The 56,970-nt window shown below is 49.5% G+C and carries 63 protein-coding genes (2 of these 63 running past the window's edge); 36 read left to right on the forward strand and 27 right to left on the reverse strand.

Going from position 1 to position 56,970, the window contains the following annotated elements; genetic code table 11:
• The 13 genes in view from DW103_RS08325 to DW103_RS08385 are tightly spaced (at most 50 nt apart) and all read right to left on the reverse strand, a layout consistent with a single transcriptional unit that may run on beyond the window.
• A protein-coding gene (locus DW103_RS08325) for a DUF3872 domain-containing protein (protein WP_117984097.1) crosses the window boundary here: on the reverse strand, positions 1–429 show its 5' portion. It extends 135 nt beyond the left edge of the window; 429 of the gene's 564 nt are visible here — the first part of the coding sequence; the start codon lies at positions 427–429; its stop codon lies off the left edge, out of view.
• 36 nt (positions 430–465) lie between these two features.
• On the reverse strand, positions 466–1,341 hold the full coding sequence (locus DW103_RS08330) for a toprim domain-containing protein (protein ID WP_004318927.1): 876 nt from the start codon (positions 1,339–1,341) through the stop codon (positions 466–468).
• 12 nt (positions 1,342–1,353) lie between these two features.
• Positions 1,354–1,926 (reverse strand): conjugal transfer protein TraO, encoded by a 573-nt coding sequence (locus tag DW103_RS08335; RefSeq protein WP_122275180.1) that lies wholly within the window; start codon positions 1,924–1,926, stop codon positions 1,354–1,356.
• Between the two features lie 2 nt (positions 1,927–1,928).
• A complete protein-coding gene (traN, locus tag DW103_RS08340; protein WP_122275181.1) occupies positions 1,929–2,909 on the reverse strand; it encodes a conjugative transposon protein TraN in 981 nt (326 codons plus the stop codon).
• A gap of 21 nt (positions 2,910–2,930) precedes the next feature.
• Positions 2,931–4,223 carry a conjugative transposon protein TraM gene (traM, locus tag DW103_RS08345; protein WP_004318933.1) on the reverse strand — a complete coding sequence of 431 codons (1,293 nt, stop codon included), beginning with the start codon at positions 4,221–4,223 and terminating at the stop codon, positions 2,931–2,933.
• The gene (locus DW103_RS08350) at positions 4,216–4,521 is read right to left on the reverse strand and encodes a TraL conjugative transposon family protein (RefSeq protein ID WP_117984081.1); all 306 of its coding nucleotides are present in this window, start codon (positions 4,519–4,521) and stop codon (positions 4,216–4,218) included. The genes traM and DW103_RS08350 overlap by 8 nt, the downstream gene beginning before the upstream one ends.
• A 12-nt stretch (positions 4,522–4,533) precedes the next feature.
• Positions 4,534–5,157 carry a conjugative transposon protein TraK gene (traK, locus tag DW103_RS08355; protein WP_004318935.1) on the reverse strand — a complete coding sequence of 208 codons (624 nt, stop codon included), beginning with the start codon at positions 5,155–5,157 and terminating at the stop codon, positions 4,534–4,536.
• A 21-nt stretch (positions 5,158–5,178) separates the two neighbouring features.
• On the reverse strand, positions 5,179–6,183 hold the full coding sequence (gene traJ / locus DW103_RS08360) for a conjugative transposon protein TraJ (protein ID WP_122275182.1): 1,005 nt from the start codon (positions 6,181–6,183) through the stop codon (positions 5,179–5,181).
• Between the two features lie 18 nt (positions 6,184–6,201).
• Positions 6,202–6,831, reverse strand: coding sequence for a DUF4141 domain-containing protein (locus DW103_RS08365; RefSeq protein ID WP_004318938.1), 630 nt, complete (start codon positions 6,829–6,831; stop codon positions 6,202–6,204).
• A 50-nt stretch (positions 6,832–6,881) separates the two neighbouring features.
• On the reverse strand, positions 6,882–7,502 hold the full coding sequence (locus DW103_RS08370) for a hypothetical protein (RefSeq protein WP_004318939.1): 621 nt from the start codon (positions 7,500–7,502) through the stop codon (positions 6,882–6,884).
• A gap of 32 nt (positions 7,503–7,534) precedes the next feature.
• A complete protein-coding gene (locus DW103_RS08375; protein WP_004318940.1) occupies positions 7,535–10,033 on the reverse strand; it encodes a TraG family conjugative transposon ATPase in 2,499 nt (832 codons plus the stop codon).
• Positions 10,030–10,362 (reverse strand): DUF4133 domain-containing protein, encoded by a 333-nt coding sequence (locus DW103_RS08380; protein WP_044917638.1) that lies wholly within the window; start codon positions 10,360–10,362, stop codon positions 10,030–10,032. Before DW103_RS08380 ends, DW103_RS08375 begins: the two co-directional genes overlap by 4 nt.
• 1 nt (position 10,363) lies before the next feature.
• Entirely contained in the window at positions 10,364–10,660 is a 297-nt protein-coding gene (locus DW103_RS08385; RefSeq protein ID WP_004318941.1) for a DUF4134 domain-containing protein, read from the reverse strand.
• 410 nt (positions 10,661–11,070) lie between these two features.
• On the opposite strand from DW103_RS08385, the gene DW103_RS08390 reads away from it, so the two are divergent.
• The gene (locus tag DW103_RS08390; protein ID WP_004318942.1) at positions 11,071–11,586 is read left to right on the forward strand and encodes an SLOG family protein; all 516 of its coding nucleotides are present in this window, start codon (positions 11,071–11,073) and stop codon (positions 11,584–11,586) included.
• 86 nt (positions 11,587–11,672) lie between these two features.
• Here the strand turns inward: DW103_RS08390 and DW103_RS08395 are convergent, their stop codons facing one another.
• From DW103_RS08395 to DW103_RS08420, 6 genes are all read right to left on the reverse strand, one after another.
• A complete protein-coding gene (locus DW103_RS08395; RefSeq protein WP_004318943.1) occupies positions 11,673–12,002 on the reverse strand; it encodes a hypothetical protein in 330 nt (109 codons plus the stop codon).
• A 155-nt stretch (positions 12,003–12,157) separates the two neighbouring features.
• Entirely contained in the window at positions 12,158–12,943 is a 786-nt protein-coding gene (locus DW103_RS08400; RefSeq protein ID WP_117984083.1) for a DUF4122 family protein, read from the reverse strand.
• A gap of 2 nt (positions 12,944–12,945) precedes the next feature.
• A complete protein-coding gene (locus tag DW103_RS08405; RefSeq protein WP_004318945.1) occupies positions 12,946–13,401 on the reverse strand; it encodes a DUF3408 domain-containing protein in 456 nt (151 codons plus the stop codon).
• A 2-nt stretch (positions 13,402–13,403) separates the two neighbouring features.
• Positions 13,404–13,835, reverse strand: coding sequence for a DUF3408 domain-containing protein (locus DW103_RS08410; RefSeq protein WP_004318946.1), 432 nt, complete (start codon positions 13,833–13,835; stop codon positions 13,404–13,406).
• Positions 13,832–14,596, reverse strand: a complete 765-nt coding sequence (locus tag DW103_RS08415) for an AAA family ATPase (RefSeq protein ID WP_004318947.1) — start codon at positions 14,594–14,596, stop codon at positions 13,832–13,834. Before DW103_RS08415 ends, DW103_RS08410 begins: the two co-directional genes overlap by 4 nt.
• Positions 14,597–14,616: 20 nt before the next feature.
• Positions 14,617–14,919: a hypothetical protein gene (locus DW103_RS08420; RefSeq protein WP_117984084.1), complete on the reverse strand. Its 303-nt coding sequence runs from the start codon at positions 14,917–14,919 to the stop codon at positions 14,617–14,619.
• Positions 14,920–15,262: 343 nt separating this feature from the next.
• Between DW103_RS08420 and mobA the strand changes: the two genes are divergently transcribed.
• From mobA to DW103_RS08455, 7 genes are all read left to right on the forward strand, one after another.
• Positions 15,263–15,721, forward strand: a complete 459-nt coding sequence (gene mobA / locus DW103_RS08425; protein WP_034522587.1) for a conjugal transfer protein MobA — start codon at positions 15,263–15,265, stop codon at positions 15,719–15,721.
• A gap of 1 nt (position 15,722) precedes the next feature.
• Positions 15,723–16,976, forward strand: coding sequence for a conjugal transfer protein MobB (gene mobB, locus DW103_RS08430; RefSeq protein ID WP_004318955.1), 1,254 nt, complete (start codon positions 15,723–15,725; stop codon positions 16,974–16,976).
• 34 nt (positions 16,977–17,010) lie between these two features.
• On the forward strand, positions 17,011–19,035 hold the full coding sequence (mobC, locus tag DW103_RS08435; protein WP_122275184.1) for a conjugal transfer protein MobC: 2,025 nt from the start codon (positions 17,011–17,013) through the stop codon (positions 19,033–19,035).
• A 216-nt stretch (positions 19,036–19,251) separates the two neighbouring features.
• Positions 19,252–19,515 carry a hypothetical protein gene (locus DW103_RS08440; protein ID WP_117984098.1) on the forward strand — a complete coding sequence of 88 codons (264 nt, stop codon included), beginning with the start codon at positions 19,252–19,254 and terminating at the stop codon, positions 19,513–19,515.
• A gap of 11 nt (positions 19,516–19,526) precedes the next feature.
• Positions 19,527–19,781 carry a hypothetical protein gene (locus DW103_RS08445; RefSeq protein WP_004318961.1) on the forward strand — a complete coding sequence of 85 codons (255 nt, stop codon included), beginning with the start codon at positions 19,527–19,529 and terminating at the stop codon, positions 19,779–19,781.
• Positions 19,782–19,791: 10 nt separating this feature from the next.
• On the forward strand, positions 19,792–20,280 hold the full coding sequence (locus DW103_RS08450) for a hypothetical protein (RefSeq protein WP_117984085.1): 489 nt from the start codon (positions 19,792–19,794) through the stop codon (positions 20,278–20,280).
• A gap of 18 nt (positions 20,281–20,298) precedes the next feature.
• Entirely contained in the window at positions 20,299–20,589 is a 291-nt protein-coding gene (locus tag DW103_RS08455; protein WP_005832188.1) for a DUF4120 family protein, read from the forward strand.
• A 111-nt stretch (positions 20,590–20,700) separates the two neighbouring features.
• Here the strand turns inward: DW103_RS08455 and DW103_RS08460 are convergent, their stop codons facing one another.
• Positions 20,701–21,957 (reverse strand): ATP-binding protein, encoded by a 1,257-nt coding sequence (locus DW103_RS08460; protein ID WP_004318967.1) that lies wholly within the window; start codon positions 21,955–21,957, stop codon positions 20,701–20,703.
• A 276-nt stretch (positions 21,958–22,233) separates the two neighbouring features.
• On the reverse strand, positions 22,234–22,575 hold the full coding sequence (locus DW103_RS18105; protein ID WP_034522595.1) for a hypothetical protein: 342 nt from the start codon (positions 22,573–22,575) through the stop codon (positions 22,234–22,236).
• A gap of 151 nt (positions 22,576–22,726) precedes the next feature.
• Here DW103_RS18105 and DW103_RS08470 point away from each other — a divergent pair, with 151 nt between their 5' ends.
• From DW103_RS08470 to DW103_RS08480, 3 genes are all read left to right on the forward strand, one after another.
• A complete protein-coding gene (locus DW103_RS08470) occupies positions 22,727–24,493 on the forward strand; it encodes a DUF3945 domain-containing protein (protein ID WP_117984086.1) in 1,767 nt (588 codons plus the stop codon).
• Between the two features lie 42 nt (positions 24,494–24,535).
• Positions 24,536–24,799 (forward strand): DUF4099 domain-containing protein, encoded by a 264-nt coding sequence (locus tag DW103_RS08475; protein WP_004318970.1) that lies wholly within the window; start codon positions 24,536–24,538, stop codon positions 24,797–24,799.
• Positions 24,800–24,895: 96 nt separating this feature from the next.
• Entirely contained in the window at positions 24,896–26,992 is a 2,097-nt protein-coding gene (locus DW103_RS08480) for a type IA DNA topoisomerase (protein WP_117984087.1), read from the forward strand.
• On the opposite strand, the gene DW103_RS18050 is transcribed toward DW103_RS08480, so the two are convergent.
• The gene (locus tag DW103_RS18050; RefSeq protein ID WP_147351511.1) at positions 26,943–27,173 is read right to left on the reverse strand and encodes a hypothetical protein; all 231 of its coding nucleotides are present in this window, start codon (positions 27,171–27,173) and stop codon (positions 26,943–26,945) included. The genes DW103_RS08480 and DW103_RS18050 overlap by 50 nt on opposite strands.
• 19 nt (positions 27,174–27,192) lie before the next feature.
• On the opposite strand from DW103_RS18050, the gene DW103_RS18435 reads away from it, so the two are divergent.
• Genes DW103_RS18435 through DW103_RS08520 form a run of 8 tightly spaced genes read left to right on the forward strand, consistent with a single transcriptional unit; the run spans position 27,193 to position 31,879 of the window.
• Positions 27,193–27,429: a hypothetical protein gene (locus tag DW103_RS18435; RefSeq protein ID WP_004318972.1), complete on the forward strand. Its 237-nt coding sequence runs from the start codon at positions 27,193–27,195 to the stop codon at positions 27,427–27,429.
• A 12-nt stretch (positions 27,430–27,441) separates the two neighbouring features.
• On the forward strand, positions 27,442–27,798 hold the full coding sequence (locus DW103_RS08490; protein ID WP_004318973.1) for a hypothetical protein: 357 nt from the start codon (positions 27,442–27,444) through the stop codon (positions 27,796–27,798).
• Positions 27,795–28,010, forward strand: coding sequence for a hypothetical protein (locus tag DW103_RS18440; RefSeq protein ID WP_004318974.1), 216 nt, complete (start codon positions 27,795–27,797; stop codon positions 28,008–28,010). The genes DW103_RS08490 and DW103_RS18440 overlap by 4 nt, the downstream gene beginning before the upstream one ends.
• A 36-nt stretch (positions 28,011–28,046) precedes the next feature.
• Positions 28,047–29,024 carry a PRTRC system protein E gene (locus tag DW103_RS08500; protein ID WP_117984088.1) on the forward strand — a complete coding sequence of 326 codons (978 nt, stop codon included), beginning with the start codon at positions 28,047–28,049 and terminating at the stop codon, positions 29,022–29,024.
• A gap of 4 nt (positions 29,025–29,028) precedes the next feature.
• A complete protein-coding gene (locus tag DW103_RS08505) occupies positions 29,029–29,250 on the forward strand; it encodes a PRTRC system protein C (protein WP_004318980.1) in 222 nt (73 codons plus the stop codon).
• A 35-nt stretch (positions 29,251–29,285) separates the two neighbouring features.
• Entirely contained in the window at positions 29,286–30,368 is a 1,083-nt protein-coding gene (locus DW103_RS08510) for a hypothetical protein (protein WP_117984089.1), read from the forward strand.
• Positions 30,369–30,374: 6 nt separating this feature from the next.
• On the forward strand, positions 30,375–31,094 hold the full coding sequence (locus DW103_RS08515; protein WP_004318984.1) for a prokaryotic E2 ligase family D protein: 720 nt from the start codon (positions 30,375–30,377) through the stop codon (positions 31,092–31,094).
• Positions 31,091–31,879, forward strand: a complete 789-nt coding sequence (locus tag DW103_RS08520; RefSeq protein ID WP_004318986.1) for a PRTRC system ThiF family protein — start codon at positions 31,091–31,093, stop codon at positions 31,877–31,879. The genes DW103_RS08515 and DW103_RS08520 overlap by 4 nt, the downstream gene beginning before the upstream one ends.
• A 335-nt stretch (positions 31,880–32,214) precedes the next feature.
• Here the strand turns inward: DW103_RS08520 and DW103_RS08530 are convergent, their stop codons facing one another.
• A complete protein-coding gene (locus DW103_RS08530) occupies positions 32,215–32,421 on the reverse strand; it encodes a hypothetical protein (protein WP_122275186.1) in 207 nt (68 codons plus the stop codon).
• Positions 32,422–32,472: 51 nt separating this feature from the next.
• Here DW103_RS08530 and DW103_RS08535 point away from each other — a divergent pair, with 51 nt between their 5' ends.
• The 14 genes from DW103_RS08535 to DW103_RS08605 all read left to right on the forward strand — a co-directional run bounded on the left by DW103_RS08535 (position 32,473) and on the right by DW103_RS08605 (position 47,156).
• Positions 32,473–33,687, forward strand: coding sequence for a DUF3575 domain-containing protein (locus tag DW103_RS08535; RefSeq protein WP_117984091.1), 1,215 nt, complete (start codon positions 32,473–32,475; stop codon positions 33,685–33,687).
• A 15-nt stretch (positions 33,688–33,702) separates the two neighbouring features.
• Positions 33,703–34,593: a FimB/Mfa2 family fimbrial subunit gene (locus tag DW103_RS08540; protein WP_118113110.1), complete on the forward strand. Its 891-nt coding sequence runs from the start codon at positions 33,703–33,705 to the stop codon at positions 34,591–34,593.
• Between the two features lie 30 nt (positions 34,594–34,623).
• Positions 34,624–35,655 (forward strand): fimbrillin family protein, encoded by a 1,032-nt coding sequence (locus DW103_RS08545; protein ID WP_118940943.1) that lies wholly within the window; start codon positions 34,624–34,626, stop codon positions 35,653–35,655.
• Between the two features lie 121 nt (positions 35,656–35,776).
• Positions 35,777–37,504 carry a fimbrillin family protein gene (locus DW103_RS08550; RefSeq protein ID WP_122275214.1) on the forward strand — a complete coding sequence of 576 codons (1,728 nt, stop codon included), beginning with the start codon at positions 35,777–35,779 and terminating at the stop codon, positions 37,502–37,504.
• A gap of 29 nt (positions 37,505–37,533) precedes the next feature.
• On the forward strand, positions 37,534–39,096 hold the full coding sequence (locus tag DW103_RS08555) for a fimbrillin family protein (RefSeq protein ID WP_122275187.1): 1,563 nt from the start codon (positions 37,534–37,536) through the stop codon (positions 39,094–39,096).
• 104 nt (positions 39,097–39,200) lie between these two features.
• Positions 39,201–39,575: a four helix bundle protein gene (locus DW103_RS08560; RefSeq protein ID WP_004319006.1), complete on the forward strand. Its 375-nt coding sequence runs from the start codon at positions 39,201–39,203 to the stop codon at positions 39,573–39,575.
• A 289-nt stretch (positions 39,576–39,864) separates the two neighbouring features.
• Positions 39,865–41,127: a reverse transcriptase domain-containing protein gene (locus DW103_RS08570; protein ID WP_229036897.1), complete on the forward strand. Its 1,263-nt coding sequence runs from the start codon at positions 39,865–39,867 to the stop codon at positions 41,125–41,127.
• Between the two features lie 53 nt (positions 41,128–41,180).
• Positions 41,181–41,600 carry a hypothetical protein gene (locus tag DW103_RS08575; protein ID WP_233545643.1) on the forward strand — a complete coding sequence of 140 codons (420 nt, stop codon included), beginning with the start codon at positions 41,181–41,183 and terminating at the stop codon, positions 41,598–41,600.
• 16 nt (positions 41,601–41,616) lie between these two features.
• A complete protein-coding gene (locus tag DW103_RS08580; RefSeq protein ID WP_347749570.1) occupies positions 41,617–43,953 on the forward strand; it encodes an ATP-binding protein in 2,337 nt (778 codons plus the stop codon).
• On the forward strand, positions 43,928–45,241 hold the full coding sequence (locus DW103_RS08585; RefSeq protein WP_122275188.1) for a sigma-54 dependent transcriptional regulator: 1,314 nt from the start codon (positions 43,928–43,930) through the stop codon (positions 45,239–45,241). The genes DW103_RS08580 and DW103_RS08585 overlap by 26 nt, the downstream gene beginning before the upstream one ends.
• Positions 45,242–45,592: 351 nt before the next feature.
• Entirely contained in the window at positions 45,593–46,009 is a 417-nt protein-coding gene (locus DW103_RS08590; RefSeq protein WP_034522606.1) for a hypothetical protein, read from the forward strand.
• Between the two features lie 217 nt (positions 46,010–46,226).
• A complete protein-coding gene (locus DW103_RS08595) occupies positions 46,227–46,532 on the forward strand; it encodes a helix-turn-helix domain-containing protein (protein ID WP_004319013.1) in 306 nt (101 codons plus the stop codon).
• A gap of 19 nt (positions 46,533–46,551) precedes the next feature.
• Entirely contained in the window at positions 46,552–46,848 is a 297-nt protein-coding gene (locus DW103_RS08600) for a helix-turn-helix domain-containing protein (protein ID WP_004319014.1), read from the forward strand.
• Entirely contained in the window at positions 46,845–47,156 is a 312-nt protein-coding gene (locus DW103_RS08605) for a helix-turn-helix domain-containing protein (protein ID WP_004319015.1), read from the forward strand. Before DW103_RS08600 ends, DW103_RS08605 begins: the two co-directional genes overlap by 4 nt.
• A gap of 66 nt (positions 47,157–47,222) precedes the next feature.
• On the opposite strand, the gene DW103_RS08610 is transcribed toward DW103_RS08605, so the two are convergent.
• Both DW103_RS08610 and DW103_RS08615 read right to left on the reverse strand, forming a co-directional pair.
• Complete coding sequence (locus DW103_RS08610) at positions 47,223–48,524, reverse strand: site-specific integrase (protein ID WP_117984102.1); 1,302 nt, start codon at positions 48,522–48,524, stop codon at positions 47,223–47,225.
• Between the two features lie 22 nt (positions 48,525–48,546).
• Positions 48,547–49,770 carry a site-specific integrase gene (locus DW103_RS08615; RefSeq protein WP_117984096.1) on the reverse strand — a complete coding sequence of 408 codons (1,224 nt, stop codon included), beginning with the start codon at positions 49,768–49,770 and terminating at the stop codon, positions 48,547–48,549.
• Between the two features lie 486 nt (positions 49,771–50,256).
• Between DW103_RS08615 and DW103_RS08620 the strand changes: the two genes are divergently transcribed.
• From DW103_RS08620 to DW103_RS08635, 3 genes are all read left to right on the forward strand, one after another.
• Positions 50,257–51,297 carry an acyltransferase gene (locus tag DW103_RS08620; RefSeq protein WP_122275189.1) on the forward strand — a complete coding sequence of 347 codons (1,041 nt, stop codon included), beginning with the start codon at positions 50,257–50,259 and terminating at the stop codon, positions 51,295–51,297.
• A 3-nt stretch (positions 51,298–51,300) separates the two neighbouring features.
• A complete protein-coding gene (locus DW103_RS08625) occupies positions 51,301–52,476 on the forward strand; it encodes a DUF418 domain-containing protein (RefSeq protein WP_122275190.1) in 1,176 nt (391 codons plus the stop codon).
• Positions 52,477–52,823: 347 nt separating this feature from the next.
• Positions 52,824–53,435, forward strand: a complete 612-nt coding sequence (locus tag DW103_RS08635) for an HU family DNA-binding protein (protein WP_122275192.1) — start codon at positions 52,824–52,826, stop codon at positions 53,433–53,435.
• On the opposite strand, the gene DW103_RS08640 is transcribed toward DW103_RS08635, so the two are convergent.
• Both DW103_RS08640 and DW103_RS08650 read right to left on the reverse strand, forming a co-directional pair.
• Positions 53,432–55,762 (reverse strand): ATP-binding protein, encoded by a 2,331-nt coding sequence (locus DW103_RS08640; RefSeq protein ID WP_122275215.1) that lies wholly within the window; start codon positions 55,760–55,762, stop codon positions 53,432–53,434. The two genes, DW103_RS08635 and DW103_RS08640, sit on opposite strands and share 4 nt — an antisense overlap.
• A 376-nt stretch (positions 55,763–56,138) precedes the next feature.
• Positions 56,139–56,970 carry the 3' portion of an NAD kinase gene (locus tag DW103_RS08650; RefSeq protein WP_122275216.1) on the reverse strand. Its footprint extends 44 nt past the window's final position, so the window shows 832 of its 876 coding nt (coding positions 45–876); its start codon lies off the right edge, out of view; the stop codon is at positions 56,139–56,141.

Here is a 56,970-nt window from a genome sequence, read left to right on the forward strand (position 1 = left end):
GAAACTGAAACTCAGCTGGAAAAGCTGTGCCGGTTCGCTGTTGTCCTCGAAATAGATGTCTATCGTCTGCTGGTCCTCGCATTCCGAAGTATAATACAGACGGAATACCTCCCTATCCAGCGGATAGCGGTCATTGGGCAGCAGCACCATCCCGTCGTCCATACGGAGCGTACCCTTGCCGTCCGGCTGGAAGTAACGGATGGTATAGCGGGCATCGGAAAACCGGCCTTCGCGTTTGAGTTTACAGCGGACTTCCACCGTCTCACCTTTTACTATGCGGGTAGGGACAGGCATCGTTTCCACCGTAAACGGATATTCCTGCTGCACGTCCAGTTCATTGTCACAGGACACCAGGGCAAACGCCGCCAGTACCACGAGCGTTGCCGAAAAAAATGCGGCCAACGCGTTCTTTACATTTCTCTTTTTCATATTCATTTTCGTTTTAATGATTGATATTCGATTTGTTTATTCCGGATACCCGTCCATGTTTTGCAGGTACTCGTTCAAATCCTTGTACCCCTTGTACAAGGCGGAGCAGTCCTCTATTTTATTGCCGTAGCGTTTACGGAGAGCTTCCAGCGTTCTCCGTCCCGCCTCGTCCCGGTCCAGATAGCACCGGATATGTCCGTACCTGTCAAGAAAGCCATACGAGCGTTCCAACAGAGCCACCGAGTTCAGCACGAGGTAGTCGTCACCGCACCCGAGACCGAGAACCATCCACGACAGGTAGTCGATGAACCCCTCGAACAGGTTGCAGGTATCCGAACCGTTTTCCATCAGCGAGATGTCCTTTGGCGACAGGCTTCCCTTGAAGAAGCGGTTGCGCAACTCGTATCCGCCGCTGAGATTTCGGAAACCGATGGCGAAATACCGCTTGCCATGCAAGGTGTACCTTGCCTCCTCGCAGTTCGGCAATGCCACACCGCTGCAAATGCCCCGTTCTTCCAGATAGCGGAGCAAAACCTTGTTGTACAGCGGTCCGAAACGGATATCCGTCAAGCATTCCTTTTTATCGGGATTATCCTTGCCGTTCTCTTTGGGACGGAAAACCGTCTTTCTTTCCGGGGCCAGACCGCCATAAATCCTTGTGATGAAATCCACCTGTTCCTTGAAATCACGGCTGTCTGTCAGTTCCCCTGCAAGGGTGAATATATCACCGCCCCGTCCGGTCCCGAAGTCGTGCCAGACATTCTTGCGGATGTTCACCTGAAACGAGGCAGTCCGTTCCTCGCGGTACGGGGCGAGATACCGGCATTCATCCCCGCGCTGTCTTTTCGGCTCGTGTCCCAATCGCGCCAGAAAGTCCGTAATCGGGATTCCTCTTATTTCCTCCATGTTCATGGGCATTGGCAGTTAATTGATGATTATCTTGACGCCCAGCCCGAACTGAGTCGTGAACACCCCTAACGGACTGCCCCACAGGGCACGCTCACGCACATTGGCAAGCAGGACTATCCTGTCGGTAATGTAGGTTTCCAGCTCCAAAGTGAGCGCACCGCCGTAGAGGAAGGCATCACCGGCAAGAAGCCTTGAACCGTCGTGCATCATCCTGTCACCCCAATTCACCGTCTCATATCCTATAAGGGCTGAACCGCCGATGGAAAGGAACAATGTATTTGAGGGGTCGGACAGGAACTTCAGGTAATAGCCTCCCTCTGCCGTGAACTGGGCACGGGGTACGGATATGGTGCGATACTCATAATTCTTCAGCAGGTATTCCGCACCTGCCACCCAGCGGTTGGCTTTCTTCGTGTATCCCGATACCGCGAATCCGGTATAATAATTCAAAGGCCCTTTAGAACCGCCCGCAAAACCGCCACGAAGTTCCACACCCATCATTCCGGGAAGATACCGTTGGGCGTATGCCTGCCCTGAAAACAGGGCAAGCGATACGACTGCAACACACAGATAAATTACCTTACGCATAACTATTTCACTTTAAGTTTATTGATGACTTTAGCTCTCACGATGTCCTCACCCTCCACGGTGAAGGACTGATGGCGTCCGCCGCTTTTCTCGTTCAGTTCCACCACCAATACCTTGTCGGCAGGGATGGTGAACTTGTCAAACGCAAATACGGTGCGTTCCTCCTTGTTTCCTGCAACCACAGTGGCATAGTTGTAAGCCCTGAGAGGAAAAATAATATTCTCCTGAATGGCTGTACGCTTCATCACCTTCTTATCCACGATTTTGAAAGTCACGAAATCCACCTCGAAAGGCACATTGGACGAGTTCCTGATCTGCGTGTGGAAATAGAGCAGCCCGTTATGGGTATAAAGCCCGCGCAAGAGGTATTGGATGCCGAAAGCCTTGCTTCCGATATGCTTGACATGGCGTCTGTTCTCCTTGTGGATGCTCCTGTTAATCAACTGCACGAGTTTGGGCGATTCGCAACCCAACTCCTGCAAATAGATGTCAAGGGCGTTGTTCGGACGGTTCACCTTGCTGCCGTCATGGATAAAGTCTTTCATCTCCACATTGAGCAATAGCGGCTCATCAGAATATTTGACATTGAAGGTGTAAAAACTGCCGCTTTCGGTGATGACCGACATATTCGTCTCGTCACGGAAATTTTTAACCGTGGCCTTCACGCGGATAACATTCTCCGCACCGTCCGCCTTGCCTGCTATAAGGTTGGCAGAGCCGAGGTCCACATACCGCACCGCTGAGGGGAAGATGATATGCGTCGTCTTGTCATAAGTCACTTCCAGACCGTATGGCGGTATCATGCGGTCAAAGGTCAGTTTCCTGGTAAGGCCGTGATAGAGGTCGCCGTCCTCCTGCCGCGGATATACATCCGCCGTCAGTGTGACACCGTTGGTAACTGTTGCCGTTGAATCACCGGCATTCTGTGCGAAAGCACTCACTGCGCCCGTCATAAGGGCAAGCATTACAAAAATCTGTTTCATGTTCTTTGAATTTTAATTGGGTTATTGATTGTCATTCTGATAAAGCATCAGGGTATGGCCGGACTTGAGGTGTACCTTCTCCTCGCGTAGTTTCTTGGAGATGTACTGCGACACTCCCTGGATGGCTCCGCGCCCGAGTTCGGAGAGCAGCTGGTCCTTGGCCGACTGGTTGGTGATGGAGATGCTCGTGCCGAGGTTCTGTCCCATGTTGGCCGCCACCTCCTTGACCGCGCTCGCTTCCATAGACCCGGGAATGAAGATTCCGTCCTGTCCGTCGTTGTCATACACGGTGAGTTCCACCGGAATGATGATACCGTCATATTCCACCTGCACAATCCCGATATTGAGCCGCTCTCCCTGTATGCGGCTCTCTCCCGTGAGCAGGGTGTTTTTCGGAAGGACATGCTTCCCGACACGCATCGGTTCCAGCAGGCGCATCCTCACTCCCTGTCCGCTGATGACGGTCTGGTCGCCGTGGATACAGGCACGGACGGTATTCCTCATGCTCCCGGCTTCCGTGTTCCCGATTGCCGTATGAAACCGCCCCGGTTGCGACAGCCTTGCAAACAGCACGGAATCGCTGACGGGCTGCGGCAGGGACGATACCACCGGAGTGGAAACCAGCCCCACGGGAACGGCTTTCGCCTTCCCGTTCCGCGTGACCGCCTCGTTCCCCGCCTGCTTTCCGGTATTTGCACCGCCACCTCCCGGCGTGTACTTGGCGGCAAACTCGTAGGATTTCTCCAACAGGGCCACCTGCTCCTCGTAAGTCATCTGCGCGGGCTGCTGTACGGCGGCTGCCTGCTTCAGCTGCTCCACCTCGGCTTTCAACGCCTCCTTTTCGGGGTCTTCCTCCGGCTCTTGGTAGAAACTGCCCAAAGTGGCGTTGATGTCGTTATAGGCGGAGGCGGAGGATGCAAAGGCATTGCCGCGATTTCCACCGCCACGATAGGATGTGCCGCCACCCTTATACTCCGAATCCGGCACAATCTCCACAGCCACAGCCTGCGGATTCTCCTGCCTTTTTTCGTCGGCAAGGGAAGAGAAGTCTTCCAGCGTGCGCATCTTCTCTTCCTGCCTGCGCCTCATGTCAGCCTGCTCGTAGGCGGCAATCTTGTCGCCCTCTATGCCCGCACCCCTCGGGTCGGGCAGTTCGGTGTTGAAACCTGCTTTCTTAGTTTCTTCCTGCCTGTCCTCTTTCGACGGGGCGAAAATCCACCACATGCAGCCGATGAACAGCAGGAACATCCCGGCATAAACCAAGTATTTCTTGATTTCCTGCCTCTTTTTCAATGTGTTCGCGTCGTTACTCATTGCCTTGATTGTTGAATTGGTTAAAAAACTCTTCCATGTCACGCACTTTCTCATCGGAGAGCGTGTCGGCAGGAACGAAATCCGGAATATCCAGCGGGGCAATTTCGATTACCTCCTGCCGGGCATCCTCCCGTCCGATGTCGTATATGGCACGGAATATCATATAGAAATTGACTGCCGCGAATACGGTGCACAGTCCGATGACAACCGCCTTTCTCCTTTCGGGAGTCAGGCTGTCGCACAAGTCCCGCAGCTTGGCTTCTGCCAGACTTCTGATTTTCAAGATTCTCTTTCTCATACATTCAAAATGTTAACGGTCATACACTCTTATATCCTTGTTCTCCACCACGCGGAACGCCTCCATGATGAAGCCGTGCGGGTTGTTGTCGCTGCGTGTGGAGTTCAGCAGCCTGCCCCGTGTGACGAGGCTGCGCTCGGTCACGCTCTTCTCCCGGATGATGGAGAGCTTCGCGTAGGTCACAACCTCGTAAGGATAGGTGTTGAAGTCGCATTTCACGCTGTCTATCCCGATACGCTGGTTCACGTTCCCCGAAATGATCCGGTTGTAGTACCCCTGCTCCGCCAGGTCCACATAGTGGGCATACGCGGAACGGTCGCCGAGGAACATGGCCCGCTGGATATTGCTCTCAATCGCACTCTTGTCGGGAGCGAGCGTGAAGAACAGCTCGTGGAAGCGTTTTACATGCTCCCTTGCCTCCACGGGGCGGTTCTGTTCCAAGTCCTGCGAGAGGGCCAGCATCAGTGACTTACCCTCGTCCAGCACATAGATTTTCTCCCGCTGCGCCTCCGCGAAGCTGTAGGCCTTCCACACGGAGAATCCCACGAGCAGGGTACATACGCAGAGATAGGCTATCCCGAACAGGCGGAGCTGCCTGAAACTGGTCTCGATATTTTTCAATGATTTGAATTCCATTCCAATGTCGTTTTAATGTTATTACTTGATAAGTCTTCCGGCCACATTGCCCACCGCTGCACCGGCAGTACCGGCCACGACAGAGCCTGTCTTGGATGCCGTCTGGGTCACGTTCTTGCTGTAGTTGCCCGCACCGCCTCCTGCCTGGATGATCCAGTTCGCGACCGTCGGGATGGTGAAATACCCGATGATTCCGATAATAAGGAACGTGATGTACACGCCGTTGGAGCCGTCAGGGATGAAGTTCGGGTCGGCAAGCCGCTCGATGTCCTGCTGGAGCATCAGCACCTGAATCCTTGCCAGCACGCTGCTGAACAGGTCGTTGACCGGAAGCCACAGGTAGATGCTGATATAGCGGACGAACCACTGGCTGAGCGAGGCCTGGAATCCGTCCCAGCAGGAGATGGCGAAGGAGATAGGACCAAGTATCGAAAGGACTATCAGGAAGAAGGTCCTCAGTGTGTCGATAACGAGGGCGGCGGCGTTGAACATCAGCTCCAGCAGTTCGCGGAAGAAATTCTGCACCGCCTTCTTCATGTTGTACATCGCCCGGTCCACATACATCCCGCAGGCCTCAATCGCGTCCAGCGCACCAAGTTCGTCCAGCTTGTTGTCGAAGGCTTCCTTATCGACCAGATAGGCCGTTTCCGGATTGCGCTTCATCGCCTCGAACTCCAGCTTGTCCTTCTGCGCCCGGTACTCGTTCATGTCGAAGGTCTGAGACTCCAATATCGTGTGCGTACCCTTTACTATGGGCGACATGACACTGTTCAGCGTGCCCAGCACGAGTGTCGGGAAGAACATGATGCACAGCCCCAAAGCAAAGGGACGGAGAAGAGGAAAGACATCTACAGGCTCGGCTCTTGCCAATGACTGCCACACGCGGTAAGCCACGTAGAACAGGGCTCCCAATCCTGCAAGGCCCTTGGCGACACCGGTCATCTGCGAGCAGAGCGGCATCATGTCCGTGTACAGGTTCTGCAAAATCTGATGCAGGTTGTCGAAATTTATTGCCAGCAATACCATAAGCATTCGGATTCAGGATTACCAATAACGCTCATGGGGTGAGCCGTAAAGAGCCATCACACGATCAATGTCGTTCTGCTTCTTGGCACGCAGGTAGGACACGCCGATGTTCTTGTTGGTGTAATACTGCACCAGACTCCGGTACTGGAGCATGTCGGTGTAGCACCGGTCGATGATATCCATGCGCTCCTTGTCGTTCATCGACAGCCCGTTCTCGTTGACCACCGTCTTCAGGTCATTCAGCAGGTGTGCGCTCTCTTCCAGCAGCTTGGTGTAGCCGAGGGCTATCGCGCTCAGTTCCTCCGGCGTGAAGTACGGGTCGCTGAGCATCCGCTCGAAGCTGTTCACGTAGATGTCCGTGATGTCGCCCACCATCAGGATGGTCTGCTGCACCTTGCGGGCGTCGCGGACAAGGTTCTTCACCTTGCGGAGCCCGTCATAGAACTCCTTTCCCTGCTGGTAGATCTTGACGGTTTCCTGAAAATTTTTCACCATATTCGTGGCCGTCGTAGATGTCTGCACGATGTTTTTCGCGGCATTGATGATGCCCTGTGCGAGATTGGTCGGGTCTGTCACGACCCACTGCGCCTTTGCCGTGAGGCTGAAGAAGAAGCAGCCCATACACAGCACTAAAACTTTTACTTTCATAAATCTACTTTTTTAATGATGAATAATCTGATTGTTGTTTCGATGGGAAATCAAAGTCCCATTTTCCGCCCTTTGGACAGCGGGTTACGGAGAATTGTCCGATGGGACTGTTTCGGGCGGTTCTCCTTCGCCACATCTTCCGTTTTGCGTTTGAGAGAAGCGAACAGCTCGTCGGCATACGGCCTTCGACCTGTCATCCTGACGAAACGGGCATCCAGTTCACGGTACGCCTTTTCCGCCTGACGGGAGCATTCCTCCGGGGAATCCTTTTTGTCGATGCCGTACCTGACAAGAAAAGCGGGACTGATGTGAAGGATGTCATGGACTGCATCCGGCATGGCGGCTATCTGTCCCAACTTCTGCAAATCCTCGTTCAGCTTGTCAAGGTATTCTGCCGGAGGATGGGGACAGACCGTTTCAAAGACTTTCTCAACGGCATGTGTCAGCCTTGCATCCACTTCTAAAATATCGGGAACTTCCCCCGCTTCCCTTTTACGGTTATACACATCGGAGTCCATATCCTCAAGTTGATGATACAGCCGGTAATCTTCCGAGAATCCATAATAGTCCTGTATGGACTGCGGAATGTTCCAGTTCTGCATCAGGGACCAATAGAGGGCCGATATGACCTCCCTGCGTTTACCTTCGTCTGATTCCAAATTACTGTACATGATTATTGGTGTTTAACGGTTGATAAAATGGATTACTTTTCACGCTTGCTTTCCGCCAGCTGCTTGATGGCAAGCTCGATATTGCCGCCGAGTTTCTCCGTAAGCCGCATAAGTTCAAGCTTTTCGGTCTCCTCTGTCGTGTAACAATAATACTCCTCAAGCGACACCTCGGTGGCATAGACCGCCGACTGCGAACCGCCCAGACCGACCCAGACTTCCTTATATTTTCGGGAAGGGTTGTTCGCCATGTTGATGGAGAGTATCTGCGCACGCTCCTTGTCGGTCAGGCCGAGCAACGCCTGTATCTCATCGAACTTGTTGACATATTTTCTCTGGTCGAGAAGAATCTTGCAGTCGGAATTGTTGATGATGGTCCCCTTGACAATGGAAGACGAGATGATGTCCTCGACCTCCTGAGTGACCACCACCGCCTCGCCGAAAAACTTGCGGACCGTCTTGAAGAGATAGCGTAAATACTCCGCCATGCCCTCCTTGCTGATGGCCTTCCAAGCTTCCTCCAACAATATCATCTTGCGGATGCCTTTCAATTTCCTCATCTTGTTGATGAAGGTTTCCATGATGATGATGGTGACAATCGGGAACAGTACCTTGTTGTCCTTGATGTTGTCCAACTCGAAGACAATGAATCGTTTATTCAACAAGTCAAGCTGTTTGTCCGAGTTGAGAAGGAAGTCATATTCCCCACCACGGTAATACGGTTCAAGCACATTCAGGAAACCCCACACGTCAAAATCCTTCTCACGGGTACGCTTCTCCCTCAGAATATCCTGGTACTCGTCACGGATGAACTCGTAGAAGGTGTTGAAGGAGGGCCTGATGCTGTTGTCCCTGCGGATATTCTCTAAAAAGAGGTTCACCGCGTTGGATAGCGCCACCTCCTCAGCCCTTGTCGGCGGCTCGTCGTCACGCTTCCACAAGGTGAGGATGAGCGTCTTGATGGACTCCTTCTTCTCGATGTCAAAAACACCGTCCTCCACATAGAATGGATTGAAGGCAATCGGATCGTTTTCCTCGTAAGTGAAATAAATCCCGTCCTCGCCGTGTGTCCGGGCATGGATAAGGTTGCAAAGCCCCTGATAGGAGTTTCCCGTATCCACCAATAGCACATGCGTTCCCTGCTCGTAATACTGGCGCACCATGTGGTTGGTAAAGAAAGACTTGCCTGAGCCGGACGGTCCGAGGATAAATTTATTCCGGTTCGTTATCGTGCCGTTCTTCATGGGCAAATCGGAAATATCCAGATGGACGGGCTTTCCGGTCAGCCTGTCAACCATGCGGATGCCGAACGGGGAAAGCGAATCCTTGTAAGAGGTCTCACCGATGAACAGACACAAGGCCTGCTCGATGAAGGTGTAGAAACTTTCCTCCGCAGGAAAATCACCTGCATTGCCGGGTATCGCCGCCCAGAACAATGTCGGCACATCCACCGTATTGTGTCGTGGCTTCGCCTCCATCAATGCCAACTGACTGCCGACATCATTCTTAATACGCTTGAGCTTTTCGCGGTCGTCACTCCAAGCCATCACATTGCAGTGGGCACGGATGGAGGTCAGTCCCTTGCTGTGCGCCTCGTTCAGATACTCCTCGATCCATTCCCGGTTTATCTGGTTGGAACGGCTGTAGCGGGAAAGCGAGTGCATGTTCCTCGCCGTCTGCTCGAACTTCCGCAGGTTCTCCGCCGAATCGTCGATGAAGAGGTACTGGTTCACCACATGGTTGCAGGTGAGCAGTATCCCTATCGGAGCGGCAAATGACAGGCGGCAGTCGCTTCGGTCGGTGGATAAACGCTCGTAGCGTGTGTCTGTCGCCACGCCCGACGGCAGGTCTTCCGGATCGGAAAGGGTATGCAGGCAGAGGTAGTTGTCGCCCACCTTCATTTCCCCCGCTCCGAGCGAGAGGTCCTGCAAGCAGGCGGTGTTCTCCTGCGAGAGCGAGAAATACTTCTCGATGATACCGGCCGAAGTGTCCGTCCCGGTTATCTCCTCATCCGTCAGGCGCGTGATGCGGAGCAGGCCGCTGTCGTTCACGATACGCTCGAACTGCCCGCAGCTTTCCAAAAAACGGGTGACGGTTTCCTTGTCCTGCATCTCCCTGGGGATGATGAATCCCCGTGTCAGGGCGTTGAAACTGCTGGTCGTGCGGCTGTGCTCCCTCGTGGTCTTGGTCAGGAACAGGTAGCAGGTGTGCTGCAAGTAAGGACGCTCGTTGAAGTGCCGCTCGAAACTGCGGCTCAGGAAACTGAGGTCGTCCTTGCAGATGTCCGGCTTGTAGCTCTCCTCCACGAAGAAGTCCTGCTTGTGCACGATGCTGTAGTTCGGCAGCACCTTGACCGCTTTCGCCCATGTGGAATGGATGGCCTCGTACTCCGTCCTCGTGAGCGTGAAGAGTTCGGGCAGCTCCACCCTGTAGGCCGCGGTGATGTCCGCATCCTTGCTGATGATGCAGCCGTTCTCCACGGCGAGCAGCGGGAACTTGCTCTCCAGCGTGGCTGTCTTCATTACATTTCTCATACGCTTCTTTTTTTAGAGGTTAGGGAAAACAACCGAAGAAATCTTCTCCGGTTGATGATGTAGCGGGGATGCCTGCGCAACGCCTGGAGCTTCATCAGCCCCCATTCGCCGTACTTCGCGTTCATGCGGAAGGTCGCCCACACGAGCACCGAGGCGGCGATGACACCGAAACCGATGCAGACCCACTGGCCGATGCCTGCCATGTACATGATGACGAACACCACGAACAGGGCGAGCAGACCTCCGGCGAAAACGAACAGGTACTGGCTCTTGAGTCCCTTGAACTCCGGGCTGCGACCGATCCCCTTGTTAACAGGATATTCCGCCATACTACAGGAAGAATGAGCGTAAGATGGTGGCCGCGACAATCAGGAAAATACACGCCCCGAACCAGCTGGCGGCGGTCTTCGAGGTGTCCGGGTCGCCGGACGAGAACTTGGAATATACCTTCACGCCACCGATAAGGCCGACTACGGCACCGATAGCGTAAATCAACTTGGTGCCGGGGTCAAAATAGCTTGTGACCATATTGGTCGCTTCGGTGATACCGCCGATACCGTTACCCTGGGCGAAAGCCCCCACTGAAACCAGCAGCGTCATGACTGCCGAAAAGAATCTTTTTTTCATGTGTCGAAACATTTAATTAGTGAGACAAAAAATCATTTCGACAGCGAATATATAGCGTTTAATTTATTGATTTACAAACCTTACGACCTATGACACCGTATGTCATCACGTTACATCGGGAGGGGATTTTGAGCCAATCAAAAAAGGCTTTTTCCAGCAACGGGGACAAGAAAACGAGGATAAGGGGAAAGCCGGCATTTCATTTCTTCCGGCAAAGGTCGTCCCGTGTCCTGACGGATCGGGCAAGGCGGCCCTGCGGGCTGGTTGCCGTGAAATAATCATCCTCGCTTCGCTTGCGGTATTTTTTCACGGCAAGCCTTGCGCAATCCCGGACCGGGACGGTAAGGCCTGCATGAAATAAAATACCGTTCGGATTGACGGTACAGGTCAAACATTAAATTTTCAATGGTATGGAAGCAAAAAACAATCTGGCAGTGGCATTCACGGGACACCGCAAGGAACGTATCCTGCAAGGAAACGGGAACAATCTCTTGACACTTGCACAAATCAAGGATGCAGTGGTGGAAATGGTAACGGAATTGTATGGTAAAGGATATAAGGCATATTATACCGGAATGGCCAATGGCTTTGACATGATAGCTGCGGAAGCGGTCTTGCAGGTCCGGGAAGAATACGGGGATATCGTGCTAATAGCGGCAGTACCCTTCAGGAAACAGCCCTTGTGGTTCGATGCGGAAGACCAGCTGCTGTATGCCCGTCTGCTGGAAAGGACGAACCGGGTGGTGATGGTTTCCGAGAACTACCATAAAGGCTGCTACCTTCGCAGGGACGAATACATGGTACGCAAGGCTGATATGATTATAGCGTACTGGGATCATGTTCCGGATGGAGGCACTTTCTACACGATGAACAAGGCACTGGAAAGCGGAAAACCGGTCATCAATCTTTATGAAAGGATGAAATAGCGGAAATCGGTCTGTCTGTATAGAACGGAAAAGCGCAGTCTGAAAGCCGGCGGCTTTCAGACTGCGCCTCATTCCATGCGCGATGCCTATTCCGCAGAATCGGAAGAGAGCGCACGCTGTTTTCTCCGTTCCTCCTTTTTCTCTTTTTGCAGCTTTTTCTTGGCTTCCATTTCCGCCATAATCTGTTTCAGAGGCTTGACCGTTTCCGGTTCCTCACGCTTGAACCGCTTGAAATAGATGCTTTCGATAAACTGCGGAAGCGGAGCTTTCCAGGACTCCTGTCTGTGGTTGTCTATCTTGCCGAGCTTGTCGGGATTCAGTCCCAATTCACGGGCCATCTGGACCTGTTTATCCGATAGCCGGTGACGCTTCTGCGCCACCATCCATTTTTCCAATATCGCTTTTGTCACTGCCATACTACATCGTTCATTTTTTTGCAAAGATAGGAAGCCTGCCATATAATAAAGGTATGGATACCTGAAATTTTCCGGTGGAATCTTCTGAAAGTGAAAAAGGCACACCGATATCACATCGGCATGCCTCCAAAAACTATGACTACAAAAAGAAACAATCAAACGAATTTGCCTATATCGAAAGCCTCCTTTTTCTTGGATGTGGACTTTCGTCTTGTCAACGGTCTGCCCGTATCATCCAGACATTCACTGAGCAATTGATTTACTTTTTCCTGATTGCTCAATTTGTCTGTAAGAAAAGAGAGTATAACCGTCTCCTGCATCTTATGGTGTATGGTCGAAGCTGCACGGATGGCTTTCTGTTCATCAGGATTTTCTGACATCAGCACCTCCGCCACATTGCTTATATCCTCGAATGTCATGGCCGTGACAAATTCCGGATCCGGTTCGGAGTCCACGGGAGCCATCAGTTCACGCTTATCCTCATCGGTCAGTCTTTTATCATCTTGCCGAAAATTATCCTCCACATCATCCGTGCGTATTTCCTCATCTTCCTCTATGGGTTCTTTTTTCAAAGGTTCTGAGCGTGTAGGGGTTTTCCTTGCCACTTCCGGATCTTCCAGATAGACAATCTTTGTTTTGCCTATTACATCATCGCCATTGGCAGGAGAAGATGCCTCCATTTCAGTTCCTTGCCCAACTGTATCCGGCAGCGGTTCCCGGAACTGTTTTTTGCTGTGCCTCGTCTTACGGCCGGCATTCCGTGCTTTTTCGGCCATACGCTTTTTACGATATTCCCATAACCAGATACGGACAATACGCATCCGATGATAAAGCCTGTCCCATACCTCGTACATTTTCTGACCGAAAATGAATGACCACAAATGCCACAATATAAAAATCGCACAGGCAATCTTTATTAGAAAATAGAGTGCTGCTTCCATAATTACAAAGGTTTATTGATACATTCCGTGTATAATGCCGACATCTCTTTCTCGTGTTTTTTCAGATGCTCATCTATAATCCTGCTTATAAAACCTGACATGGATGTATCCGGAGAAACAACAGACAAAAACCGTTTGATATAGGTATAACTGTCCCTGTTTATATATACCTGTATTCGATTACCGAGCGGATAAGTTATCAGATATGCAATCTGATACGATACCTTTTCTGAATTTTCTTTTGGAAGACTATCGGCATACTCTTCAATGACGGATGAAAAACTTCGTGCCGGCTCTATTGCAGGGTTTATCCGGTCTGAAGTTTCATACGAGGTGACCTGGACGGCTTTCGCTGTCTTGTTGTTCTTACGCAGTTTCTTGTAAATGAACAATCCCAATCTGTAGGCTGTGTAAATGCAGCAGCCTATGGCTGCGACTTGAAAAATAATCTGTGTCATGACTAAAACGGTTTTAATGGTTTATAATATTCTTTGTTGTACAATTCATTGATCTCCTCCCAATGCTGTTGGATATGCTCCACGAGGATATTGCTTATATACCCGGATATGCTCATATTCGGGGCAATGACCGGAAGGAAACGCTTGATACATTCGGCTACCTCACGATTTATATAGACATGGGAACGGTTGGATGCCGGAATATTGACCAGATACCTTTCCCTATAGCTACCCGTTTCCTCTTTCTTTTTCCGGGGCTTTGCAGCAACCGTTTTCTCTGAAGGGGCTTCGGCAGGTTCTGTAATGGGAGGCACTTCCGTTTCCGGCTGTTCCGTACTTTCTTCTTTGGGCTTCTCTCTGCCGAAGATGGGTATGTCCCCGACAATGATATTCTTGAGGACATCCTCATTCACTTCAACTTTTTTCTTTGTCATGACTGTACCAGTTTAAGTTTGACGATAAGTTCTTCCGCCAATTCCGCAATACCGCTTCCTTCCAGCTGCCTGGCAGGAGGCGGCAGCATGGTACAGCGGAAAAAGGCGCGTTTGCAATGGGTGATTTCTTTCTCGTAGCGGCACAAGTCGGGAAGCGTACTGTCAAGAACGGTCAGGTGCAGTTCCCGCATGACTTCCGAGTATGATTTGAAGACTTCCACGTTAGTACGCTTTTTCAGCCTGTTCCAAAAGAAGATGATATCCTTGAGCGGCACATCCTTCGTGTTTCTGACATAATCGAGTACCGTAGTGGAAAAAGCAAGCGTACTCTGCATGATGATAAGATCCGGCGTGGTAGGTGTCAGGACATAATCCATGTTGACGATAGTGCGGAATACCCCTGTGGATTCCACCGTACCGGGCAAGTCCACAAAAATCAGGTCATAATCTCCGTTTGCGGCAAGCTCGTCCGCCGCCTCTCTCGCTTTTTCCGCAGTGGCTCCTACAATAGGATAGGCTTTCTTCTTTACACGCTCCCATTGCTGGTTCAACAGCTGCTGGTAATAGGCATTGTTGGCGGCGGCTTTTTTGTCCCGTTCCCTCATGCGCACAAGGCTGTGCTGGGGAGAGTCACAATCAATGATTGCCACGTTCAGGTTTTTCTCGAAATGGAGGTAGCTGGAAAGCACCACTGTCAAGGCTGATTTTCCGACCCCTCCCTTTTGGTTGCTGACAGCAACGAATAAAGGTTCTTTGCTCATAATCTTAACTTTTTAGTTTGTTATTGAATAAATGTCTGTCTTATCCATCCGTCAATCCGTGAACGCTTCTTTCCAACCGACTGCCGGACACTGCATCCGTTATCGGATTTATCCATCATTCCAACCGATAGTGTATCCGTTATCGTATCCGACTTTCCGTCAATGGCCGGTCTGTTGGTCATGACATTCCGATAACCGTCATATCCGACATTGTTTCCACTATTCCGACCGCTAACGGAAGCATCCGACAATATGACCATTATTCCATTATCGGAAGCCCGGTTCCATCCGTTCACGCTGCAAATAAAAAGGTAATTTTTCATACCGTCACCATGTTTCAAGGGAGGTGACGACCTGTGTCACCATTTGTCATCACGTTACATATAACTAGCTATTTCACAGTAATATATACCGCCATAACTTTGCTGTCGAGAACGAAATGGATGTCGCGGAGGGGTAATCCCGAAGCCGAAGAATGAGGCTGAAGGTCAAAACACAATTTGACGAAGGAAAATTCATGTTCAAGTGAACATAGCAAGTTGTGTTTTGAGGCACCCGAAATGAATTCGGGCACTCAAAACAACTTGCCGCTCGCCTGCCGGCTCAGGGTGGGATTCACTCCAAAGTCGTGAATCCATGACGGAAGATCAGAAACAAAAAACATCAATGCGTATGGAAGAAAACAAGAACAGAAAAACAAGAAAAGGTGTAGGGCGGAAACCGAAAACCGACCCTGCCGTGTACCGTTATGTGGTGCGGCTAAACTCGGAAGAGAACGTAAAGTTCGATATCCAGTTTCAAAAATCGGGACTGAGGGAACGCTCCAAATTCATCAAGGCAATGATTTTCGGAAAGGAAATCAAGGTGGTCAGAATCGACAAGGCGACGATGGACTACTATGTCCGCCTTACCAATTTCTACCACCAGTTCCAGGCCATCGGCAACAACTACAACCAGACGGTCAAGGCAATCAAGAACAATTTCGGGGAGAAACGGGCATACGCCCTGCTCCGCAATCTGGAAAAGACGACCATAGATCTGGTGGTGCTGAGCAAGCGGATCATCATGCTGACCCATGAGTTTGAGGAAACCTACCTTATCAAAAAGCAGAGGGAGGAGGAATGACATGGTGGCGAAAATCAACAGGGGCGCCTCGCTCTATGGGGCTGTCATCTACAACCAGCAGAAAGTGGACGACTCCACGGCACGCATCATTTCGGGCAACCGCATGATTGCCGATGTCACGGGTAATCCGGAGCAGGTCATGAGGAACACGCTTTGGGCATTCGAGAACTACCTGCTCGCCAACAAGAATACGGAAAAGCCCATACTGCATATATCCCTTAATCCTTCTGTGGACGACAAACTGACCGATAGCCAGTTTGCGGATTTGGCAAGGGAGTATATGCAACGCATGGGCTACGGCGACCAGCCTTACATCGTGTATATCCACGAGGACATAGACCGCAGGCATATCCATATCGTTTCCACCTGCGTGAACGAGAAAGGGGAAAAGATAGATGACGCCTACGAGTGGAATCGCTCGATGAAAGCCTGCCGGGAACTGGAACGCAAGTTCGGACTGAAGCAGGTGGAGGACAAACGCAGGGAAATGTTGGAACCATATCTGAAAAAAGCAGACTATCAGAATGGCGATGTAAAGCAACAAGTTTCCAACATCCTCAAGAGCGTGTTCTCCACTTACCGCTTTCAGTCATTCGGGGAGTACAGCGCGTTGCTGTCCTGCTTCAACATCGAGGCGAAGCAGGTCAGGGGCGAATTTGAAGGGACGCCTTACAACGGCATTGTCTATACCATGACAGACGATACAGGCAAGCCGGTATGTACGCCCATCAAGTCCTCCCTTATCGGAAAACGCTTTGGCTATGAAGGACTGGAAAAGCGTATCGGATTCAATGCCCGTGAATACAAGGACAAGAAATGGCAGCCCAAGATACGGAACGGTGTCGCACTCGCCATGCACGGCTGCCGGGGCAACCGGGAGGACTTCATCCGCCTGCTCAACAGGCAGGGAATAGACGTGGTATTCCGTGAAAATAATGAAGGCCGCATTTACGGTGCTACTTTCATCGACCACAAGAACAGGGAGGTGTATAACGGCTCGCGGCTCGGAAAGGAGTTCTCGGCAAATGCCTTTGAACGATTGTTCAATGGGCCGAACAATATTCCTGACTTGGATGCTCCCACACCGGAAATCAGCAGGCAAAGCAGTTTCTCTGCCGACATGGAAAACGCCATCGGGCAGGCTTTCGGAATCTTCGATTTTGAAGCCAATGGTCCCGACCCGCAGGAAGAGGCTCTCGCACGCAGGCTGCAACGCAAGAAGAAAAAGAAACGCCGCTCACGGGGTATCTCCTGAAAACAGTATTCATTCACCATTAAAATTATTCAATATGCAACAAGAAGATGATTTGAGAGGATTGGCAAAGGTCATGGAGTTCATGCGTGCCATATCCATCGTGTTTGTCGTCATCCACGTTTATTGGTTCTGTTACCGGGCATTCGTGGATGCGGGTATCAACATCGGAGTGGTCGATAAGATACTCCTGAATTTCCAGAGGACGGCGGGGCTTTTCAGCAACCTGCTGGTGACAAAAGTATTCGCCGTCATATTCCTTGCCCTGTCATGTTTGGGCACGAAGGGCGTGAAGAACCAGAAGATGACCTGGCGGAAGATATATACCGCCTTCCTTTCGGGGCTTGTATTGTTCTTCATGAACTGGTGGATGCTTGATTTGCCGTTCAATCCTACGGTCAATGCCGCCATTTACACGGTAACGCTGACCGCCGGGTACATCCTTCTTTTGATGTCGGGCGTATGGATAAGCCGTATGCTGAAACACAACCTTATGGAGGACGTGTTCAACACCGCCAACGAGAGTTTCATGCAGGAAACCCGCTTTATGGAAAACGAGTATTCCGTCAACCTGCCGACCAAGTTCGTGTATCAGGGCAAGGAATGGGACGGATGGATCAACGTTGTAAACGTTTTTCGTGCGTCCATCGTGCTTGGAACACCGGGCAGCGGGAAATCCTACGCGGTGGTAAACAACTACATCAAACAGCAAATCGAGAAATCCTTTGCCATGTACATTTATGATTACAAGTTTCCGGATTTATCCGAAATAGCTTATAATCACCTGCTTAAACACAAGGAACATTACAAGGTTAAACCGGAGTTCTATGTCATAAACTTCGATGACCCCCGACGCTCGCACAGGTGCAATCCCATCAATCCCAAATTCATGGTGGATATTTCCGATGCCTACGAATCCGCCTACACGATAATGCTCAATTTGAACAAGACCTGGATACAGAAACAGGGTGATTTCTTCGTGGAGTCACCGATTATCCTGCTCGCGGCGATTATCTGGTACTTGCGGATTTACAAAGACGGCAAGTATTGCACCTTCCCCCACGCGATAGAATTTCTTAACAAGCCGTATGCCGATATCTTCACGATTCTTACCTCTTATCCCTCGCTGGAAAACTACCTTTCCCCGTTCATGGATGCCTGGCAATCTGGAGCGCAAGATCAGCTCCAGGGCCAGATAGCGTCCGCAAAAATTCCGCTTTCGAGGATGATTTCACCCCAGTTGTATTGGGTGATGACGGGCGATGATTTTACACTTGATCTGAACAATCCGGAACAGCCCAAAATCCTCTGTGTGGGAAACAATCCTGACAGGCAGAACATCTATTCGGCGGCCTTGGGACTGTACAATTCCCGTATCGTGAAGTTGGTGAACAAGAAGGGACAGCTGAAGAGTTCCATTATTATAGACGAGCTACCGACCATCTATTTCCGCGGCATCGACAACCTGATAGCCACCGCCCGAAGCAACAAGGTGGCGGTATGTCTCGGCTTCCAGGACTTCTCGCAGCTGACCCGTGACTACGGTGAAAAAGAGGCGAAAGTGATCCAAAATACAGTCGGCAATATTTTCTCCGGACAGGTGGTAGGCGAAACGGCAAAGAACCTTTCGGAGCGTTTCGGCAAAATCCTTCAGCAAAGGCAGTCCATATCCATCAACCGGCAGGACACATCCACCTCCATCAACACGCAATTGGATTCCCTGATACCCGCTTCCAAGATTGCCAACCTCTCGCAGGGTACATTCGTGGGCAGCGTGGCGGACAACTTCGGTGAGGAAATCGAGCAGAAGATTTTCCATGCCCGTATCATCGTCGATAACGAGAAGGTGGCGGCGGAGACCAGAGCCTACAAAAAAATCCCTGTCATCAACGAGTTCAAGGATGCAGACGGTAACGACATCATGCAGCAGCAGATAGACAGCAACTACTCCCGTATCAAGGCGGACGTACTGCAAATAATTGAAGATGAGATGGAAAGAATTGCCAATGACCCGGATTTGAAACACCTGATTCCACAGGAGGACGGAAAAAAAGAGGAATAGGACACCGCTGTTTTATTTCAGCCTGCAAAGTTCGTCCCGTGCCTTATGGATTGTGCAAGGCCGGGCCCTTCGGGTTTCGCGGAAAAATCATCCTCGCTGCGCTTGCGGTATTTTTCCCGAAAGCCTTGCGCAATCCGGCACGGAACGGCGGGGCAGGCAAGAAATAAAATCTCGGCTCTACAAAGCCGGGGATGTCTAACTCAAAAAACAAAAGGTATGAGCAGAAGCAACTTTACACCGATGGGACGGTTCAAAGAGATAATCGACCGATACGGACTGAAACTGATGGAGGTGGGAACCAACCACCTGAGAATATTCGCTGACAACAGGAAGCTGTTCGACTACTATCCGCTACGGATGAAACTGTTCGATTACCGACAGTGGAAACAGCTGACCTACCCGCCACTCATTGAGGGGGCGGACAAGTGGGAAACGGAGCTTGACGAAATTATAAAAAGACTTATGGTTTCACCCCAATAATCAGCAGGACTATGAATAACAATAACAGCAAGACGATCGTTTGGGACAACATTCCCGAATGGGCGATTTTTTCATTGGAGTACGGCATCGACGAGGAACTGTTCCTGCCCGATGAAGACAAGGAGATGATAACCAAGTTCATCGTTGAAAACTTTCCGAACGGTTACACCATGTCGGTGGATTGGGAGTCATACAACGAATTCGACACCAATCCGGCATTCGGAAAGGCGTGCAAGACTTATAAGGTAACTTTCTGTATCCTATAAAAACATTGACATGAAGAAGATAACATTAAGCGAATACAATTCCATATCTGAAGCCTATCGCGGGGTATGGACTACCGAGCGTTGGGATATACCCGACTGGGCGGAAATGCGTAAAAAACACATCGGCAAACGCACCATGATGGTATATGATAATGGTACTTGCCTGCTGGTCGAAGGGCTGAGTTTTGAAATCGTGGATGACAGTTCATGGAAAAAGCCGGATGAGGTCAGAAAGGAAATCGGAAGCCATTATCTTAAATTCTATACAGAAAAAGGATGTGAACCTCATTACGCGGATTGCGTGATACGGTGGAACGATACGTTGGAAACGGAAGAGGCAAGAATTGCTTTGGCTATGGATGCCGATACGGAAAAGGACGATGAAATATTCTTCTACTGCGACAGCCTGAATGATATGAAATCCATGGCGGACAAAGGCAGGGAAGATTTCACCATAGCAGAGTGTATCGGTTTCGGAACATACGAAGAACTATTATAAATCCAATTAAATCATGTTATGAAAATCAGATGTCAGGAACACTACGATAAGGTAGTGGAGTACGCCAAAAGTATCGGCGACACAACATTTCAGAATTGCATTGAACGCCTCAAACAATGGGAGAAGAACTCAAACGGCAGGTATGAAATTGAACTCTACCGGGATTTCGCCCCACATTCATTCGGTTTTGCGGAAGTGGCCGCTAACGGAAGCAGCGGTATTGTCGGAGGATTGCTTTACCATGGAAAACCGGACCAGTCTTATGCGGTTACACTGACTCCCATACACGGCTGGAGTATACATACTTGAACTTGTATATCTCTAAAAGGAATCCTGGATTATAAAAATGATGCGTAGGTCATCTTGTATAGAGACCTACGCACCATTTTTAGCACACCATTTTGCCCATATTGTAATTATTTACAATAGCCCCATTTCTGTATCTTTAAGGAAGTCAATCACATTCATGATTGATATGCCATCAGTATTCACATAAGAAGGGGTTAAGCCTCCAACTATGACTATTTTAGGGAATCCATCATTGATATGACGAAGTGAATTTGTTTCCTGATCAATTTTCTCAGGAGTAGGCATATCAAGTGCTGATTGTATATACATACGTTTGTTCCCACTGTTACAAATAAAATCCACTTCCAATAGTTTTCGTATTTTCTTTCCTTCGGCATTTGTTGTTCTCACCTCCACTTGCCCGACATCAACAGAATACCCTCTGATACGCAGTTCATTATATATAATATTTTCCATAAGGTGGCCACCGTCAATCTGACGATAATTCAGACGGGCATTGCGCAATCCTACATCTTCAAAATAGTATTTTGAAGGTGTATTGATGTAATGCTTACCTTTAATGTCATACCGAATGGCTTTTTCCACCATAAACGCATCTTGTAACATCCCGAGATAACTCTGTATGGTTGTATCTGAGATACTATGACCTTTCACAGATTTGAATGTATTTTCAAGGTTTGTCGGATTTGTCAGGCAACCGATATTAGAAGCTATAATGTCTATAAGTTCGTTCAAATCATCATCATTCCTAATATTATACCGTTCTTTTATATCGCGTATATAAGTACCCTGAAACAATGATTTAAGATAGTTTTCTTTCTTCTTTTTGTCAGAAAAAGACACAATCTGCGGCATTCCTCCATAAATCATATAGTCTTGCAGAGCGTTAAGTTCGCTTGCGTACTGTCCTGTCTTGAGAAATTCCGAAAAACTTAAAGGATGTACTCTGATTTCATATCCTCGACCACGAAATTCGGTTTTTACATCACTGGATAGCATTCGACTATTACTACCGGTCACATATACATCTGCATTTTTAATTTTCAGATAGCTATTGAGTACATCTTCAAATTCTGGAACAAGTTGAATCTCATCCAATAGTATGTAGTACATATCGTTATCTACAATATGCCCGTCAATATAATCCAATAATGTGTCCGGATTCCTGAGATCTTTACTACGTCGGTTTTCCAAATCTACTTGAATAACATGATCTTCATTCACGCCATTATCAAGTAATGATTGTTTGAATAACTCAAATAGAAGGTAAGATTTTCCACAACGTCGTACACCTGTAATAATCTTAATCATTCCGTTGTGCATCACACTTTGCAGCTCTTGTAAGTATTTGTCTCTTGGTATTTTCATGTTGCAAAAGTAGTAAAAATTATCTGTAGTGCGATTATTCTATTGGAAAAAAATGGGAAAAGTACCAAATTTCTCCAATAGCAATAGCCGGGCTTATTAATGTCGCTTCCCTTACCAAGTCCCATCAAGAAGGTAACTCGGAGGGCGAATACCTGCACGTTCAAGCCTTCGGTTTTCGGGACATAAAATTCCCTGCGGTAATTTTCCGCCCGAAAAAACGCTCCGGTATTGCCGTCCGAGTTGCGGAAAGGTTTGGGACTTGGCAAGCGAAGCGACCTACGACGCATAATACAAGGTCAATGAAAAAATCTGCCGGGGGATATTTTGCCGCGTTATGATATCCCAATGGGTCACGCCACCCGGAGTTTTCCAAACAAAATCTTCTTCCTGTCCCATCAGGGGATACCTCAAACGGGGACAAGGGCTGCGCTCGCTCCCAACTCTGCATATTACAGTTTTTCCTTTGCCGTTTGCGTGCCGTCCTTGCGGTTTGCCTCCGTTTTCCGTGTCGTCCCTGCCGTTTTTCCTCGATTGGTTGCGGCTGTCCGTACGCTTCCCCCTTTTTTCCGCTTTCGGGCTTTGGTGCGTTGTTCCGGCTTCTCCCTCCGTTTTTCCCATTTTCCGGCCCACACTCTTTCCTCTCGCGGTGAAACATGATGACACTTGATGAAATGGATAGCCTAACGCATTGAAACATAGTCATTTATCAAAATTATGCCTATATATTTGCGGTGACAACAACAATTATCAACGCTAAAAACTCAAAGTTATGGCAAAGAAAAACGTGAGGGACGAACCCCTCAAACCGCAAGTCACCGAGAACGAGCAGATGAGTGACATCGTCCTTATCCTCGACAAGATGGAGCTGCTCCTCCAGGCGGTCAGCAAGCTCGACAAGGACGGCAGGTACGAAACAGTGCCGGCAGACAAGGAGCACCGCAACTCCTTCCTCAAAATCGACCGCTACGCGAACATGTTCGAGAATTTCCTGAAGAACTTCTGGAGCCAGCTCAAGGACCCGACACGCTTCGGCATCCTTTCCATCAAGGAAGACACGCTGGACGACCCGAAAGTGCGGCAGACCGTCGAAGACCTCGCCGCCGGAAAAAAGACAGACGCGGTGGAGGAATTCCTCAAACAGTACGAGATTGTCCCCCGCGACAAGGAAAACCAAAGTATCAACCATCAAAATCAAGAAGAAATGGCAAAGAAAAACGAAACACAGCAGCAGGCCGCCCAAGGTGACGGCACGCAGCAGCAGCCCCAGTACCGCTACAACGAGTCCATGATCAACTGGGAGCAGCTGAAGAACTTCGGGCTCTCCCGTGAAGAACTCCATGAACGGGGGCTGCTCGACCAGATGCTCAGGGGCTACAAGACCAACCAGGTCGTGCCCATCAGCATGAACTTCGGCTCCGCCGTGCTACGCACCGACGCGAGGCTCTCGTTCCAGCAGTCCCGCTCCGGAGACATCGTGCTGGGCATCCACGGTATCCGGCAGAAACCCGACCTCGACCGTCCCTACTTCGGGCACATCTTCTCGGACGAGGACAAGAAAAATTTGCTTGAGACGGGCAACATGGGGCGTGTCGTGGAACTGAAGAACCGCAACGGCGAGTATGTCCCCTCTTTCGTCAGCATCGACAAGCTGACCAACGAGGTGGTGGCGATGAAAGCCGAGAATGTCTTCATACCGCGTGAAATCAGCGGAGTTGAACTGACCGAGCAGGAGCAGAACGACCTGCGGGAAGGCAAGAAGATATTCGTCGAAGGAATGACAGCCAGATCGGGCAACCCGTTCGACGCCCACCTCCAGGTCAACGCCGAGCGCAGGGGCGTGGAATTCATCTTCGAGAACGACAAGCTCTTCAACCGGCAGTCTTTGGGAGGCGTCGAACTGACCAAGAAGCAGATTGACGACCTGAACGAGGGCAAGGCCATCTTCGTGGAGGGCATGAAGCGCAAGGACGGGGAACTGTTCTCCTCCTACGTGAAACTCGACGAGGCGACAGGCCGCCCGTCCTACACCCGCTACAATCCCGACTCCCCGGAAGGTGCACGGGAAATCTACATCCCGAATGAAATCAATGGCGTGAAAATCACTCCCGAGGAACAGAAAGAGTTGCGCGAAGGGAAGCCCATCTTCCTCAACGACATGGTGAACCGCAAGGGAGAGGAATTCTCCTCGTTCATCAAGGCAGACCTCGAAACGGGCAGGCTGAGCTACTCGCGCACCCGGGACGGCTTTGACCAGCGCGAGGAGTTCAAGATACCGGCCAAGGTATGGGACGTAGAGCTTACCCGCAAGCAGCGTGCCGACCTCCAGAGCGGCAAGGCGGTGCTGGTCGAGGGCATCAAGGGGTATGACGGCAAGACCATCTCGCAGTACGTCAAGGCGAACTTCAACCAGGGCAGACTGGACTTCTACAACGAGAATCCCGACCGCAGACGCGACGCCTCGCAGCGCAACGTGGTGTCCGCCACACAAAGACAGGGAGAGGAAAACCGCCAATCCAGGGGGGCGAGCATAGCCTGACGGTCAAAGCAAAACGAATGTTGAACCCAAAAGAATCAGAACATGGAAATGAACAAGGAAAACAACACGCCTTTCAAGGCGGAAGACGTGAACTGGGACGAGCTGGCAGCCATCGGCATCCTGAAGGATGAACTGGAAATGGCCGGGGAACTCGATACGCTGCTCAGCGGTGAGAAGACAAACGTGGTATCGCTCAGCCTGGTGCTGCTCGGCGTGGACGTGGTGATGGACGCCACACTCCAGTTGGTACGCAAGGACGGCGACCCGCTGCTCGAAATCCTCGGTATCAAGCCCGTGGAACAGTAACCCCGCCTTCTTATAATATGTAAACCGAATGTATAACCGCCGTTTCCCGTCTTCGCGTACCGGCAAGCGGGAAACGGCTTAAATTTTATCCGAATCATGATAGCAATCATAGCAGAGAAACCGAGTGTCGGTCAGGACATAGCCCGCGTAGTCGGGGCTACAGAAAAAATGGACGGCTACATAACAGGAAACGGCTACATGGTGACATGGGCGCTGGGACATTTAGTGTCGCTGGCATTGCCGGGAACATACGGCTACACGAGGACCACCGCCGAAGACCTCCCGATGATTCCCGAACCGTTCCGCCTTGTGCCACGGCAGATACGCACGGACAGGGGGATGGTGACGGACATCGCCGCCGGCAAACAGCTCAAAATCATTGATGAAGTATTCTCCAAATGCGACAGCATCATCGTGGCAACGGACGCGGGCCGCGAGGGGGAACTTATCTTCCGGTGGATATATTCTTATCTGGGCTATACCAAGCCCTTCAGACGGCTGTGGATCTCCTCGCTTACCGACGAGGCCATCCGCGAGGGCATGGCGAACCTCAGGGAGGGAAGCGGATACGACAGCCTCTATGCCGCCGCCGACAGCCGTGCGAAGGCCGACTGGCTGGTGGGCATGAACGCGAGCCGCGCCCTGGCGACAGCCTCCGGATCGGCGAACAACTCCATAGGCCGTGTGCAGACTCCCACGCTCGCCATGATATGCGCACGCTTCAAGGAAAACCGGAACTTCGTCTCCACTCCATACTGGCAGCTGCATATCGCGCTGAAAAAAGACGACGTGCACCGGCAGTTCTTCCACCCGGAGGACTTCAGGGACAAGAATGGGGCGGAGGCCGCGTACAGGCGCATTACTTCCGACTCTGTGGTGACCATAAATAAGGTAGAACGAAAGACGGTATTTCAGCAGGCTCCGCTTCTGTATGACCTTACCGCACTACAGAAGGACTGCAACATCCACCACGACCTTTCGGCGGACAAGACCCTTTCCATCGCCCAGTCCCTGTACGAAAAGAAACTGGTCTCCTACCCGAGAACGGGCAGCCGTTATATCCCGGGGGATGTCATGGCACATGTCCCGGCCTTGCTGGAAAAGGTCATCACCATGCCCTGGTTCAGGGAATACGGACGGACTTTCGACCTTTCCGGCCTGAACACCCGGAGCGTGGACGCCACGAAAGTGACCGACCACCATGCACTGATCGTCACGGGCGTCGTTCCCGAAGGGCTGTCCGAGGCGGAAGCGGTTGTTTATGAGATGATAGCCGGAAGGATGCTGGAAGCCTTCTCTCCACGCTGCGAGAAAGAGTCACTGAAGATGGAGTGCGTGTGCGAGGGTATGGATTTCCGCTCACAATCCGCCGTCATCGTCAATCCCGGCTGGCGTGCCGTGTTCTCCCGGAAGGAAGACCGTGAAAAGGACGAGCCGGAAGGTAACGGGGGAACGGCGGTGTTTGCCGAAGGCGAGGAAATCCCGGTCATGGGATACGGGCTGGCACAGAAAAAGACCCTGCCCAGACCCCTTTACACGGAAGCGACCTTGCTCACCGCCATGGAGAACTGCGGTAAGGAAATCGCTGACGGACAGGCACGGGAAGCGGTGAAGGAGCTGGGCATCGGCACGCCCGCTACCCGTGCCGCCATCATCACGACCCTTTTCAAGCGTGACTATATCGAGCGTTCCGGCAAGAGCATCCGCCCGACGGAAAAGGGGCTTTACCTCTACGAGTCGGTCAAGGGCATGATGGTGGCCGATGCCGAACTGACCGGTACATGGGAGAAGGCACTGGCACAGATAGAGGGGCACACCCTCGATCCGGAAAGCTTCATGCTCTCCATCCGGGAATACACCGGGAAAGTGACCGGTGAGATACTGCGTCTCAAATTCCCCGAACCGTCGTCACGCGCCTTTACCTGCCCCAAGTGCAAGACCGGCAATGTGATAGTGAAGGCAAAAGTCGCCAAGTGCGACCATGAGGGGTGCGGACTGCTGGTGTTCCGCCGTTTCCTGAACAAGGAGCTGACCGACCAGCATCTGGAACAGCTTTTCTCTTCCGGCTCCACCAGGCTGATCAAGGGGGTCAAGGGCAAGAAAGGGGCCTCTTTCGACGCCGCGGTAGCCTTTGACGCGGACTTCAACCTGAAACTCTCGTTCCCCAAGCCCAAGGGAGGGAAGGGGAAATAATGCACTGCCATTCCAATTCAAGGGCAAAGGTAGCGGAACCGCCCGTTTCCACCCGCAAGGTCGGGCCTTGCAGGTTTCGGGGAAAATCATCCTCACTCGCGTTCCGGTATTTTCCCCGAAAACCTTGCCGGTGGAGGCGGTCCGCTTTCCGGCCCCTGAAATTGGAAATGACATGTTTCACCCATTAACCATATACGGTCATGAAAACAAGGGAATGTATCGAAAAACTCAGGACAGCCAAATGGATAAGGATTATGGCATTGGCCATTGTCGCCTTCATCGTGTTCAGCTATCTCCACTCAAGAGGAATATCGCCCGTATGGGCGGCAGTCGCCATCGTGTGTTTCAAGGGATTCTTCAGGTTTTTATATAAAATAGCCTGCCTGCTGGTAGCGGCGGCTATACTTTTCTGCATTCTCAGCTATCTGGTTTTCTAAAGATACAGACATATGAAGCGGATATACCATACAGGTCCAAATATCACCTCGCGGAACAGGGCTGTCCTTTCGGGCGGCTCTTTTTGTTTCCCATGCCTTATGGAAATGAGAATGACGAGGACACGCATGGAAAAGACAGGGAAGCGCATACAGCCATTGACAGACCGTGAACTACAGGGCAAAGTTGGCAAACGCTTCTTTTCGGACGGCAAGGCCGGGCCCTTCGGGTTTCGCGGAAAAATCATCCTCGCTGCGCTCCGGTATTTTTCCCGAAAGCCTTGCCTTTCCGGAAGCGTTTACCGTAAAGCCCTTGTAGTTCAACGGGCTGCCAAAGCCCGGATATTCACAATTAAAATTATAAAGTCATGAACCAAGCAATCATCTCAAGACCGCCGATGGCACCGGTGCAGATGCCGATGCCCGCAACAAGAAGAAAAAGGACAGTGGAGCCGAATCCCGTAGTCAAGTTCCCGCCAAGAGGCACAGGACCGGTACACATCTCCACGCTGCTGAACCCCATCCTGGAAATATGCCACCATCCCGACAGGGACAGGCTGCTGGCGGAGTTCTTCAACCGATAAAAAATACGATTATTCACACTTTAAATTATTACAGTTATGTTTTTTACAGCAATCAACCAGATGATGACCGAGGGCGTGGACCTCACGATAGTCATCCGCAAAGCGAACGGACAAATGGCGGTATCCACACTGCCGAAGTCGAACGGGCTGAAGGACGAGGCCCAGAACCACATCGTGCCCCTGACGGTCAGCGGACTGCCGGAGGAACTGGACGCGGGATTCCTGCAAACCGTCGCCCGGCCGATACAGAAGGTGGCGGGACTGATCACCAACATGGCGCAGTTCGAGGCGCAGGCTGACAAGGCCGCTGCCGACAGCAAGGCGGCGAAGGAAGAAAAAGCCAAAGAGACGAAGGAGGAGAAGGAGAAACGCGAGAAGTACGAGAAGCATCTCAAGAAGGCGGAGGAACTGATTGCCGCCGGGAAGCACAGCGAGGCTGTCACCGCACTCGGCCAGGCACGCCTCCATGCCAAGCCGCAAGACCTGAAGAAGATTGACAGCATGGTGGAGGAACAGAAGAAGGCGATGAACAAGGGCAGCCTGTTCGAGCTGATGGATGAACCGGCACCGCAACCGCAGCCACAGCCACAGCAGCAACCGCAACCTATGGCGGCAACGGCACAACAGCCACAGCCACGACCAATGGCAGTTCCCGTGCAGCAACCGCCCTATCCGCCGCAGCCCCAGGCTCCGAGACCGATAGCAGGACAACCGCAGCGGCCTATGACGGCACAACCGCTGCAACAGCCTTCGATGTGGCCACCGCAACAACCGCCGCAAAGACCGCTTCCGCCACAGCCGCAATATGCCGGACAACAGCCTACGGCTCCGCAGCCTCCATACGGGGCACAGTCTGACACGCACTGGCAGGAACAGGCATTCTCTCCCGAAGACTACCCTGCGCAATATCCCGCGGACGGAGAAATCAATTACAATCCCAAGGATTACGAGGAATATCCCGATTTTCCCCAATCCATGTTAGAACCCAAGTATTCACCTTATCAGACAGTTTAAGATTATGGCACTCGAAATCACAGGAATGACACGCTCGTTCACGTTCAAGAAAGGCAGCGGAATGATTACGCTCGACGATCCCAACCCGTCGGACAGCCCCGAAATGGTCATGAGTTACTACTCCAACTTCTACCCGGAGCTGACCACGGCGACGGTACACGGACCGGTCATCAAGAATGACAAGGCGGTGTACGAGTTCAAGACCACCATCGGGACAAAAGGATAGGAAACCATGAAGAAGGACAATAAAAAGAAGAAATCATGTGTACCATTGGACGAACATCAGTCGGCACTGCTCGCAAGGCTCATCATCGGCCAGACAGAACGGAATGTACGACACGGTGTGAACAGGACAGAACGGATTACGGCTCCAAGCGGGGCCGTAATTCTTTTCTGAATACGGCACTTGCCCCGATAGCACAGAAAAGTATTGTCGTGGATTCATACGGCAGTAATGGCATCAACGTGATTACGCAGGAAAACTACGAGTTCCTGCGTGACTCGTTTTTCAACTATGCCCTTTTGTTGAAACAGGAAGCGGTGCATACTCCGGGCAAAAGTATCGGGGCAAGCATAGCCAATCTGTACGACGAGATGGACAAACTTGTCGGGGAAGGGATGAATGTGAATATCGAACAGGATAACGGCAGGCTCTATTTCAATCTGTGGAAGTGTCACAAATGGGGCGAACTGACCTTGTACTATTTCCCGATGAAATTCGTTGAATCCCTCAATTCCACACTCAGGCGGATTTCCATTACATTCATCCACAAGCTGATGAGGGCGAACGGAATCTCCACCATCCTGGACGAAGAGGACACGGATTATATATTCATGTGGCTGAAAGAGGATGATTCGCAGGAGGAGGAAGAGGAAACTGTCAAAAGACTGGAACTGGTACGGTCATACGAGAAAGGGAAAATCGGCAGGCTGCTAAAGCATGTTGAAAAAAAGTCCTATTACAAGGATTTGCCGAAGGCACTTGAAAAATACACCCCGCAAAACGACTTCGAGCGTTCCATTGTCGGAGCGATGAAAAAGGGATTGCCCTTCCTTAACCCGGAACACGGTATCATGCAATACGGCTATGATGCCTTTTACGAGGAGGAACCGGATTTTCAGCCGATGCGTCTGGATCAGCAGATAAGGGTGGTCTATGACTGCGACGACATGGTGTCCGAATATCTGGTGGACTATTACAATAATAACAGCCAGGAGACATACGATATCATCCCGATTACCACCTGTGCCCTGTCACCGGAAACCGACCGCCTGTTTATCATGGATGACTATCCGGAACGGTTCTTCAAGTGGGCGGATGAATTTATTAACATTGTATATTGAAAGATTATGGTAGAAACGAATGAACTTACAAGAAAACTGAGGACGCTGCTTCATCCGAGGGCGGCGTTGATTGTCTATGCGGAAGAGAATGACAACCACAGCACGGATGACGACGGTTATTTTATCGAAGTCAGGGACATAGACGAAAATGGGACAATGGGCGAAGGCCGTCCGGTGACGGTGGAGTTCATGAACGAACTGGTACGGGGCTATTCCGAAAGCCACAGTGTGACACCATACGGCAGGATACCGTCCAACCTGCTGTGGTTTGACCCGCGCAAGGGCAGTGAGAAATACATCTGGTACAACCCGCCCCAAAAGCGCATGATGTTCTTCCATGACATCCTGAAGATTGAAAGCGCGGAATACAACCTGCCGGGCGTGATCTATGAGGCCGGAGAAAACCGTCTGAATGTCTATGCCTATACAGATGTTGAACTGACAGACAATTCGGACCTTTTTGCGGCTCCGTTCTTCAATGTGACGGGAGCGAGCGTCTGTCTGGGCTCCGCAAAAATTGAGAAGCCGAAAGACCTGACCTACACGAACCTGCTGGAGTATTGGGAAAAGAGGTTCTGGCTGACGGAGTTCTCCCATCTGGGTGGAGGTGGGAACCCCACGAAATCCAATCTGGTACTGGTAACGAAAGCGGCAAAGGACAAGCCTTTTGACCTTGACGAACTGCAACCTTTAAAAAAACTGAAACTAAAAGACATATTGCGATGAAAAGAGTACATTATACAGACAGTTACCTGATGAACCCGCAACATCCGGTGACGGTAAACATCATAGGCGCGGGCGGTACAGGCTCGCAAGTGCTGACCGGTATGGCAAGACTGGATGTCACGCTCCGTGCACTCGGACATCCGGGATTGTTCGTAACGGTCTACGATCCAGACATCGTGACGGACGCAAACATTGGGCGGCAGCTCTTCGGACCGTCGGACCTGGGACTGAACAAGTCACAATGTCTGGTCACAAGGATAAACAATTTTTTCGGAAACGACTGGAAAGCGGAGGCGAGTTTCTATCCGTCGGTATTGAAGGAGGTAAAGCGGACCGAAATTGCGAACATCACCATTACCTGTACGGATAATATAAAATCCAGACTCGATTTGTGGAACGTGCTTGCGAAAGTTCCTTCATCCTCCTATACGGACAATAACACGCCGCTCTACTGGATGGATTTCGGGAATACAAAGACCGCCGGGCAGGTTGTACTGGGAACCGTGCCGAAGAAAATCAAACAGCCGGTTTCCACGATGTATGAAACGGTCGGCTCACTGAAAGTCATTACCCGTTTTGTGAAATATGCGAGAGTGAAAGAAGTGGATTCCGGACCGAGTTGCTCACTGGCAGAGGCATTGGAAAAACAGGATCTGTTTATCAACTCCACGCTGGCGCAACTCGGCTGCAATATCCTCTGGAAAATGTTCCGCCACGGGATGATTGAGCATCACGGGCTGTTCCTGAACTTAGAAACGATGAAAGTCAATCCGATAGGGGTATAAGACAGGCAAAAGCAAATATGAAAAAGTGGAACCGCCTTGCCGGAAAGGTTTCTGCAAAATAATATCATTCAATTCATTGCGGAATGAGAAATTATTTGTACTTTTGCTATTGTATTTCGAGAATGTTTTGTTAGCGATGTATGAACGGCAATAAAAGCACATATAAATACCACCCGTATATAACAAATATTTTTTGTTCAGGCGGTGCTTCGTCCTATAAGACGGAGGCTTTTTTCGTGTCATTACTGTTTCGTAAAGTTGTTTCCATATCCGGAAAATATTTGTCCGATGCGCTTAAAATGTGTGCCGATTATTTGGATATTCAGATAATTCGGTTACTCTCTCTCTCTCTCATGGCTACGCGCGTCAATATACAAAATATTCCTTAAATACCAATCACTTACGGAGAGTCCGTTTTCCGGAATATCTCTCCTTTCCACGTTATTATCCGAACCTTTACATGCCGCCCTCACCAATCGGGGGCGCGTATCGTCATATCCGTCGGCGGTGTATGCCGGAGCATGGAACAACAATGCCCGCATACGCCGCCGATATGCTTTTTTATTAACCCGTAACAACAAATCTTATCAAATATGACAGTGATAAAACGAATATTATTGACGGTCTTTCTTGCCGTTACAGGATTGTCGCTTTCGGCACAGGAGAAGCCGGACTCCACTGCCTACCGTTTCCGGTTCGTGGCAGAGAACGATATGTTCTTCTCCCCGTGGAGCGGCAACGGACAGGAACTTGAGCGGTTGCTTGCAGCCATCGACGAACACCGCCCCGCCATCGAAGCCGGACAAATGTATCTTTTAGTGACAAGCTACGCTACGGACGGCAACGAAGAACAGACTGCGGCGCAAGTGGCAAAGACACGCCGCAATCGTGTGAAGTCGGAACTGATTGTGCGCGGCAAGATAAAAGAGTCGAACTTCGTCACCGACCAGTTGTTTGACGAAGCCTATACGGACGGGAACGGAAAATCCCTGCACAACATGGTCATCGTCACCCTCCCTGCCTCTGTTGAGAAAGTGGCGGAGATAGCCGGTGCGGAAGCCGCCGCCAGAGTGGAAGCCTATAACAAAGAGGTGTCTGGCGAGGCGGAGCGCGAACGTATGGCAGCGAAAGAGCAGGCAAAAGCGGAACAGACTGCCAAGGAAAAGGCAGAACAGGAGCGTATCGCTGCAGAGCAGGCAGCCCGAGAGAAAGCCGAGGCGGAACGGATGGAGCGTGAACGCATGGCAGCGGAACAAGTCGAAAAAGAGCGTCTGGAAGCGGAGGAACAAGCCCGCCTGCAAGCTGAAGAAACGGCAATAGCCACCCCGTATCATTTTGCCTTGCGTGCCAACCTCCTGCGTTGGGCAACCCTCACTCCCGATTTGGGTATCGAGTGGCGCATCAACCGCCATGTGGGTATTGCCGTGAACGGTACGTGGGCTTCATGGAGCTGGGACGACAAGAATCGCCGCTATGCCCTTTGGGAAGTGGCTCCCGAAGTGCGCTATTATATAGATAAGGAGAAACGGGGCTATATCGGCGCGATGTACAAGGCAGGGCAGTTCAATTACAAGCTGTCGGGAACAGGCCGTCAGGGCGACCTCATGGGCGGTGGTATCGTCGGAGGTTATCAGCTGAAACTCAACAATGCCCTTTCTCTTGATTTCAACCTCGGCATCGGCTATATCCATGCCGACTATGACAAGTATGTGGTCATCAACGGCGTGAGGGTAAGGCGCGGCAGCGAAACAAAGAACTGGTGGGGCCCCGTCTCGGCGGGTGTCACCCTGGTGTGGAACATCTTTTAGCGGAAAGGAGGAACAATGAATACAACGATAATCATACGACAGATAAAGGAATATACGGGAGCATACGGAAAGGCTTATACCTTATTATATCTAATAGGTGCGGTGACCATACTGACCTCGTGCGTGAAGGACGACCTCTATGACACGCCGCACCCCGACCGTGGGGCGGTGGTCGTAACCACGGACTGGAGCGGAAAGAGCACCGAGGCGGACATACCGCAGGCATACACACTGCGCATCGGCGGGAGGGAACAGAACGTGAGCGCGGCGACCAACGTGTTCGACGCGCTGCTCGCGCCCGGTGGCTACGGTCTGACGGTGTACAACTCCCCGGAGGGGATTAGTATCGACGGAAACAAGGCAACGGTGAATCCGGTGGATCTGACGGGTGCAATAGAGCCGCACCCCGGCTACCTCTTCGCCTCGCACCAGGACATCAGCGTCGTGGCGGACGACACCCTGCACGTCACCGCCCCGATGAGACAATACGTGCGCAGGCTCGACATCGAACTGACCGCCACGGAAGGCGACTACAGCCGTGTACAGTCGGCTACGGCAACGCTCTCCGGCGTGGCTTCGGCAGCGGATATGGCAACAGGCGACCGGAGTGTAGCGGCACAAGTAACAAACGCTTTCAGGCAGGACGACAACAAGTTCACAATCTTTTTCCGACTGCTCGGCATCGTCCCGACGGAAACGCATACGCTGACGGTGGACATCACTTTCAACAACGGTGACACGCAGCGGGTAGTGAGCGACCTTACCGAGGCCATAAGGGACTTCAATAACGGCACCAAACCGGTTAAACTCACGGGTAATCTGCTTTTGCCCGTAGAGGCCGGGGTAACGGGCGCAACCATCACGGGCTGGAACGAGGTAGAAAGCGGCAATGGGGATGCTAACTGACGATAAATATTTTAATCAAAAAACAAGATTATGACAATGAACATGAGGTTTTTCATTATTGCAGCAGCGGCAACGCTATTGGCTGCGTGTACACAAGAGAAGGAGGTACAGAACAATCCGGTGGAAGCACGAATCACGGCAGGCGTGAGCGGGCCGAAGACCCGTGCTGTGGACAACGGGTGGAACGCCGACCGAATCGGCGTGATGGTGGTGGATGCCCCTGGCACGACCACGACCATGGGCGGCAAGTACAAGAACGTGGGATACGCGACCACGAGCACCGGCACCAACGCGGACTTCACCCCGATGACGGCGGGTGGCGGCATCTTCTTCGAGGATGCTTTCCTCGAGTTTACTTTTGCCGCCTACGCGCCTTACGCATCGGGCGCAAACGCCTCCACCCTGCCTGGTACAGACGGGAAGATTACGGTAAATACAAGCAACCAGCCCACGACCACGGAACAGGAGAAGGTGGACTACATCCATGCCACGGGAGCCAAGGCCGATAAAGACAGCCCGACCGTCAGCTTCACGGACAACACCGCCGCGGGCGGCAGCGACTGCTCCTTCAAGCACAAGATGGCCCGTCTTATCCTCAAGGTGCAGGTGTCGAACACCGACGGTTTCGACGACACTGCCGTGCTGGAATTCGCCGACTACAAGCTGGGCGGCCTGGTTCACGAGGGAACGTTCGATGTGAAGACCGGTACCGCCGCGACCGCGGGCAGCGTTGTGAGCGACTGGATGTTACGCCAGTGCACCGGTGCCCCGAAGACGGCCACGGACAAGTGCGTGGCAACCTTTGACGCCGCCACGGGCGTGATGACTTTCACCATGATCCTGCTCCCGCAGACACTCGCCAACGCTTTGGTGCTTGAGATATCTCCCGATGACGGGGAATACCAGAGCTACTCCAACAAGGACATGATCAAACCCGCGTTGGAGGCCGGTTATTCTTATACCTACACCATCACGGTGAAGAAGACGGGGCTGACCCTTAGCGGAAGCACCATCGAAAACTGGAACGACGGTGGTAGCCATTCGGGTGATGCAAAAATGTAGTGTGTCTGAAAGCCACTGCCGTGCATCAGGCGTAAGCACGGAGGCACGCCATATATAATAAATGGTGCCACCGCCCGCGTTGCAACGGGCGGTGGCACAAAACGAAATAAATAAAGACAATATGAAAATAATAAGGAACATAGCGAGAAGGCCGTGGCCGCGCATCGGCGGCTGGTTGCCGGTTATGATGCTCATCTGTGGGGTGCTCGCTTCCTGTAGCAGTGAGGATGAAAGCACCGCGCCCCTGCCCGACGGCAAGTACCCGCTGCAACTGACGGCGGAGGTGGCGCAGCCGCAGACCCGCGCCGCGGGCAAGGACGCGTGGACGGGCGGCGAGGAGATTAGAGTGTCACTGGAAGGCGTGTTTGGTAACAAAACATACGTGATGGACGCATCGGGCAATGCAAGCCCGAAGGATGCCGATAATGCCTTCTATTGGAAGAACACCGATGAAGCCCGCGTCAGTGCATGGACCCCGGACATAGAATCGGAAACGGATATTTCCGACCAAAGTGGCGGGTACGCCGCTTTCGATGTCCTGTACGCCAGTGCCATAGGGCGTTATGACCAAGCCATAAATCTCCGTTTCATCCACCGCATGGCGAAAATCGAAGTAATTCTCAAAGCTAGCGAAGGCATTACGGAAGAGGAGTTGGAGGGTGCGACCGTCACCATTTTCGGAGACCCGCTAACGCACTCAACCGCCGGCTTGGTATCACCGGGTGACCAATCGGACGGCGAGATAAAGCCCTATTACGATGCCGCAACGAAGAAATACGAGGCGTTAGTGCCGCCGCAGGATATGACGGGCAAGCCGCTCATCCGAATCAGCATAGGCAGCAATGACTTTACCTACACTCCCGAAACAGAAGCTGCCGGCAAATTTGGGTTTTTCGGTGGCAAGCGGTATGCCTACACCATCACCGTGAAAGCAAGCGGAATAGACGTGCAGGCGGTGACCGGTGGCACGTGGGTTGCATGTGGCGAGGAGAACGTCACCTCCAAAAAGGTAAAGCAAAGTTTCACAGCTGACGAACTTAAAATCGGCGACTACTTCTATTCCGACGGGACTTGGAGCGACGGCGGCCTGCGCAAAATCTATACTGACGGCAGTATGAAGATAGCAAGCCCCAAGCCTGCTCCCGTACTCCAAACAAAAAGTGAAATAGAAAGAAGAGTCATCGGTATCGTTTTCCAGACGGACCCGAGCCGTATCGGCACTGCCGAAAAGTCCAAATTGGGCGAAGGGAATGTGCATGGCCTTGTAATGGCCTTAAAGAACACCGCAACAGATATCCAATGGAGCCATGAAGAGAATAATTTGGAAGACGTGAAAGACTGCTGGTCCAAGTCTGAAATCTACTCTGACATCAGCGGTCTGCACAATTACACCAAGATTCTTGACCATGCAAATAGTATCGGTGGAATTGAGGCATATCCGGCCTTCGAAGCCGTCGAGAAATGGAATGATATGTACAGTATAAATGAATACCGCCCACCTCGTAATACCACAGGCTGGTTTATTCCTTCCTCCGGTCAGTGGTGGGACATCCTTCAGAATCTGGGCGGTTGTCCGGCTATGGCGGATAAAGGTCAGCAAACCTCGTCGGATTCCGGTGATTTCCGTTGGCTAGGTCAAGGCGATGTTCCAGCTGCCTTGAATGCTTGGATGAATAAAATTGCAGCCGACAGCAAGAATGATTTTACCACCGGTGACCGTTTTTGGTCGTCATCGGAGTTAAATCAGTTCCGCGCACGGAACTGGAACGTGTACTCCTCTGATTACGTGTGCTGCGACTTTGTCTATAAGAAATGGAGTAACGCTGTCCGTCCCGTCCTTGCTTTCTGAACTATTTGCCTATTTAGTCCTTTAAGAATATGAAGATACAAAACATATACCACCTCTTGCAAGCTGCGTTGCTCCTGCTGCTTGTATCCTGCACGCAAGAAGAGTTCCCTGCCGTGCAAGACAAGGCGCAGCAACTGACAATCTCCGTTACCGATGGCGGATATACATCGGCTGTTGAGAATATGAAAACCCGTGTCGAGACCCGTGCCGTGGAGAACGGCTACACCACCGAGTTCACCGAAGGCGATGCCTGCGGATTCTACATGGTGCGCGGCGGAAAGCCGGTTTATTCAAACGTGAAGCTGACAGCCGAAAAGGATGCCGCCACGGGCGGCATCATGTGGAAAACCGACGGTACGACGCTTGCCGCCGGAATGGATGGAGAGAGCTACTACCTCTACTATCCTTATCAGGCGGACATGGCGGGCAAGACTGCCACACCTGCGGAGGGGGCGGTCATGACCGATGCCGAGTTCTTCAAGCCGCTCATTGATGGCTGGCAACCCGGGGACGACCAGAGCACCCATGCCGCTTACACCGCCTCCGACCTGATGACAGCCGGAGGCTCAACGACAGGGACGGGCAACACCATCCACCTCTCTTTCGCCATGAAACACCGCATGGCGTTGGCCGTCATCGAGATGCCGAAGACCGTTTACAAGTTTATCGACGCGAATGTTCCCGACTACACCGTGGGGGCAGAAGCTACGTTCACAGGCACCGCCAAGCCGCTGCGCATGGCTGACGGCACTTACCGCTACTTGGTGCACTCGTCCATGCCGACTATCGAGGGATGTTATGACGGGGGGAACAGGGAGTTTACCATCACCACGTCCGCGTCCCATCCTATCGTAGGGGAATACAAGAGATACAAGGTGGACGGTGCGCAGGCTATGGAAAAGAATTATAACTTGCAGATGGGCGACTACCTGTGCAAGAATTCCGATGGTAATTGGTATATTATCCCCGGTGAGGAAATGCCGAATGAGGAGTGCATCGCCATCGTGTTCCATGCCGGTCATCACGAAAACGATGCCTCCGATTACTCCGCCACCGGTATCGGTCAGCAGAAGTGCCACGGCTATGCCATTGCCTTGCAGGATGCCACAAACGGTTATTGTCAGTGGGGCGTTTACGGAACCGAGTTGGGTTGCTGCCCCACGGATGGAAGCGGAAACATACAGAACAATTACTCTACACCTGACATCGACTGGAGCGGCTACGCCTGGACACAGAAAATCATCGCCGCTGCCGGAGGTACGGGCAACTTGAATGCCGCCGAAGATTCCGGTTATCCTGCCACCTACTATGCTGTTGTGGATTATGCGAGCAAAGTCCCGTCCCCTGCCAATAGCAGCGGTTGGTTTCTTCCTTCTATCGGTCAGATGTGGAATGTTTATCAAAACCGTACTTCTTTGTTTGACGGCAAGACAGTGGTATCAGGCTTAAAGTCCGATTGGTACTGGTCCTCCTCGGAGGGCTACCGCAATCCGGCGTACCGCGCTCTTTATGTGAGTGTGGTCAGCGGCCGCGTGAGCAACGACAATAAGAACCGCAGGGATAGCTACGTGCGTCCGGTCTTGGCTTTCTGACCTATTTACCTATTCAATCTATTTATCTATTTGCGGCGTAGCCGCTCATTTAAAAGATGGAATACCCGCGAAGCGGGTCGGAAAAATTTTTGAAAAATCGAGTTATGGCATTATCCGAAGAATTACCCCTATACCGCGACACTTACCGGTTGTTGAACAACCTGTTGATCCTGACGCAGGATTTTCCGCGCTTCTTCCGCTACAGTATGGGCAGCCGTATGGTGGATTTGACTTTGGATATGCTTTCTCTGATTTACAAGGCGAACAGCAGCTATGAAAAAGTGGGCGTATTGACCGAATTTCTCGACCGTTACCGCATGTTGCAGATGCTTTTCCGCGTATGTGTGGAGCAGAAGGTCATTACCGAGCGCAAATACGCCTCGTTCGGGCTGCTGTTGGAGAAGATAGGCAAGCAGGCTACGAGCTGGAAACAATATAACGAACGCGGAATGAAGAAACAGGAAGATAAAAGGCAATGATTTATCAGTCGGGATTCGGGCGGTCAAGGCTTCCCGAAGCGAACTGTTTATTATTGAAAAAGGGTTGTCGGCAGGCTTTCCTCGTGCAGGGAGGCTCGCAAAGACAAAAACAGACAACATTTACTGGTCCTCCTCGGAGAACTACAACAATCCGGCGAACAACGCTCTTTATGTGAATGTGAACAACGGCAACGTGAACAACAACAATAAGAACAACAGAAATAGCTACGTGCGTCCGGTCTTGGCCTTTTCAATAAAAACTTTACGATAAACAAAATGGTATTGCGATATGGAGTTACAACAAAGTCTTTTCACGGATGAGGAACTCGGAGGCATTCCGTTGGAGGATGTTTTCGAGGCGTATTTCGAGTGCCGTAAAAAGAAACGCAATACCTGTAATGCCCTTGCCTTCGAGAGCGATTACGAACGCAGGTGTGTGGAACTGTGGCGGGAAATCAATGCCGGCACATACCGCCCTTCGCGTTCCATCGCTTTCATTATCAACAAACCCGTGAAACGGGAGATTTTCGCTGCAGACTTCCGCGACCGTGTGGTACACCACCTCATAGCCCGCAGGCTCGTTCCGCTTTTGGAAGAGAAGTTCATCAATGACAGCTACAGCACCCGCAAGGGAAAAGGTACGCTCTATGGCATCGAACATGTGGCGGAACATATCCGGCTCTGTTCGGAAAACTACACGAAAGAGTGCTACATCCTGAAAATAGACATCCGTTCGTTCTTCATGAAAATATCGAAGAGGCGGCTGTATGACCTGACCGAAGAACTCTTGCACGAACGCTACGGGGGAAACGACCTGGCGATACTGCTCTATCTGCTCCGTGAGACTATATTCAACCGTCCGGAAAAGAACTGCATCCGCAAGACGCCTCCCCAAAGCTGGCGCGGATTGCCCAAAGACAAGAGCCTGTTCCATTCCGACGGCTCGTGCGGACTGCCTATCGGCAACCTGACAAGCCAGTTGCTCGCCCTTAACTTCCTGGACGGACTGGACCATCTCATCAGCGAAGAATGGGGCGTGAAGCACTACGGCAGGTATGTGGACGACATGGTGCTTGTCCATCCCTCGAAAGAGCACCTGATAGAGGTGAAAGCGAAAATTGCCGGCTGGCTCTCCGAACACGGGCTGTCGTTGCACCCGCGCAAGATCTATCTGCAACATTACACGAAAGGTGTCCTGTTTATCGGAGGGATGATACTTCCGGGGCGGAAATACCTGAGCAACCGCACAGTCGGCTTCTGCTACGATGCCATCGACCGCCTGAACCGCTTGGCGGCAGGCTCGCCCGATTACGTGAAAACCCACGGGGAGGAGTTTGTCAGTACGATAAACTCCTATTTGGGAATGATGCGGCATTTTTCCTCCTACAACCTGCGGTGCAAGGTCATGAGCCGTATCGGTAAGGAATGGTGGCAGGTCATCTATTTTGCCGGACACTTGGAGAAAGTCGTGTTGAAAAAACGGTACAGACAGATTGAATGCAAAAAAGAGGAGATTTGTAATGAAATCAAAGAACTGAGGAGGACTGTATGACAGAACGCGAATTGATACAACAACAGCAGGAACTCGGCGACAGCCGTTTCCTCGTGACCCGGTCGGGCAAGTTTTTCTCCGCCTACGGTTGCGGGGCTTTCGCCTTGGCACGCGCCACAGGCTACCGTGTCATGCACCGGCAGCGTAAAGGCGGAAATTTTGTGCTGACCACAGGATTCCCGGAAAGCCATGTAGGGAAAGTGATGGAACAGATAATAGCCGCCGGAGGAAAAATCGACCGGCAGGACGACGGTTCTTTCGTCTTTTCCGGCATAGACGGCAGCGAAGCGGAGGCGTTGGTCTCCATCCCCGAAAAAACGGAGGGCGGGCAAGACCGCAAGGGCAGCAAAAGTTCGTATGACAACAGCCTGCAGGCTATGATACTCTCGTTCGACCTCTCTCGCTCCACCCCTATGGATGCCATGAACTTTATAGACCTGCTGCAAAAGAGGATTTACGATACAGATGTTTAATATGACCTTGTTATATATGAACAGAAACATACCCCTGCAAGCTAAAATCCTCTTCGGCTATATGATGTTAATGGCGGTCATCATCAGCATGGCCGCTATTCTTTTCCATGAACACGCACGCCTTCGGAAAATCGAGGCCGACACCTACGAAATCAGACAGGCACGCCGTGACATATCCGAGATACACCGCAACATCACGGTACTCGCCTCATTGGGCGAGAGCGTCATCGCTTGGGAGGATGAGGACTACCATGCCTACCAAACGAGACGGCTGAGGGTGGACAGCCTGCTGCAAATGCTGCAAACGAACCATAGCTACATATTCGGTCTGTCGCAGATAGATACCCTGCAACAGTTGTTGGCGGACAAGGAGACACACCTGCACCAAATCATGCAGGTGTTCCACCGGCAGGACAAAGCCGACAGCCTGCTGGTGAACCATCTGCCAGAAGCTGCAAGGCAAGCGACACAGACCCGTACCGTCGTGCAGAAGAAGAAAGGCATAGCCGGATGGTTCGGCGGCAAGGAAACGGTGCAAGTGCCCGCCTCGTCCGACAAGCTCCGCTCGCTGAACGAACAGCTTATCGCCCTGCAAGCGGAGCGGATACGCAACATGGAGAATTACACCGACAGCCTGCGCATCCGCAACAGGGAACTGAACCGCAAACTGTTCGCCCTGCTCGGTAACATCAGCGACCATGCACAAGCCGCCTTCCGGGACAGGGAAGAGCAGATAGCCCAAGCGCACCAACGCTCCACCTCCATCATCACCGGGCTGATCATCGCCGCCATCCTCCTGCTGGTGTTCTCGTACCTGATTATCCAGAAACATCTGAAACGGGATTCGCTGCTCAGGAAAAAGATGGAGGGTGTCATTGACCGGAATAATGAACTGCTGGAAACGCGTAAAAACGTCATACTTACTATCTCGCATGACATACGCGGCCCCCTGAACATCATTTACGGATATGTCGAACTGGCAAAAGATACCCGGGACAGGAAACGCAGGAATCACCATTTGGAAAATATCGAAACGGAGTGCAAACATATCCTGCACCTGCTGAACAATCTGCTGGACGTGTACCGCCTGAACGAGTCCAAGGAAACCTGCAACAATGTACCGTTCAACCTTAATGATCTGTTGGAACGTATTGTGACCGGATTTTCACATATTGCCAATAATAAGGGAATCATATTCCACCATGATTCCCAAAATACGGATGTCGTACTGTGCGGTGACATGGATCGTATCTCTCAAATTATAGACAATCTACTGACGAATGCTGTGAAGTTTACAAACGCCGGTATGATACAGTTCAATGTCCGATATGAAAATGGAATGCTTTATATAGAAATAAAGGATACGGGAATCGGTATGGATCAAGACACCGTTTCGCGTATCTTCCGTCCGTTTGAACGCCTGTCGTCTGAGGCGAATGCCGAAGGTTTCGGGTTGGGCTTGCCCATCACAAAAGGATTGGTCAAACTTTTAGGAGGCAGCATTGATGTGGAAAGTAAAATCGGGCATGGCAGCACATTTCGTGTATCCCTGCCGTTAGCGGTTTCCAATGAGAAAATCAATAGTGAAGCGTCGGCAGTTCCGCAAGACCGTCTGCCATTGCCACAGCGCGTACTTGTTATAGACAATGACACATTACAACTGGAAATAGCCAAGGAAATGCTTGAACGCAACGGAGTATCGTGTACCACCTGTTCCAATGCCAAAGAACTGGTCAATGAGATGCGTAGGCAGGATTACGACTTGCTGCTAAGCGACATACAGATGCCGGAAACCAACGGTTTTGAAATTCTGGCATTGCTTCGCAAATCCTGCATCGGAAATTCACACACAATTCCGATAGTAGCCATGACTGCACGAGGAGAAGGAGAAAAAGAGGCATTCATAAAGGGCGGATTCACGGACTCCATCCACAAGCCGTTTTCCATGAGAGAACTGTTGGATATGGTCTCTTCTGTGGTGTCACGCGATGTGGAAGAGTCACATACACCGGATTTTGCCACGTTCACGGCAGATGTGCTTGATAAAAGAGAACTGCTAAGAACTTTCATTATCCAGTCCGAACAAAATATGGCAGACTTGCAATCGGCAATAAAGACAGGGGACATTGAAAAGCTCCATGACATAGCCCACGAGATAAAGCCCTCGTTGGAGTTGTTACGGGCCGATGCTCCACTGGTAAAACTCCGCACAACGTTAAACGATTCTGCATGCGATATGAATACCGTCAATGAACAGGTGAAGCTGCTGATAGGACACATCTCCGGACTTATAACAGAAGCTGAAAAGGAAATAAAGAAAATGAGCGATGAAACAGAAGGTACTGATAGTTGAAGACAATATAAGTTTGTCACAACGCCAGAAAGACTGGCTTGAACAGGCGGGGTACGATGTAATGACCGCCATGCGTGAACCGGCCGCACGTGCATTGATACGCAAGCATCGGTTCGACTTCATATTGTCCGATGTGCGCTTGCCTGAAGGTGACGGAATATCGCTTTTAGAGTGGCTCACAAAAGAGAAGAAAGACATTCCATTCATAGTGACAACGGAATACGGGTCTATACCGGATGCGGTACGCGCCATCAAGTTGGGGGCAAAAGACTATCTGCCCAAGCCGGTACACCGGGAACACCTGCTTGAACTGGCGGAAGAGATATTCCGTCCGCTCGCGACTGTCCGCACGAAACCGAAAGACCTGTTCAGACGTACCTGCCCTAAAATACTTGAGGTGGAGAGATACGCGAGGATAGTAGCCCCGTCGGATATGTCGGTGCTGATACTCGGTGCCAACGGTACCGGCAAGGAGTCCGTGGCACAGGGCATTCACGCGAACAGCGGACGTGACGGCAAGTTTTTAGCGGTCAATTGCGGAGCGTTGCCACGCGAACTTGCGGCATCCCTCCTGTTCGGACACGAGAAAGGCGCCTTCACCGGTGCGGATACGGCAAAGAACGGATATTTCGACATGGCAAAAGGCGGTACGCTCTTCCTGGATGAAATCGGCACGATGCCTATTGACATACAGTCCATGCTCCTTAGAGTGTTGCAGGAGAATACCTATACCCCTATCGGCAGCGACAGGGAGCGGATGGCAGACGTGCGGATTGTGGCGGCAACGAATGAAAATCTGGAACGGGCCATCAAGGAAGGACGATTCCGGGAAGACCTGTACCACCGTCTGGCAGAGATGGAAATCAGGATGCCATCTTTGGCCGAGTGTGCTGATGACATTTTGCCTTTGGCGGAATTTTTCCGTGAACGGTTTTCCAAAGAACTTAAGAAAGAGACAAAAGGCTTTTCAAAAGATGCCATATACCGACTTCGTTCTTATCGTTGGCCGGGCAATGTCAGGGAATTGCAGAACCGGATCAAACGGGCGGTGTTGCTTACGGAAACCCCTGTATTGGAGTTGCCGGACTTGAACGCAGACAGTCAGACTGATATTCGGATTACGGAGAAAACTCCGGACATATTGCCTTTGAAAGACGAAAACAGCGAGAGGGAAGCCATTGCAAATGCCCTTCAAGCGTGCAACGGGCATCGTGAACAGACCGCACGATTGTTGAATGTAAACTCTTCAACACTGTACCGGAAGATGAAGAAATACGGGATAAGATAATCCCCGATATTCTATCTATTTCCGGCAACAGTGTTGACACAGAATATATTGAAATGATTTTTCAATCCGACTGAAATTTTGTAAATTTGCAAAAGATTTGGCAGGGTATAGCCTTGCCGGTCTGAAACATAGAAGAAAACCGGTGGAGGGAAAACCCCTCTGCTGATTATATAACATAAGAGCGCAAGCTTCTCGGACAGAAATCTGGTAAATTGACGTTAAAGGAGAATGATTGCGTAATGCTTATGCTATGCTCTGTCATAGCGTGGTGTTGCGTGTTCTCCTTTAGGCTTTACCAGAGCCTCTGTCTGAGTGCGTGGCTACCACGCTTCTTTTTTTAGACGGACAGGTATGGCAAGAATACAAATCATAACGGCAGTGACATTGGACGGTTATCTTCCCGACCCGAATGAAGAGTTGTTGCAATGGGTGAAGACGGACAGCCAAGGTTTCCCGTTCTGGCACGAGAGGAGTACCTTCACGCTGTTTCCCGGCTATCCCATGCTGGACTTGATTTGTGAAAAGGACGAGAAACCGGACTCCTTTACCTTTACCTCAGAAATATCCGACCCAAAGAGCCTTGACTTGCTACACGGGCTTTCCATCTACCACCTCATTGACGAAATCATCATCTACATTCTTCCTCTGACAACAGGCAACGGTACGGACTGCCTGCATCGACTTCCGGTCAATCGTTGGAAACTTTACAGGACAGTTGCTTTCAAAAACGGGATTGTCCGTCTCATTTATCGCAAATCCTCGCGATAGTCCATTGCATCCTGCAAGGAAATCTTGCAATTTGCAAGATTCGCCATTTATTCATTTTTACAGCCTCAGATTTTTATTTCACTGATATACAATGTTATATCAGTTCCTCTTGGTGTCTATCGGTGTCATTGGTACGCTGTTGGCCTTATAATATGATATAACCTGTTGCGCAACAAGGTGTAAGCAAACGATAAGTTACACTTAAAACAGATTACTCATGTTACAGATAAACAGCGAGATGTTCGCCCAAATCATGGAACGGTTCGACAGGATAGAGCGGGCATTGGAGCGTATGAACAAGCTGAAGGAATGCCTGGACGGCGACACGCTCTTGGACAACTACGACCTGTGCCGGCTGCTCGGCATCACCAAACGCACGCTGGCGCGTTACCGCCAGAAGAAGCTCGTGACCTATTACATGATTGACGGGAGAACCTACTACAAGGCATCCGAAGTGGAGGCGTTCCTCAACCAAAAGGGCAAGTCATTGCCGGCGAGGTTCAGACATCAGCCAAATGTTTAATTAAAATGAAGCAAGGATTATGGAAATAATATGTGTTGACAAACAGACTTTTGAAGAATTGCGTGTCCGGTTCTGTGATTTTGAGGAACGGATGACGCGGGTATGCCGTCCGGCCGAGGACCTCGGCTTGAAAAACTGGCTGGATAATCAGGAGGTGTGCGATGTGCTTCGCATCAACAAGAAGACACTACAGGTATATCGCAACAAAGGGATATTGCCTTTCAGCCGTATCAAGAACAAGCTGTTCTACAAGCCTGAAGACGTACAGAGATTGTTGGATTTGAATTATCACCCTTTAATAAAAAGCAGATTATGAGCTATCATTTCTTGGACGACAAAGACCCTCGGATCGACGTGATGTTTCAAGGGCTGGAAAAAATGGAGAAGATGCTCTCCGTGATTGAGAAGATGCCGAAATCCCTCTTTAACGGTGAGCGCTTCCTCACTGACGAGGAACTCTCCAAAGTCCTGCGGGTAAGCAGGCGCACATTGCAGGAGTACCGGACATTCGGGGTGGTTCCTTATTACATGGTGCAGGGCAAGACTCTGTATAAGGAATCGGATATTCTGAAGATACTGGAGGATTCCTACAAGCGTTGCCGGGAAGAACAACGATGGGTATAGCATCGTTCACTAAAAGAGACGGAGAAATGATTTCCTTTTTACAAAGGGCATTTCTCCGTTTTTATTTTATGCCATTTCAGACTTTCTTCCCCGTTTTTTCTTGACGATGAAATCTTCTTCGCAAAGCTGTATCTGTTTTCCGAAACCTGTGGACTTTAGCCGTTTCATATCCTCGTCCACTTTGGTGTCCGTTACTTGGGCATACAGCTGGGTGGTGGAAATGGAGTTGTGTCCCATCATGCGGCTGACCGTCTCTATCGGCACACCGAGCGAGAGGGTGATGTGGGTCCCGAAATTATGCCTGGCCTGATGGTAGGTCAAATCAAAGCCATATACCTGTCCCAGCTCTCGTGTCAATGTTATAAAATATCCACGATTGTAAACATTGAATACCTTGTCCCCGGTTCTTTGGCTACGATATTTCTCGATGATTTGAAGGGGAATATCCAACAGGCGGACAGACGAAAGCGTATCCGTCTTTTGCCTGTGGATGTGAATCCACCATGTGCCGTCCTCAGCCTGCGTGACATCATTGACCGACAGTTTTTTCAAGTCCGCATACGCCAATCCGGTAAATGTCGAGAAAATGAACATATCCCTTACGAATTGCAGTTGAGGCTTCTCCACCGGGGTGGTCATCAGTGTCTTCAAGTCCTCCAATTTCATGTGCCGGCTTTTTCTTTTTGGCAGTTCGGGATGCAGGCGGCAGTAAGGGTCACGGCGCAATGTCCCCTGGCTGACCGCCCGCATTGTCAGCTTCTTCAGGCGGTACAGGTGTTCATGTACGGTCTTGGGTTTTTGGTTGCGGTTCGTGCGCAGGAACAACTCGAAGTCGTCATAAAACGCACGGTCAAGGCTTCTCAATGTCACGTCCTCCACGCCTTTCTTCTCCTGAACAAAAGCGGAAAGGTGCTTGTAGGAACGCTTGTAGGAGTCGTATGTTTCCTGTATGCGGTCTATCCCGATACGCTTCTTGAACTCCTCGTTATGCTCCCTGAACAAGGCAAGCAGGGTAAGTGGTTTCTGCCCGATGCCTTTGACTGCATTCTTGACAAGTTCCGCTGTAATGAACCCCAGACTGTTCTTTATCCTGTCGTAATGTCCGGTTATCTCGTCTGTCAGGTCATCTATGGCGCGGTTCACCGTAACTGCATTTTCACTCCGCCCGTCGGCACGTCCTTTGTCGGGATTCCAGATGGAGGGATTGACGGATACTTTGGTTCCTATCTGTGCCCATTCGGCATCAATGCTTACCTTGCACAACAACTGGCACATACCGTCCTTGCGTACTTTCGTGCGGTTGATATAGAACAATACGGCAAAAGTGCTGCGCCGTTTGATATTCTGGTTTTCCATATTCTTATCCATATCCATGTTTTTTAAGAGGTAATCAAATCACGACGGAGAAGCGTTCCGATATTTTCTGGTTCAAAGTCCTTGTGTCGGTATCGATCTTGTCATCGGTCACTTTCGCGTAAATTCGTGTGGTTTCAATCCGGCTGTGTCCGAGCATCCTGCTGACGGTTTCAAGCGGAACTCCATGCGAAAGGGTGATTTCCGTGGCGTAGGTATGGCGGGCCGCGTGAAATACCAGCGGACGGTTGATGTTGCAAATCCGGGCAATCTCTTTCAGGTAGAGATTCAGCATAGAGTTACAATACATCGGTAGCAGCCTGTTATCAGAAGCGGTATCACTGTACTTTTTCAGGATCTGTAACGGCAAGTCCAACAAGGGGATTTCAAATTCTATCTTGGTCTTCTGGCGGGCACTTTTAATCCACCATGTGCCGTCTTCCGCAAGCGACAGGTTTTCTTTTGTCAGCGAGCGCATATCCCTGTATGAAATGCCGGTGAAGCAGGAAAACAGGAACATGTCACGGACAAGGTAAAGTGTCTGCCTGTGAAGCGGAGTGGTCATAAGCCGTTGCAGCTCTTCGTCGGTAAGATACTTCTGCACCGCTTTCGGACGAACCGGCTCGTAACCCATGAATGGATAAGCGGTAATGATACCGTCAGCTATAGCTTCACCCACGATGGTTTTCAGTTGGACGGTCAGGTTGATGACGGTTCCGGGAGCGAGATTGCGTTCTGTACGAAGGTACAGGTCGTATTTGTCGATGAAGGAGCGGTCCAATGCCGAGAAAGGAATATCCGTCAGCCTGTATTTTTTTTGCAGAAACTTCTCAATGTGCCTATAGGCATTGCGGTATGCCTGCAAACTTTTGGCTGTGCGGTTGACTCCAACCCGCTTTTCAAAATTGTTGATGAATTGCCTGAAATAGCTCAACAGTGTTTCCTGCCCGCTTGCCATTCCAAGCAAAATGCTTTTCACTTCCTCTGCGGTCACACCGTCACGGACGGCAGACTGCTCGTTATAGATACTCAACGCCACCGCACGGATCTCATCCAACCGGTTGTTGATTTCCTTTGCCGCCACACTCTTGCCGGACGCACGCCCCGAAGTCCATCGGGATTGCGGCACTTTCATCTTCACGCTGAATGCCGCTTCGGAGTACTTCCCGATGTTCAACTTAGCCATTACCGGACACTCTCCATTGGCATCCGCCTCGCTCTTTTTCAGGTAGAACGACACCTTTACATTTGCCTGATTCATAACCTATTCCTTTGTTTGCAAAATTATTATATAGCGAGCAAATGAATGGCATGAAAAATATAGCGGAATATAGAAAAAGCCCCCTTGACTTCCAATCTGAGACTGTATTTTTTCCTGATACGGAAAATTTTGACTAACTTTGCATTAGCAAAAAACAGACAGAACAGCGTTCTTGCGGTGGTGAACAGGGGTAGAAAAACAGTTTTGGAAGTAAATTTCATACCTATTTTCAATCCCGAAAAGGCAACGGATAAGTAGCGATTTGTTTGCCTAACTCCCCAAAAACAGGTCAAAAACCTCAAATGGAAGAATGTGGAACAAAACGACTTATCCCTTTCTCGTCCAAGCACTTTGCATTATTCCTCTGAAATCCATCCGTATGTGAGCGAGTTTTGTTATATTTGCATATCTTAAAATTTCATTGGATACTTTAGTGAGTATGTGATGAACTAATAACACTCAACAGCCAACAAGCAAGACTGAATTATGATAGATACACTCACATCCTTGCGCTTTATATTTGCTTTAATGATTTTTGGAGCGCATTGTTACGAAATAGACGATTTATTTATGTCTCATTTCTTTAAAGAAGGCTTTGTCGGAGTCAGTTTCTTCTTTGTTTTAAGTGGTTTTATTATTGCATATAATTATCAGAAAAAGTTTCAGGAAGAAAAGACTACTAAGCGGACCTTTTGGATAGCACGTATCGCACGTATATATCCCTTGCACTGGCTGACTTTGTTTATAGCAGCTGCTTTAGGTACTTATGTAGTAGCCACTGACGCTTTCGATTGGTGTAAGCACTTCCTTGCTTCATTCACATTAACAAATGCCTATATACCGGAACCAAGCTATTTCTTTTCCTTCGACAGTCCTTCCTGGAGTTTATGCAGTGAACAACTATTTTATTTCTGTTTCCCGTTCCTTATTCCGATGACAAAGAACTATAAGAATTTGCTTTATGTTCTTCTGGTCGTTGCCGTATTGATGCTTATCGGAATGTATTATACGCCGGAAAACCTTATAAAAGGATATTGGTACGTCAATCCGATTACCCGGTTCCCGGATTTCATTGTCGGCATGCTGCTGTTTCAGCTATACAGCCGCTTGAAAAACAAGAACATCACTTTACGCCAAGGAAGCATCATCGAAATCGCATCCATCGTTCTATTTTTCGCATTCTATCTGTATGCAGCCGAAATACCCAAAGTGTACCGGTATTCCTGCTATTACTGGCTGCCGGTTACTTTTGTCCTGACTAGTTTCGCTTTACAAAAAGGCATTATTTCCAAAATCTTATCGAACCGTTTCCTGATAATCGGAGGAGAAATCAGTTTTAGTTTTTATCTGATTCACCTTTTTATTATAACAACCTATCTTGAATGGCAGAAAGAGAGCAGTTTTCAGATAGCCTCGTACATTTCTATACCAGTTCTATTCTGTATCACCGTCTTGCTAAGCCTGCTTTCTTATTATTACTTCGAGAAACCCATGAACAAGCGAGTTAAAACATTATTAAACAAATAACGTATGGAACAACTTCTCAATAAAAATCCTCGTATCGAGGTAGTGGATGCCTTGCGCGGTTTTGCCGTGATGGCTATTATCCTGGTTCATAATCTGGAGCATTTTATTTTTCCGGTCTATCCTACCGACTCTCCAACTTGGCTGAATATACTGGACCAAGGAGTATTTACCGCCATTTTCGCCCTGTTTGCCGGAAAGGCTTATGCCATCTTCGCACTCTTGTTTGGATTTACATTTCATATCCAGAGCAACAACCAGAAAAAACAAGGCAAAGACTTCGGTTACCGTTTCCTGTGGCGTTTGGTGCTATTGTTGGGTTTTGCCACATTAAACGCAGCTTTCTTCCCTGCCGGAGATGTATTGCTGCTGTTTGCCGTTGTCGGAATAGTACTGTTCCTTACCCGAAATTGGAGCGACAAAGCCATCCTTATAACAGCCGTTATCTTCCTGTTGCAACCTGTCGAATGGTATCATTACATCGCAAGTCTGATAAATCCGGGCCATCAGTTACCGGACTTGAAAGTCGGTGAAATGTACACAGAAGTAGCCGAATATACAAAAGCCGGCAACTTTTGGGATTTCATCTTGGGGAATATTACCTTAGGACAGAAAGCCAGCTTATTATGGGCCGTAGGTGCCGGACGTTTCTTACAAACAGCCGGATTGTTTCTTTTAGGTTTTTACATAGGCAGGAGACAACTCTTCATCGGGACTGAAAAAAATCTCCGTCTTTGGATAAAAATACTAATCATCTCCGCCATCTCTTTTGCTCCTTTATATGCGTTGCAAAATGTGATTATGAAAAATGACCCGATTATCCAACAGACTGTCAGCACAGCATTCGACATGTGGCAGAAATTAGCTTTCACATTCGTATTAATAGCATCATTCATATTGCTCTACCAACGTGAAAAATTCAGTACAGCCGTTACCGCTCTGCGGTTTTATGGTAAAATGAGCCTTACCAACTACATAACCCAATCCATAATCGGAGCAATCATTTACTTTCCATTCGGTCTGTACCTGGCTCCCTATTGTGGATATACACTCAGCCTGATAATCGGATTTTTCACTTTTATGCTCCAAGTAAAATTCTGCAAATGGTGGCTGGCCGGACACAAACAAGGCCCATTAGAACATATTTGGCATAAATGGACCTGGATAGGAACCAACAAATAACCTAAGTAAAAAAACAAGTCTCCGGCAGGGAATCCCACCGGAGACTCTTTCTATTTATACGGAAATAAGTATCCGACGAAGAAAATCATTTCATGAGATACGTTTTTCATTCTTACTTTCCTTGCTTTCCCTTCTTATATTTCGTATATTTGGTCGTTACAAAGTTTGTTTTCGATGCCGTCATTAATATTTTCGACGGCGTCAAAAATATTCACGACAGCGTCGAAAATATTAATGACGCCGTCGAAAACAAAATAGTAGGTAATGTATTTTCGAATACATCACCTGCAAAAAAATAAAAAGTACCGGATAGAAATCCGAATATCATCTATTAATATTCTAACAACATGAGAAGAGTTGGATTTTCAGTTTATGATTTACCTGGTAAAAACCAGGCATCCTGCGCCCGCCTTATCTCCAACGGGACAAAGAACATGCAGGAAGTTTGCGAGTACATCAACGAATGTTGCTCGGTTACCTCATCCGATATAAAAGGTGTATTGGATGCGCTGTCCAATTACATAGGCCATCAATTATCCAACGGATATAGTGTAGAGTTGGATGGTTTCGGACATTTCTCGCCAGCTCTTAAAACACAAAAGAAAGAGGATAAAGAGAATGGGAAAACGGTATTCACGGTTAGCGTGGATGGAGTTAACTTCCGTTGTGCTCCCGAGCTGAAAGAAAAGGTAAAAGAATGTCGTCCGAAAAAAGTGAAACGTGAAAACGAAGCGACAAGCAGCCGGGAAGAACGGAAAACACAGATGCTGGAATATCTACAAAACCACCATTCCATCAACATTTCGGATTATGCCATTCTCAACCAATGTACTTACTACACCGCCCAACACGACATCAAAAAGTACGAAGAAGAAGGTTATATCCAACAAGAAGGATACAAAACGCACCGTGTGTACCGACTCACAGAAAAAGGTACGGAATGCAAACAACCGGATTAAACACCCCTGTCGTCCCCTCCACTTATCTCGCAAGGCACCCAAGCCCAGAAAGTGGAGCCGATGCCGGGAGTCGAAGAAAAGCCAATCTTTCCTCCGGCAGTTTCAACTATCGCTTTGGAGATAGCTAATCCCAATCCTGCCCCTTGTACGAAATCATCTAACTTTTGAAAACGGGTAAATATCTTACAGTGTAAATCCTCCGGAATACCGATACCCGTGTCCTCCACATAAATTCGAATCCCCTTGTTCTCGAGAGCACATCCCATTTTTATATGACCGGATTTCGTATTTTTCACAGCATTGGTCAGAAAGTTCATCCACACTTGTCTGAGTCGGTTCTTATCCAAAGTGACCCAGCAATCCGAAGAGGATTTATCCAAGCAAAAGTCGACTTCCGAATTCTTTATTTTCGGTTGGACGACAGTATATATTTCATCACAGACTTCGGATAAATGGAACTTCTCACATTTACGTTCAAGAATGCCCGCTTCTATTTTGGAAAGGTCGAGAATGTCATTAATCAATCGCAGCAACAACTCATTATTGGACTTGATAATATTAATGTATACGGCTTGCTCATCCGGATCAGTGCACTCCGTCATCAGTTCGGAAAACCCGACAATGGCATTTAAAGGAGTCCGTATCTCATGACTCATATTGGCAAGGAAAGCCGACTTGAGCCGGTCGGAAAGTTCTGCTTTCTCCTTCAAATCCTTTAATTCCCGAATCATTTTTTCCCATTTCGTATTATTGACGGTTATGCCTGTATATCGTGTGACATGTCCTTCCGGGTCGGTTTCAATCTGAATTCCGGTAACCAACAATGTTTGCCATTCATTATCCCATTTGGTTTTAGAACGATATTTATAATTAAACTCTTTGTCGACCCCAAGAAGAATACGGTCAAAACATTCACGAAGATAATCGGCATCGTCCGGATGAACAACATTCAGATAATCATCCGGAACTATTATTTTCTTGGGATTAAAGTCATTCACCGGATCATTGAACGCTTTGAGTTGCCGGTTCTTGACATCACAATCCCAATACGACATTCCGACTGTTTTGAAAGAAAGTTCTATTTTATAGTTCCGGTCTTCCAGCTCTCTGTTGAGTTGTTGAAGTTGGGGTATGCTCTGCCTGAAGCCGGTAAAACGGATGATACTTCCATCTTCATCTCTTTCAAAAGGAACACTGATGAAATCGCAATATTGCCATTCCTGATTACGCATAGTGCGCAAACGGCAAGTAAAATTAATAGTGGTATCCTTACCCCCTAGCATAGAATGTATCGCTTCATTAAAAGCCGAAAGGTCCTCCGGATGAATGTTGGCCTGGTATTCCGGTATAGTCAACGGTTTGTTACTATTATAATCGTTGAGCGGATCATTATAAGATTCAAATAACTGGGTCCGTACATCGAAATCCCAATGAACGATTTTACTGACTTTCATGGTCAATTCACGTTTTGCCGTCAGTTCTTGCGTTTTTTTTGCCATTTGGATTCTTTCCGTCACATCAAGCTGTGTTCCGATAATCTGTACTTTTCCCCTGTGCTCGGTGGACAACCGCATTCTGCTTTCATAATAACGATACTGCTCTGTCTGTTCATCATAAAAGCGTAGTGTCATGTGCCCATACTTGATTTCTTTATTTATCAGTTGCGAAAAAAGCTGCATCAGAGGGACACGGTCCTGAGGATGCAAGATATTCAGCATGTCTTCAAAAGGCATAAAATCCTTTGCAATCGCATTTCCATATAAAGAACTGAATATCTTTTTTCTCACATCATACACCCACGAAGTCATATTGGCCGCATCCATAGCCATTTCCAAATTCTTCTTAGTTTCTTCCGTACGGTACTCCACTTCCTTTATAGCAGTCACATCATTAGTAAGCAAGACATGCCCGATAATCGAACCTTTTTTATTCCATACAGCAAAAATCTTAACTTCATAAATCATTGAGTTTTTATTGCTACTCTCGAAATATGCTTCTTTTCTTATACGTTCGAAATCATATTCAAATTCTAAAGTCACGTCCTCCCCTTTCTTTATCTTCCTCAACAGTTCCTCATCCACATAAGGACTTTTGAAAAGATTGACAGTACCCACAACTTTCTTCCGGTCATCCACACCATAAATATTCAAAGCATAGTCATTTATGCTCCGCAAAATACCGGTCGTATCATAAATCTCAAATCCTATCGGCAAGCGAGCATAAATACGTTCTTCTGCAAACAGGATTTTTTCATGTATCAATTCGGAGATTTCTTTGTCAAAAGAGAAGTCTTCATCTTGGCGAGAAGTCATTTTATTTTGTTTCATGTCTGTCATTATGGTATATACTTCATATTAATTCACTTACCAAGCAAGCAATACAGAATCATTGATTCACATAGCTTATTCGTCACAAAAGTAGAACAATAAAACAGATATGTAAAATATAAAATCGCAAAAGGAGAGAAATACTTCAACAAAATTGCAAAAAAGACTTTTTTCCAAGAAAAAGAAGAAATTATATGACAAAAAAAGGCTATCCATCACGGACAGCCAATCTTCATTGTTAACCTTAAATCTAATACCATGAAAAACACGATGCAAATATAGAGGTTTTATGTTATGTAGCATAATATTTTGTTTGGAAATCTCATTTCTTTAACCACGTTTAACAAATACATGCTATAAAACATACTTTTTAAACCTATTTCATACGCGCATCGGCTCCCCACATCAGTTTCTCACGTAGAGTCTGATAAAAGGTATGATTATAACGCTTGATGACTTTGGTCGTATAATCAGCCTTGCAAATTTTCAGCTCGATACCGGTCGGGAATATTTCAGAGCGTCCGTCAAGGGCTATCAGGAAATATTCATTCCGGCTTTCTACCCCTAAAGTGATTGTATACGAATCCGGAATAATCAAGGGACGTACATTCAAAGAATGCGGAGCAACCGGACTTAAGACAAGATTTTTACTTTGCGGTATGATAATCGGTCCGTTCACACTCATGGAATAAGCGGTCGAACCCGTTGGAGTTGCAATGACCAAACCATCCGCCTGATAAGATGTCAGATATTCATCATTTAAAGAAGTATGGATGGTAATCATAGAAGAGGTATCCCGTTTCAATATCGCAATTTCATTTAAAGCATAATTATATCCGCGAAAAGTACGCTCATCCGTACGAAGCCGCAACAATGTTCGTTCCTCTATCTTATAATAGTTTTTAAAAAGTTCTTCCAAAGTATCTTCTATCTCATTACTCCCGATATCGGCCAGAAACCCCAAACGGCCGGTATTAATTCCCAAAATAGGAATATCCTGCTTGTTTACGCGGGCTGCCGTACGCAAGAAAGTGCCATCCCCTCCTACACTTAAAGCCACATCCAAATCAAACTCGTCGCCAACCAAAATTCCGGCAACCGGAGGTTCGTAGCTCAACGCGTCTGTAAGGAAACAATAAAAACTGCTGTCAATATATATTTCAGCCTCCTGTTCTCGCAGCTTCTCGAATAATCGTTTGATAATACTC

It is taken from the genome of Parabacteroides sp. AM08-6 (assembly GCF_003473295.1).
GTDB lineage: Bacteria > Bacteroidota > Bacteroidia > Bacteroidales > Tannerellaceae > Parabacteroides.

Bases quoted from the DNA above. Each gene is read 5' to 3' on its own strand.
- DW103_RS08330 (WP_004318927.1), bottom strand. From the start codon at position 1,341: ATGAACATGGAGGAAATAAGAGGAATCCCGATTACGGACTTTCTGGCG.
- DW103_RS08335 (WP_122275180.1), bottom strand. From the start codon at position 1,926: ATGCGTAAGGTAATTTATCTGTGTGTTGCAGTCGTATCGCTTGCCCTG.
- traN (WP_122275181.1), bottom strand. From the start codon at position 2,909: ATGAAACAGATTTTTGTAATGCTTGCCCTTATGACGGGCGCAGTGAGT.
- traM (WP_004318933.1), bottom strand. From the start codon at position 4,223: ATGAGTAACGACGCGAACACATTGAAAAAGAGGCAGGAAATCAAGAAA.
- DW103_RS08350 (WP_117984081.1), bottom strand. From the start codon at position 4,521: ATGAGAAAGAGAATCTTGAAAATCAGAAGTCTGGCAGAAGCCAAGCTG.
- traK (WP_004318935.1), bottom strand. From the start codon at position 5,157: ATGGAATTCAAATCATTGAAAAATATCGAGACCAGTTTCAGGCAGCTC.
- traJ (WP_122275182.1), bottom strand. From the start codon at position 6,183: ATGGTATTGCTGGCAATAAATTTCGACAACCTGCATCAGATTTTGCAG.
- DW103_RS08365 (WP_004318938.1), bottom strand. From the start codon at position 6,831: ATGAAAGTAAAAGTTTTAGTGCTGTGTATGGGCTGCTTCTTCTTCAGC.
- DW103_RS08370 (WP_004318939.1), bottom strand. From the start codon at position 7,502: ATGTACAGTAATTTGGAATCAGACGAAGGTAAACGCAGGGAGGTCATA.
- DW103_RS08375 (WP_004318940.1), bottom strand. From the start codon at position 10,033: ATGAGAAATGTAATGAAGACAGCCACGCTGGAGAGCAAGTTCCCGCTG.
- DW103_RS08380 (WP_044917638.1), bottom strand. From the start codon at position 10,362: ATGGCGGAATATCCTGTTAACAAGGGGATCGGTCGCAGCCCGGAGTTC.
- DW103_RS08385 (WP_004318941.1), bottom strand. From the start codon at position 10,660: ATGAAAAAAAGATTCTTTTCGGCAGTCATGACGCTGCTGGTTTCAGTG.
- DW103_RS08390 (WP_004318942.1), top strand. From the start codon at position 11,071: ATGGAAGCAAAAAACAATCTGGCAGTGGCATTCACGGGACACCGCAAG.
- DW103_RS08395 (WP_004318943.1), bottom strand. From the start codon at position 12,002: ATGGCAGTGACAAAAGCGATATTGGAAAAATGGATGGTGGCGCAGAAG.
- DW103_RS08400 (WP_117984083.1), bottom strand. From the start codon at position 12,943: ATGGAAGCAGCACTCTATTTTCTAATAAAGATTGCCTGTGCGATTTTT.
- DW103_RS08405 (WP_004318945.1), bottom strand. From the start codon at position 13,401: ATGACACAGATTATTTTTCAAGTCGCAGCCATAGGCTGCTGCATTTAC.
- DW103_RS08410 (WP_004318946.1), bottom strand. From the start codon at position 13,835: ATGACAAAGAAAAAAGTTGAAGTGAATGAGGATGTCCTCAAGAATATC.
- DW103_RS08415 (WP_004318947.1), bottom strand. From the start codon at position 14,596: ATGAGCAAAGAACCTTTATTCGTTGCTGTCAGCAACCAAAAGGGAGGG.
- DW103_RS08420 (WP_117984084.1), bottom strand. From the start codon at position 14,919: ATGAAAAATTACCTTTTTATTTGCAGCGTGAACGGATGGAACCGGGCT.
- mobA (WP_034522587.1), top strand. From the start codon at position 15,263: ATGCGTATGGAAGAAAACAAGAACAGAAAAACAAGAAAAGGTGTAGGG.
- mobB (WP_004318955.1), top strand. From the start codon at position 15,723: ATGGTGGCGAAAATCAACAGGGGCGCCTCGCTCTATGGGGCTGTCATC.
- mobC (WP_122275184.1), top strand. From the start codon at position 17,011: ATGCAACAAGAAGATGATTTGAGAGGATTGGCAAAGGTCATGGAGTTC.
- DW103_RS08440 (WP_117984098.1), top strand. From the start codon at position 19,252: ATGAGCAGAAGCAACTTTACACCGATGGGACGGTTCAAAGAGATAATC.
- DW103_RS08445 (WP_004318961.1), top strand. From the start codon at position 19,527: ATGAATAACAATAACAGCAAGACGATCGTTTGGGACAACATTCCCGAA.
- DW103_RS08450 (WP_117984085.1), top strand. From the start codon at position 19,792: ATGAAGAAGATAACATTAAGCGAATACAATTCCATATCTGAAGCCTAT.
- DW103_RS08455 (WP_005832188.1), top strand. From the start codon at position 20,299: ATGAAAATCAGATGTCAGGAACACTACGATAAGGTAGTGGAGTACGCC.
- DW103_RS08460 (WP_004318967.1), bottom strand. From the start codon at position 21,957: ATGAAAATACCAAGAGACAAATACTTACAAGAGCTGCAAAGTGTGATG.
- DW103_RS18105 (WP_034522595.1), bottom strand. From the start codon at position 22,575: ATGGGAAAAACGGAGGGAGAAGCCGGAACAACGCACCAAAGCCCGAAA.
- DW103_RS08470 (WP_117984086.1), top strand. From the start codon at position 22,727: ATGGCAAAGAAAAACGTGAGGGACGAACCCCTCAAACCGCAAGTCACC.
- DW103_RS08475 (WP_004318970.1), top strand. From the start codon at position 24,536: ATGGAAATGAACAAGGAAAACAACACGCCTTTCAAGGCGGAAGACGTG.
- DW103_RS08480 (WP_117984087.1), top strand. From the start codon at position 24,896: ATGATAGCAATCATAGCAGAGAAACCGAGTGTCGGTCAGGACATAGCC.
- DW103_RS18435 (WP_004318972.1), top strand. From the start codon at position 27,193: ATGAAAACAAGGGAATGTATCGAAAAACTCAGGACAGCCAAATGGATA.
- DW103_RS08490 (WP_004318973.1), top strand. From the start codon at position 27,442: ATGAAGCGGATATACCATACAGGTCCAAATATCACCTCGCGGAACAGG.
- DW103_RS18440 (WP_004318974.1), top strand. From the start codon at position 27,795: ATGAACCAAGCAATCATCTCAAGACCGCCGATGGCACCGGTGCAGATG.
- DW103_RS08500 (WP_117984088.1), top strand. From the start codon at position 28,047: ATGTTTTTTACAGCAATCAACCAGATGATGACCGAGGGCGTGGACCTC.
- DW103_RS08505 (WP_004318980.1), top strand. From the start codon at position 29,029: ATGGCACTCGAAATCACAGGAATGACACGCTCGTTCACGTTCAAGAAA.
- DW103_RS08510 (WP_117984089.1), top strand. From the start codon at position 29,286: ATGTGTACCATTGGACGAACATCAGTCGGCACTGCTCGCAAGGCTCAT.
- DW103_RS08515 (WP_004318984.1), top strand. From the start codon at position 30,375: ATGGTAGAAACGAATGAACTTACAAGAAAACTGAGGACGCTGCTTCAT.
- DW103_RS08520 (WP_004318986.1), top strand. From the start codon at position 31,091: ATGAAAAGAGTACATTATACAGACAGTTACCTGATGAACCCGCAACAT.
- DW103_RS08530 (WP_122275186.1), bottom strand. From the start codon at position 32,421: ATGCGGGCATTGTTGTTCCATGCTCCGGCATACACCGCCGACGGATAT.
- DW103_RS08535 (WP_117984091.1), top strand. From the start codon at position 32,473: ATGACAGTGATAAAACGAATATTATTGACGGTCTTTCTTGCCGTTACA.
- DW103_RS08540 (WP_118113110.1), top strand. From the start codon at position 33,703: ATGAATACAACGATAATCATACGACAGATAAAGGAATATACGGGAGCA.
- DW103_RS08545 (WP_118940943.1), top strand. From the start codon at position 34,624: ATGACAATGAACATGAGGTTTTTCATTATTGCAGCAGCGGCAACGCTA.
- DW103_RS08550 (WP_122275214.1), top strand. From the start codon at position 35,777: ATGAAAATAATAAGGAACATAGCGAGAAGGCCGTGGCCGCGCATCGGC.
- DW103_RS08555 (WP_122275187.1), top strand. From the start codon at position 37,534: ATGAAGATACAAAACATATACCACCTCTTGCAAGCTGCGTTGCTCCTG.
- DW103_RS08560 (WP_004319006.1), top strand. From the start codon at position 39,201: ATGGCATTATCCGAAGAATTACCCCTATACCGCGACACTTACCGGTTG.
- DW103_RS08570 (WP_229036897.1), top strand. From the start codon at position 39,865: ATGGAGTTACAACAAAGTCTTTTCACGGATGAGGAACTCGGAGGCATT.
- DW103_RS08580 (WP_347749570.1), top strand. From the start codon at position 41,617: ATGAACAGAAACATACCCCTGCAAGCTAAAATCCTCTTCGGCTATATG.
- DW103_RS08585 (WP_122275188.1), top strand. From the start codon at position 43,928: ATGAAACAGAAGGTACTGATAGTTGAAGACAATATAAGTTTGTCACAA.
- DW103_RS08590 (WP_034522606.1), top strand. From the start codon at position 45,593: ATGGCAAGAATACAAATCATAACGGCAGTGACATTGGACGGTTATCTT.
- DW103_RS08595 (WP_004319013.1), top strand. From the start codon at position 46,227: ATGTTACAGATAAACAGCGAGATGTTCGCCCAAATCATGGAACGGTTC.
- DW103_RS08600 (WP_004319014.1), top strand. From the start codon at position 46,552: ATGGAAATAATATGTGTTGACAAACAGACTTTTGAAGAATTGCGTGTC.
- DW103_RS08605 (WP_004319015.1), top strand. From the start codon at position 46,845: ATGAGCTATCATTTCTTGGACGACAAAGACCCTCGGATCGACGTGATG.
- DW103_RS08610 (WP_117984102.1), bottom strand. From the start codon at position 48,524: ATGGATAAGAATATGGAAAACCAGAATATCAAACGGCGCAGCACTTTT.
- DW103_RS08615 (WP_117984096.1), bottom strand. From the start codon at position 49,770: ATGAATCAGGCAAATGTAAAGGTGTCGTTCTACCTGAAAAAGAGCGAG.
- DW103_RS08620 (WP_122275189.1), top strand. From the start codon at position 50,257: ATGATAGATACACTCACATCCTTGCGCTTTATATTTGCTTTAATGATT.
- DW103_RS08625 (WP_122275190.1), top strand. From the start codon at position 51,301: ATGGAACAACTTCTCAATAAAAATCCTCGTATCGAGGTAGTGGATGCC.
- DW103_RS08635 (WP_122275192.1), top strand. From the start codon at position 52,824: ATGAGAAGAGTTGGATTTTCAGTTTATGATTTACCTGGTAAAAACCAG.
- DW103_RS08640 (WP_122275215.1), bottom strand. From the start codon at position 55,762: ATGAAACAAAATAAAATGACTTCTCGCCAAGATGAAGACTTCTCTTTT.